This is a genomic window from Methanoregula sp., assembly GCF_003170075.1.
Classification (GTDB): domain Archaea; phylum Halobacteriota; class Methanomicrobia; order Methanomicrobiales; family Methanospirillaceae; genus Methanoregula.
Map to the genome: position 1 here is coordinate 1 of NZ_PMZU01000038.1, position 51,877 is coordinate 51,877.

At 56.7% G+C, this 51,877-nt stretch carries 52 protein-coding genes and 1 tRNA gene; 20 read left to right on the forward strand and 33 right to left on the reverse strand.

Translation table 11 applies throughout. The features are described from left to right. Positions 1-130 precede the first annotated feature (130 nt). Positions 131-619 (forward strand): molybdenum cofactor biosynthesis protein B, encoded by a 489-nt coding sequence (locus tag QZN75_RS04300; RefSeq protein WP_292425219.1) that lies wholly within the window; start codon positions 131-133, stop codon positions 617-619. A gap of 89 nt (positions 620-708) precedes the next feature. On the opposite strand, the gene cgi121 is transcribed toward QZN75_RS04300, so the two are convergent. The 7 genes from cgi121 to QZN75_RS04335 form a co-directional block, all read right to left on the reverse strand. Further along, positions 709-1,230: a KEOPS complex subunit Cgi121 gene (gene cgi121, locus QZN75_RS04305; RefSeq protein WP_292425222.1), complete on the reverse strand. Its 522-nt coding sequence runs from the start codon at positions 1,228-1,230 to the stop codon at positions 709-711. A 4-nt stretch (positions 1,231-1,234) separates the two neighbouring features. Beyond that, the gene (locus QZN75_RS04310; RefSeq protein WP_292425224.1) at positions 1,235-3,400 is read right to left on the reverse strand and encodes an ATP-dependent DNA helicase; all 2,166 of its coding nucleotides are present in this window, start codon (positions 3,398-3,400) and stop codon (positions 1,235-1,237) included. A gap of 182 nt (positions 3,401-3,582) precedes the next feature. After that, positions 3,583-4,128: a KH domain-containing protein gene (locus tag QZN75_RS04315; RefSeq protein WP_292425227.1), complete on the reverse strand. Its 546-nt coding sequence runs from the start codon at positions 4,126-4,128 to the stop codon at positions 3,583-3,585. Positions 4,129-4,223: 95 nt separating this feature from the next. After that, positions 4,224-5,003, reverse strand: a complete 780-nt coding sequence (locus QZN75_RS04320; protein ID WP_292425230.1) for a serine protein kinase RIO — start codon at positions 5,001-5,003, stop codon at positions 4,224-4,226. A 39-nt stretch (positions 5,004-5,042) separates the two neighbouring features. Then, positions 5,043-5,984 (reverse strand): tyrosine--tRNA ligase, encoded by a 942-nt coding sequence (locus QZN75_RS04325; RefSeq protein ID WP_292425234.1) that lies wholly within the window; start codon positions 5,982-5,984, stop codon positions 5,043-5,045. Between the two features lie 25 nt (positions 5,985-6,009). After that, positions 6,010-7,041 carry a type II glyceraldehyde-3-phosphate dehydrogenase gene (locus QZN75_RS04330; RefSeq protein ID WP_292425237.1) on the reverse strand — a complete coding sequence of 344 codons (1,032 nt, stop codon included), beginning with the start codon at positions 7,039-7,041 and terminating at the stop codon, positions 6,010-6,012. Positions 7,042-7,255: 214 nt separating this feature from the next. Next, positions 7,256-7,747, reverse strand: coding sequence for a DUF367 family protein (locus QZN75_RS04335; protein ID WP_292425241.1), 492 nt, complete (start codon positions 7,745-7,747; stop codon positions 7,256-7,258). A 30-nt stretch (positions 7,748-7,777) separates the two neighbouring features. On the opposite strand from QZN75_RS04335, the gene QZN75_RS04340 reads away from it, so the two are divergent. The 6 genes from QZN75_RS04340 (at position 7,778) to QZN75_RS04365 (ending at position 14,851) form a co-directional block, all read left to right on the forward strand. Next, positions 7,778-8,650 carry a nucleoside 2-deoxyribosyltransferase gene (locus QZN75_RS04340; RefSeq protein ID WP_292425244.1) on the forward strand — a complete coding sequence of 291 codons (873 nt, stop codon included), beginning with the start codon at positions 7,778-7,780 and terminating at the stop codon, positions 8,648-8,650. A 100-nt stretch (positions 8,651-8,750) separates the two neighbouring features. Beyond that, positions 8,751-9,722 (forward strand): EF-Tu/IF-2/RF-3 family GTPase, encoded by a 972-nt coding sequence (locus QZN75_RS04345; protein WP_292425247.1) that lies wholly within the window; start codon positions 8,751-8,753, stop codon positions 9,720-9,722. A gap of 121 nt (positions 9,723-9,843) precedes the next feature. Further along, positions 9,844-10,413 (forward strand): LemA family protein, encoded by a 570-nt coding sequence (locus tag QZN75_RS04350; RefSeq protein ID WP_292425250.1) that lies wholly within the window; start codon positions 9,844-9,846, stop codon positions 10,411-10,413. Between the two features lie 12 nt (positions 10,414-10,425). Then, positions 10,426-12,255, forward strand: a complete 1,830-nt coding sequence (locus QZN75_RS04355) for a DUF2207 domain-containing protein (protein WP_292425253.1) — start codon at positions 10,426-10,428, stop codon at positions 12,253-12,255. 102 nt (positions 12,256-12,357) lie between these two features. After that, the gene (locus tag QZN75_RS04360) at positions 12,358-12,987 is read left to right on the forward strand and encodes a PPC domain-containing DNA-binding protein (protein ID WP_292425256.1); all 630 of its coding nucleotides are present in this window, start codon (positions 12,358-12,360) and stop codon (positions 12,985-12,987) included. 22 nt (positions 12,988-13,009) lie between these two features. Then, positions 13,010-14,851 (forward strand): YgiQ family radical SAM protein, encoded by a 1,842-nt coding sequence (locus QZN75_RS04365; RefSeq protein ID WP_292425259.1) that lies wholly within the window; start codon positions 13,010-13,012, stop codon positions 14,849-14,851. Positions 14,852-14,923: 72 nt separating this feature from the next. On the opposite strand, the gene QZN75_RS04370 is transcribed toward QZN75_RS04365, so the two are convergent. From QZN75_RS04370 to QZN75_RS04435, 14 genes are all read right to left on the reverse strand, one after another. Further along, positions 14,924-15,037, reverse strand: a complete 114-nt coding sequence (locus tag QZN75_RS04370; RefSeq protein WP_366652799.1) for a cupin domain-containing protein — start codon at positions 15,035-15,037, stop codon at positions 14,924-14,926. Beyond that, entirely contained in the window at positions 15,021-15,608 is a 588-nt protein-coding gene (locus QZN75_RS04375) for a hypothetical protein (RefSeq protein ID WP_292425261.1), read from the reverse strand. Before QZN75_RS04375 ends, QZN75_RS04370 begins: the two co-directional genes overlap by 17 nt. After that, on the reverse strand, positions 15,605-15,820 hold the full coding sequence (locus tag QZN75_RS04380) for a sugar phosphate nucleotidyltransferase (RefSeq protein WP_292425263.1): 216 nt from the start codon (positions 15,818-15,820) through the stop codon (positions 15,605-15,607). The genes QZN75_RS04375 and QZN75_RS04380 overlap by 4 nt, the downstream gene beginning before the upstream one ends. A 45-nt stretch (positions 15,821-15,865) precedes the next feature. Then, positions 15,866-16,063 (reverse strand): hypothetical protein, encoded by a 198-nt coding sequence (locus QZN75_RS04385; protein WP_292425267.1) that lies wholly within the window; start codon positions 16,061-16,063, stop codon positions 15,866-15,868. A 198-nt stretch (positions 16,064-16,261) separates the two neighbouring features. Beyond that, the gene (gene asnB, locus QZN75_RS04390; protein WP_292425269.1) at positions 16,262-18,097 is read right to left on the reverse strand and encodes an asparagine synthase (glutamine-hydrolyzing); all 1,836 of its coding nucleotides are present in this window, start codon (positions 18,095-18,097) and stop codon (positions 16,262-16,264) included. Between the two features lie 302 nt (positions 18,098-18,399). Then, entirely contained in the window at positions 18,400-18,894 is a 495-nt protein-coding gene (locus QZN75_RS04395; RefSeq protein ID WP_292425270.1) for a carboxymuconolactone decarboxylase family protein, read from the reverse strand. A 6-nt stretch (positions 18,895-18,900) separates the two neighbouring features. Continuing rightward, a complete protein-coding gene (locus tag QZN75_RS04400; protein ID WP_292425272.1) occupies positions 18,901-19,839 on the reverse strand; it encodes a methanogenesis marker 7 protein in 939 nt (312 codons plus the stop codon). After that, the gene (locus tag QZN75_RS04405) at positions 19,836-20,417 is read right to left on the reverse strand and encodes a methanogenesis marker 17 protein (RefSeq protein WP_292425275.1); all 582 of its coding nucleotides are present in this window, start codon (positions 20,415-20,417) and stop codon (positions 19,836-19,838) included. The genes QZN75_RS04400 and QZN75_RS04405 overlap by 4 nt, the downstream gene beginning before the upstream one ends. After that, positions 20,404-21,657 (reverse strand): methanogenesis marker 15 protein, encoded by a 1,254-nt coding sequence (locus QZN75_RS04410; protein WP_292425278.1) that lies wholly within the window; start codon positions 21,655-21,657, stop codon positions 20,404-20,406. Before QZN75_RS04410 ends, QZN75_RS04405 begins: the two co-directional genes overlap by 14 nt. Then, on the reverse strand, positions 21,654-22,100 hold the full coding sequence (locus QZN75_RS04415) for a methanogenesis marker 5 protein (RefSeq protein WP_292425281.1): 447 nt from the start codon (positions 22,098-22,100) through the stop codon (positions 21,654-21,656). The genes QZN75_RS04410 and QZN75_RS04415 overlap by 4 nt, the downstream gene beginning before the upstream one ends. Positions 22,101-22,102: 2 nt before the next feature. Next, positions 22,103-22,561, reverse strand: a complete 459-nt coding sequence (locus QZN75_RS04420; protein WP_292425283.1) for a methanogenesis marker 6 protein — start codon at positions 22,559-22,561, stop codon at positions 22,103-22,105. Continuing rightward, complete coding sequence (locus tag QZN75_RS04425) at positions 22,558-24,084, reverse strand: methanogenesis marker 3 protein (RefSeq protein WP_292425286.1); 1,527 nt, start codon at positions 24,082-24,084, stop codon at positions 22,558-22,560. Before QZN75_RS04425 ends, QZN75_RS04420 begins: the two co-directional genes overlap by 4 nt. 13 nt (positions 24,085-24,097) lie before the next feature. Then, a complete protein-coding gene (gene atwA, locus QZN75_RS04430; RefSeq protein WP_292425289.1) occupies positions 24,098-25,717 on the reverse strand; it encodes a methyl coenzyme M reductase system, component A2 in 1,620 nt (539 codons plus the stop codon). 70 nt (positions 25,718-25,787) lie between these two features. Next, positions 25,788-26,618: an HAD family hydrolase gene (locus tag QZN75_RS04435; RefSeq protein WP_292425291.1), complete on the reverse strand. Its 831-nt coding sequence runs from the start codon at positions 26,616-26,618 to the stop codon at positions 25,788-25,790. Positions 26,619-26,677: 59 nt separating this feature from the next. Between QZN75_RS04435 and QZN75_RS04440 the strand changes: the two genes are divergently transcribed. Both QZN75_RS04440 and dapF read left to right on the forward strand, forming a co-directional pair. Beyond that, positions 26,678-27,640, forward strand: a complete 963-nt coding sequence (locus tag QZN75_RS04440) for a ribose 1,5-bisphosphate isomerase (RefSeq protein ID WP_292425294.1) — start codon at positions 26,678-26,680, stop codon at positions 27,638-27,640. Between the two features lie 140 nt (positions 27,641-27,780). After that, the gene (gene dapF, locus QZN75_RS04445) at positions 27,781-28,599 is read left to right on the forward strand and encodes a diaminopimelate epimerase (protein WP_292425297.1); all 819 of its coding nucleotides are present in this window, start codon (positions 27,781-27,783) and stop codon (positions 28,597-28,599) included. A 29-nt stretch (positions 28,600-28,628) separates the two neighbouring features. Here the strand turns inward: dapF and QZN75_RS04450 are convergent, their stop codons facing one another. From QZN75_RS04450 to larC, 4 genes are all read right to left on the reverse strand, one after another. Further along, positions 28,629-29,714, reverse strand: coding sequence for a radical SAM protein (locus QZN75_RS04450; protein WP_292425299.1), 1,086 nt, complete (start codon positions 29,712-29,714; stop codon positions 28,629-28,631). Positions 29,715-29,856: 142 nt separating this feature from the next. Further along, positions 29,857-31,941: a bifunctional diguanylate cyclase/phosphodiesterase gene (locus QZN75_RS04455; RefSeq protein WP_292425302.1), complete on the reverse strand. Its 2,085-nt coding sequence runs from the start codon at positions 31,939-31,941 to the stop codon at positions 29,857-29,859. 100 nt (positions 31,942-32,041) lie between these two features. Then, the gene (gene radB, locus QZN75_RS04460; protein WP_292425305.1) at positions 32,042-32,719 is read right to left on the reverse strand and encodes a DNA repair and recombination protein RadB; all 678 of its coding nucleotides are present in this window, start codon (positions 32,717-32,719) and stop codon (positions 32,042-32,044) included. Next, complete coding sequence (larC, locus tag QZN75_RS04465; protein WP_292425308.1) at positions 32,716-33,927, reverse strand: nickel pincer cofactor biosynthesis protein LarC; 1,212 nt, start codon at positions 33,925-33,927, stop codon at positions 32,716-32,718. Before larC ends, radB begins: the two co-directional genes overlap by 4 nt. Before the next feature lie 42 nt (positions 33,928-33,969). On the opposite strand from larC, the gene QZN75_RS04470 reads away from it, so the two are divergent. Continuing rightward, positions 33,970-36,387 (forward strand): CDC48 family AAA ATPase, encoded by a 2,418-nt coding sequence (locus QZN75_RS04470; RefSeq protein WP_292425311.1) that lies wholly within the window; start codon positions 33,970-33,972, stop codon positions 36,385-36,387. 189 nt (positions 36,388-36,576) lie between these two features. Beyond that, positions 36,577-37,185: a hypothetical protein gene (locus tag QZN75_RS04475; protein WP_292425314.1), complete on the forward strand. Its 609-nt coding sequence runs from the start codon at positions 36,577-36,579 to the stop codon at positions 37,183-37,185. Positions 37,186-37,462: 277 nt separating this feature from the next. Here the strand turns inward: QZN75_RS04475 and QZN75_RS04480 are convergent, their stop codons facing one another. Then, positions 37,463-37,795 carry a 4a-hydroxytetrahydrobiopterin dehydratase gene (locus tag QZN75_RS04480; RefSeq protein ID WP_292425316.1) on the reverse strand — a complete coding sequence of 111 codons (333 nt, stop codon included), beginning with the start codon at positions 37,793-37,795 and terminating at the stop codon, positions 37,463-37,465. A 245-nt stretch (positions 37,796-38,040) separates the two neighbouring features. On the opposite strand from QZN75_RS04480, the gene QZN75_RS04485 reads away from it, so the two are divergent. The 3 genes from QZN75_RS04485 (at position 38,041) to QZN75_RS04495 (ending at position 40,902) form a co-directional block, all read left to right on the forward strand. Further along, positions 38,041-40,161 carry a DEAD/DEAH box helicase gene (locus tag QZN75_RS04485; RefSeq protein ID WP_292425318.1) on the forward strand — a complete coding sequence of 707 codons (2,121 nt, stop codon included), beginning with the start codon at positions 38,041-38,043 and terminating at the stop codon, positions 40,159-40,161. Between the two features lie 103 nt (positions 40,162-40,264). Beyond that, positions 40,265-40,681: a plastocyanin/azurin family copper-binding protein gene (locus QZN75_RS04490; RefSeq protein ID WP_292425321.1), complete on the forward strand. Its 417-nt coding sequence runs from the start codon at positions 40,265-40,267 to the stop codon at positions 40,679-40,681. A gap of 2 nt (positions 40,682-40,683) precedes the next feature. Further along, entirely contained in the window at positions 40,684-40,902 is a 219-nt protein-coding gene (locus QZN75_RS04495) for a hypothetical protein (protein ID WP_292425324.1), read from the forward strand. A gap of 797 nt (positions 40,903-41,699) precedes the next feature. On the opposite strand, the gene QZN75_RS04500 is transcribed toward QZN75_RS04495, so the two are convergent. From QZN75_RS04500 to QZN75_RS04525, 6 genes are all read right to left on the reverse strand, one after another. Continuing rightward, positions 41,700-41,903, reverse strand: coding sequence for a hypothetical protein (locus tag QZN75_RS04500; RefSeq protein WP_292425327.1), 204 nt, complete (start codon positions 41,901-41,903; stop codon positions 41,700-41,702). Between the two features lie 215 nt (positions 41,904-42,118). Then, positions 42,119-42,203 (reverse strand) — tRNA-Ser (locus QZN75_RS04505). A gap of 151 nt (positions 42,204-42,354) precedes the next feature. Next, complete coding sequence (gene thsA / locus QZN75_RS04510; protein WP_292425329.1) at positions 42,355-43,953, reverse strand: thermosome subunit alpha; 1,599 nt, start codon at positions 43,951-43,953, stop codon at positions 42,355-42,357. 83 nt (positions 43,954-44,036) lie between these two features. Continuing rightward, complete coding sequence (locus tag QZN75_RS04515; protein ID WP_292425332.1) at positions 44,037-44,642, reverse strand: orotate phosphoribosyltransferase-like protein; 606 nt, start codon at positions 44,640-44,642, stop codon at positions 44,037-44,039. 21 nt (positions 44,643-44,663) lie between these two features. Beyond that, a complete protein-coding gene (locus QZN75_RS04520) occupies positions 44,664-45,119 on the reverse strand; it encodes an NOB1 family endonuclease (RefSeq protein ID WP_292425335.1) in 456 nt (151 codons plus the stop codon). 43 nt (positions 45,120-45,162) lie between these two features. Continuing rightward, positions 45,163-46,008, reverse strand: coding sequence for a ribose-phosphate diphosphokinase (locus tag QZN75_RS04525; protein ID WP_292425338.1), 846 nt, complete (start codon positions 46,006-46,008; stop codon positions 45,163-45,165). Between the two features lie 191 nt (positions 46,009-46,199). On the opposite strand from QZN75_RS04525, the gene lonB reads away from it, so the two are divergent. From lonB to QZN75_RS04545, 4 genes are read left to right on the forward strand one after another with little or no spacing between them, the layout of a single operon-like run. Beyond that, complete coding sequence (gene lonB / locus QZN75_RS04530) at positions 46,200-48,188, forward strand: ATP-dependent protease LonB (protein WP_292425340.1); 1,989 nt, start codon at positions 46,200-46,202, stop codon at positions 48,186-48,188. After that, the gene (locus tag QZN75_RS04535) at positions 48,185-49,525 is read left to right on the forward strand and encodes a TldD/PmbA family protein (protein ID WP_292425343.1); all 1,341 of its coding nucleotides are present in this window, start codon (positions 48,185-48,187) and stop codon (positions 49,523-49,525) included. Before lonB ends, QZN75_RS04535 begins: the two co-directional genes overlap by 4 nt. Next, positions 49,512-50,801, forward strand: a complete 1,290-nt coding sequence (locus tag QZN75_RS04540) for a TldD/PmbA family protein (protein ID WP_292425346.1) — start codon at positions 49,512-49,514, stop codon at positions 50,799-50,801. The genes QZN75_RS04535 and QZN75_RS04540 overlap by 14 nt, the downstream gene beginning before the upstream one ends. Positions 50,802-50,803: 2 nt before the next feature. Continuing rightward, positions 50,804-51,067 (forward strand): pro-sigmaK processing inhibitor BofA family protein, encoded by a 264-nt coding sequence (locus QZN75_RS04545; protein ID WP_292425349.1) that lies wholly within the window; start codon positions 50,804-50,806, stop codon positions 51,065-51,067. A gap of 60 nt (positions 51,068-51,127) precedes the next feature. Here QZN75_RS04545 and QZN75_RS04550 read toward each other — a convergent pair whose 3' ends face one another. Further along, positions 51,128-51,253, reverse strand: coding sequence for a hypothetical protein (locus QZN75_RS04550; RefSeq protein WP_292425352.1), 126 nt, complete (start codon positions 51,251-51,253; stop codon positions 51,128-51,130). A 42-nt stretch (positions 51,254-51,295) separates the two neighbouring features. Between QZN75_RS04550 and QZN75_RS04555 the strand changes: the two genes are divergently transcribed. Next, the gene (locus QZN75_RS04555) at positions 51,296-51,451 is read left to right on the forward strand and encodes a hypothetical protein (protein WP_292425355.1); all 156 of its coding nucleotides are present in this window, start codon (positions 51,296-51,298) and stop codon (positions 51,449-51,451) included. After that, positions 51,448-51,877 (forward strand): alpha/beta hydrolase (locus tag QZN75_RS04560; protein ID WP_292425357.1); only part of this gene is annotated, 430 nt, incomplete at its 3' end. The genes QZN75_RS04555 and QZN75_RS04560, both read left to right, overlap by 4 nt.

The window sequence follows — 51,877 nt, forward strand, 5'->3', positions numbered from 1 at the left end:
GCGGAGGGAGGATCAAATCTCCACTGGAAACAAAGGGGTTGCCCCATTTTTATAAAAACAGTTCAAAAAAACGAGAAAATCGTGGATCTCATACTTCTATTAATGAGTAATCTCCATTACCTTTATCATTATGAAGCAGGAACACGTCCAACCAATTCTAATAACCGGCGCAGTAATCACGGTATCCACAACACGAACAAAAGAAACGGATTCCAGCGGGAAGACTATTCAGGCAATCCTGACCGAAGCAAAGATTCCGGTTCAGCATTATGCGGTCGTTCCCGACCAGATCGAAGCCATCCGGCTTGAGCTGTACCAAGCCCTTAAAACCTGCAACTGCATTATCATCGATGGGGGCACCGGGCTGACACACGACGACTGTACTATCGAGGCTGTCACCCCGCTCCTTGAAAAGAAGATTGATGGTTTTGGAGAACTCTTCCGGATGAAAAGCTACGAGGAGATCGGGACTTCCACCATGCTCTCCCGGGCCGTTGCCGGTACAATCCGCGGCAGGGTGGTTTTCTGTATACCTGGCTCCACCCCTGCGGTTACCCTTGCCACGAAAACGCTCATTGTTCCGGAGATTCCCCACATCCTCTCCCACGCAAACAAATAACCCTCTTTTTGGTTTTCGTGCCCGAAAAACAGATCTGGTTGCAGGCTCATAACAAGCTGGCGCAGGTGGGACGTGCGTTATTACATCCGTTATTTACAGACGTCCAGCAGCGCGACTCTCTCCAGTACCAGGTTGCGGATACGATCGTGACCCGTCGCCGCGATTTCTTCTGGTGTGATATCGAACAGGACTGCAAGCCTAGCGGCTTTTTTAGGAGATATGGTATCGTCAGGTTCCCCGCCAAACTGCATGTGCACGGCCAGATCCCTCCAGATTCCCTCCGGTGCCGGGCAGCAGCAGACATACAGGTGGTTTTCGCCGTCGTGGAGGCCAAACGAGACGGCCGCACTGCATTGCCGGGTCCCGGCAGCGTAAAGCAACGCCTCCATCTCAAACGAGTTGGAGATCGCGCTGCCCTGTGCGAATGACCGGTGTGCATGCCGGAGTGCGGCCTCTGCGTGCGCCCGGCCGGCGAGTTTTTCCGCGTCAAAACAGACAATGCGGGCGGCGTAGCGACGGGCAATCTCCCGCAGCACGCCAAGCAGGGCAGCGCGATCCCGGATCGTCACTTCTGCAAACCCAATCTCGCAGGAAAACGATGCAGGCTCCACAAACTCACCCGAAACGGAACAGCGTGGACTGGCCGGCAGATCTTTCCCCATTCACGCTTGTTGTATCCGTACTTTTGTTCTTTGGCTCTAACTGTTCAAAAATCTGATCCGTTATACCCTGCCCGAGGATCCGGACGATATCCTCACGCGGGTGTTTTTTGATCTCCTCCGGTGACGTCATACCGTTATTGAAGAGGCGCCGGGCACGGACACGGCCGATGCCCCGGAGCCGGATGAGCGGGAGCAGCTCACGCCGGGTCCCGTTTTTCATGCAGATCTCGCATTCGTTAATCTGCGGGTAGAATTTCGGGGCAAACATCCGGGCCAGCTGGGATGTCGCATGCAGCAGCCAGTTGATGCTCTCGACCAGTCCATAAACATCGCCCGGCCCGACGGCATACCGCTCGCAGATATTCTCTTCCGGGAGCTCATCAGTCCAGTCCGATAGAAGCATCGCAGTTTTTACTGCACGGTAATACCCTTCAGCCTCCTCCTCGTCCGTTGGCAACGGGAGCCAGAGTTCGTCGGCCTTGTCTTCCATCATACGCGAGAGCGCGGCAAGATCGGAATTTCTGGCATAGAGTTTGGGCATATCGGGCGTACTGCAGATGAGCTGGACAAGGCCCAGATCCGCGTATTCCTCTCGTTCCCGAAGAGTCGTGACAATCGCAGATGCACTTCTCGGGTCGATGTACATCCGTGAGACAAGGGTGCCAAGCTCGGTTGCTCCCAGGTGCTCCCCGACTTCCAGGACCATTTCTGCCGAGATCAAAAACTCAAGCGCAGCATCCACCGCCCGGTGCATGAGCCGGCCCTGCCGGTGTTCGTGGACGTAAAACGAACGGTTCATGAACTCTGAGAGCTCGTCACGGGTCTTTGCAAAGCCCGAGGCGATAAGGGAAAGAACATGGGTGTAGAGTGCGGTTGGCTCGGCGATCCGTGAATGGACATCATCAGCGGCCGCTTCGATATAACACGCAAAAAGTTCCGGTACCTGCACGGCCTCCTTTGCGATCAGCACGGCCTCGCCATACGGATCGAGACGGGGCCGGCCGGCCCTGCCAGCCATCTGCCGGTACTCGCTGACCGGGATCGGCTGCATCCCCTCGCCGGCCGAGAACCGAAGGTAGTCGCGGATCACGACCCGGCGTGCCGGCAGATTGAGACCAGCGGCAAGGGTCGGCGTGGAGGAGATGCACTTGATCCAGCCTTTACGGAATGCCTCCTCCACAATCGATCGCTCGTTCCGGCTCAGGCCGGCATGGTGGAATGCAGCGCCTTTTGCCACGCACGCGGCAAGGGTCTTTCCCATCTCGGTCTGTGCCGCGGCCAGAAGCCGGTCTGCACATCCGGTAAGCGCCGGGTCCTCGCTTTTTATCGCCGCCGCTGCCCGTTTTGCAAACGCCTCAGCGTTCCGGCGCGACGAGACAAAGACAAGGCACTGCCCTCCTTCGGCAATCGTATCCAGGCAGAGGTTTAGATCGTCGTAGTTCTTCGATACCTGTTTGACTTCCCGCACCCCTTCCGTGAACTGGATCCGGTTGTTGAAAAAAACGCCCTGGCGCAGGTCCACCGGCCTCCAGGTACTGGTGACCAGCTCCGCATCCAGCCACCCGGCAAGCATCTTCGGGTTGCCGATTGTCGCCGAAAGGCCGATAATCTGCATGGCAGGATTCCGGTACCGCATCTTTGCGATCACCATCTCGAGCGTCGGGCCCCGGTCCGGGGAATCGATCAGGTGCACTTCATCCACGACAATGAGCGTGATCTCCGGGATCCAGCGTGCGCTGTTCCTGAGCAGGGAGTCCACTTTCTCGCTCGTCGCGACAATGATATCGTTCCTGCCAAGGGCATCATCGCGCCGATCAAGATCCCCGGTCGAGATACCAACCCGTACCCCTTTGTTACCGAACTCCTCGAACTTTTCCGACGCAAGAGCCTTAAGCGGGACAATGTACAGGCACTTTCCCCCGGCGGCGATATGGCGGTGCATCGCCATCTCCGCGATCAGCGTCTTCCCGCTTGCAGTCGGGATTGCGACAAGGAGGTTCTTGCCGTCAAGCAGCCCTTTCTCGACACACGTGGCCTGCGGCGGGTAGAGTTCCCTGATGCCAGACCCTAAGTACTGCTGTTTTAGGGCATCGGGTATGGCAAGATCCTGAATCTGCATGGAATCTCCATTTAGTATCGTGGTCGGCATCGATATATCGTTATATTCCGGTGATGGCGACACATGCAGCCGTCCGGTCTTGGGGTTCTCCAGTTGGGGTCTCGGGCACTTTGTTTTCGAGAGAATGGAACCGTGGTGGATCGCATAAAAAAAGACGGTTGAATCTGGAAAAATCGAGGGGATCAGTAGTAATAACTGATCATATCCTGCTTGGCCTCTTTTTTCTTCTTGTCTAGGAACGCAAAGACGTTCTCGTGGGGAACGCCCTCGATGAGCATGTCGATGGCCGCCCGTGCGATCTTCATCTGTTCGGGATAGCCGATGAGGGCAACGGTGTGACCAAAGACCGAGAGATCCACATCGGTCATGTTCTCGATCTGCTCGCGGGCCCGGCCGTCTTTACCTATGATCCGCCCGCGGAGCCGGTCGAGCTGCTTGGGATTGTCTGCCGCACGGGAGAGGTCGATGATATCGAGAAGGAGATCCTCGTCTTCGATCATCTCGAATGCACGCTCGGGTGAGAACCCTGCGTTAATGGCGTTGATGATCTCGACGGCCCGGAGGAGAGGGATGGCGTTTTCCTCTGCACCCTCCACTTTCACCAGCCCCTCCTTGCTGTCGATAGAAATGGTCGTGTGGGTCTTTGATTCAAGCTCTTTTTTTGTCGCACCGCCCTTTCCAATCAGCACGCCCACCCTGCTTGTTGCAACTTTTAGTTCCTGTATCATGATTCAATCACCTGTAGTTTGTAAAACCGGTTATATTCTTCGGGCCGGGGTTTCTTTTGGATCCTTTGTGCATACTGGTATGCGCTCCATCATTATCAGGGTTCAGCAACATTAAGTCCGGTTATGGCATTAAAGACTTCATATTCTGTCTTTACCCTGCAGCCTTTCTTTTTGAAAAACCGGATGACATTCCGGATATCCCGCATCAGGAACTGGAGTGCACGCGGGTGATCCCGGGTCACCGACTGTCCCATATCGATGAGGTATGGGTGGTCATGGTATAATATATTGAACTCGCTTAAGTCACCATGCACCAGTTCTGCCTTGTTATATAACGTGTCGATCATTGCTATAACGCTTTCATAAGTGTCGGCAGGATTGTCGATTGCCACATTTCTCAGCTGGGGATACGGGCATTCCCCTTCTCCAAGAAAGGACATGATAAGGATATTCCTGTCCCACACAAGTGGCTCCGGTACGGGAAGTCCTGCTTCCTGTGCCCGCGCAAGATTGGAGAACTCCTTTTTTGTCCAGGCAAAGACGAGCTCCTTTTTGGACTTTTTCACATGGGAGAACCGGCGGTCTCCGGTGATGTACGAGCTCATAGTGGTGAAATTCGCCGACTGGATCCGGTAGATCTTGATGGCGACTGCCGCATCTCCCCGTTCGCCCAAAAAAACGTTGGCCTCTTTCCCGGTGCTGATGGAGCCACCGATCGCCGTTAGCCATTTCTTGTGTACGAGTTTGTAAAGGGCAAGAAGTGTGACCTCGTCAAAGACATTCTCGCTGACCTTGAGGTTGTTCGCATCTTTTATGCGGATACCCATCTCAGCGAGGCGCTTGTCGAATGCCTCCTCCTGTTGTTCGATGCTCATGGCGATTCCCGGGCTCCGGGTTACACGGATTTCATCCGTTCAGCGTATATAGTCGCGCACCGGGGCGAGGATCTCGACCAACCCTTCGCCGCAGGCTTTCTTGAGATCGAGCGGGTGAATCTCTCCTTTGCTATAGGCAGATTCGAGCTCCGTGTATCTGGTAAAGGTCCGGTCGCCCCCAAATTTTTCCGGCCGCTTTATCGTGATCTCAGGGAGGCGGGGGAAGATATGGTACTGGAAGATCTGGAGGATTGGGTTCTCGGCAATCTCCGGCGGGCAGAATGCCTTCTGGCATTTTTTCCTGATCTCGTCCTCGCTGTCGGCAACCGAGATATAATTCCCCTGCGACGAAGACATTTTCTTCCCGTCAAGGCCGTTTAAGATCGGCGTGTGGATGCAGACCGGGGCCGGGAATTTGAAGTTTGGCAGGTGCTCCCGGGCGAGCATGTGGATCTTCCGCTGGTCGATCCCGCCGACTGCGGCGTCAACGCCGAGCATCGCGATATCCGCCATCTGCATGATCGGGTACACCATCTGCGAGACGGTCGGGTGGTCCATCTGCCGGCCGACCTCGTCCATGCTCCGGGTCGCCCGTGCAAGGGTGATCTGCTGGGAGAGCTGGTGGACAAGCAGCTCGTAGTCGCGGTTGAGCTGGAGATCGGAACCGAGCACGTATTTTACGTTTTTGAGGCCGAGTCCTTCAAAACAGCGGCGATTGTACTCGGCGAGATCCCCGATCTTTTCCATGGTCCCTTTCCGGTTGAGGAACGCGTGCAGGTCAGCGAGCAGGACCGTGACTTCAAAGCCTGCTGCCTGGAGATCGACAAGTTTGTTTACCGTAACAAGGTGGCCAAGGTGGATCTCGCCGCTTGGTTCGTACCCTGCGTATACCTTCTTTATGGGTCTGGCAAGAAGAGCACGGAGTTCGTCTTCCGTGACGATTTCAACGGTGTTCCGGGTAACCCGTTCGAATGTGTCCATTAAAAAGTATGGGTTATGAAGGGAGTTAATGGTTATTCTGGATGGGGGTAAACCCGAGAGCGTCGTTGGTGATCTTTATGGAGGTTGCCGCATCCTTACACAGGCCGGTCATCGCACGGATCGCGTCCACGTTCTCGACAACAACGTCCGCCTCCTGGTGGATGGCCTGGAAGAAGCAGAGCTCGTTTTTATTGGCATAGATGGAGTCCTCAAAGATACAGTTCTCGTAGAGATCCGCCCGCTGCCGGCCAAGGTCCATGGCAAATTCCTTGAGCTCTGCGGTGCTCCTGATACCAGCGGTTTTCTTCACGAGACCCATGCGGGGATGGTTTTTGATAAGCTCGATCACTTTCTCGCGGTTCACGTCTTTTTTTGTCGTGATCCGGATTGCGTGCATATGCATCATTGTGGTCGGGACAATCATCGCCATGGTCGTGATCGAGATGTGAGGGAGTACGGTCTGCACATCGGGGCCGTGATGGCTCGGGACGGTCACCGGGTCGAGGACCACGGCATCGATCGGTCCTTTCTTGATCTCGCCGGGATCGGATCCCCTGCGTACCATGATCGCGTGGACGTGCTCCACTCCGAATTCCTTGTCAATCTCATGGATGATCCGGCAGAGGCCGGTGGTATTACAGGAGACCACCCGGACAAACTGCCGGCCGATGGCATCCTTGAAGTTGCAGGACGAATTAAAGGAGAATCCGGCAACTTCATGTTCTTCGCCGCCCTGCCAGAGCGCCTTTTTCCCGAGTTTCTCGTAGAGGGGCTTGTTGGTCGCACCGACATCACCGGGTGTCGCGTCTACAATCACATCAGCAGCCTTGCACATGTCCTCGACCGAGCCGGCAACCGTAAGGCCTGCTTTTTCAAACGCCGCCTTCTTTGAGAGGTCCGCAATGTAGAGGGCGTATCCCCGCTGTTTTGCGATAAATGCCTCGGCGTTCGGGCGGGTCTTTGAGACGCCGATCACTTTCATGTCCTTCTGGGCTGCAACTGCATCGGCAACGCGCTTCCCGATGGTACCGTACCCGTTGATGGCAACCTTGATCATATACCGAAACTGTAGGAATCAGATGAGATAAAGGTTGCTTGTTGGGCCTGATTGGATCTTTCGGGATATTTTTTTAGCAGAATACACTGGTATTTTGTAATCCGTAGTGCTGCAGACCCAGATCATCAGGTACCATATCTTCACTTCTGTCACCTCAACAATCAGGATTCTGTCGATGCCCTGAGAGTCGGGAGATCATAAGATTCAGGGACCCCTATAAAAACAGTGCCTGAAACTTCACCACTTCTGTGCTGTCCTTTGCCGTAGCATACAGTTCCAGCGGTTCCTTGTTGACCTCCAGAAACCGGATGCCCCAGCTGACACAGCCAAGGATCTGTGCCGCCCGTTCCTGCTCGCCAAGGATATAGAGCGAAGCGGCGAGGGCCTCAATGGACGTGAGCTTGCAGGGTCTGCCAAAATTGACGGGGTTTGCCGCCATCAGAAAGGGAAGTGCCCGTCGGATCCTCCACGACCTGACCGAACCGGTATCCAGCACCTCCCACGAACAGTCCAGAGCGGTAATGGATTTTACGTGCTTGTCTGCGGGAGAGAGTGCCTGTTCGGCGGTCGGGTCGAGCAGCAGGGTGTTTCTCGGGATCTGCGAGATTTTTTTTACGATCCTCAAAAAGCCGGCCCGCTCGAGTTTCTTTACCGTGCACTTGCGGGGATCGCAGCTGTTGTCCCGGTAGGCAACAAGCGGAATCATTGATTATTCTGTGCGTTCACAACTGTATCAATGTACGTACTTTGTTCCCCCTGTATTCTCAACCCCTCCCTGCGGGCAAAAGGAATTACACATCCCTCTGATATTGCATTGTTTGCACGTTCCATCGGACGCTGTAAGAAGTTTGGGATAGACGTTGTGCCCCTCTCATGCCCTGAGACCCAGTACCTTGGGCCGGACCGGAAACCCGGAACCTATCTTGAACGCCTGAATACCCCGGAATTTGCCACGCTTCTCGAAGAGCTGTGTAGGCAGGTGAACACGATCATCAAAGAGTGGGGGCCGCCGCTCTGTATCCTTGGCGTCAACTCATCGCCCACCTGCGGTGTCACGAGCACCTATTATGGCGCAGAAGGCGACAAACCCGCCAAGAGAGCCGGTCGGGGTGTATTTTACGCAAAATTCCCGAACATCCCGGCACAGGATGTCGCCGAGTTCTCGAAATACCGGATCTACTTTGCCGCCCCGCTCTTTTCTGAAAGCGAGCGATCCTACAATGCAGCCATTGCGGAGCTGCTCAGATCTCATTATTTTGAGATCTCTCTCCCGCAGGATACCGGGGACAACCATGCGGTAAGGGACCGGCAGGAACATGTTCGGATATACAATCACAACAGGAGAGCGATCCGCGATGCGGACATCATAGTCGCGATCATTGACGGGGCTGATGCAGACTCGGGAACCGCATGGGAGATGGGCTATGCTGCGGCTCTTAAAAAACGGGTGATTGCCCTCAGGACAGATTTCAGGATGACCGGGAGCCACGAACGGGTTAATCTCATGCTCGAACAAGCGTCACGGGTGGTGACAGATAAAAATGAACTCCTCGCAGCACTGGGCGTCCCTCCGGTTGGCGCACCTCACCCGGAACAAAAATCCCCATAATAACCGTTTTTCTTTAATCCGGTGAATAAGGAAGATCCCTTAAATTATTTTCATGGTGGTCTGTAAAGCATAATACATCACAAATCCAATGCTCTCCATCATGTCCAATATCACCGTCGCCGTTTTAGCCCCGAACGGCTATGCCGACGATTTGGGAAAGAAGGGGACCACGAGCGATATTACCTTCTATAACCTCAAGAAAGGCGGAGCAACGATCACCTTCATCGAACCGACGCGGTACCCCGAAAAACTCTCATCACTGTTCTATGCGATCACCCTTGCGGACCGTGTGGTTCTCGTTGTTGATGAGATCAACGCGACGTTCGGGGAAACCGTCCTGATGCTCCAGTGCGCAGGAAAAGCGAATGGATATATTATTTTCAAGAATTACCTCACTCCTGACCAGATCGCCCCGCTCATCAAAGGTACAGTCCTTGAGCACTACGAGGTCATTGAAAACGATCCGCTCGGCTTACGGGAGAAACTGCTCGACGCCGCATCCAGGATGACCGCCCACCAGAAAGTAAAGGAAGGCGGTGGAAACGGCGCAGTTCCCATCGATCACCACTTCAATGTCAAAGGCGTCGGCGTCGTTGTCCTTGGATGCGTTACCCACGGGGTCATAAAAAAACACGATTCCTTAAAGGTGCTCCCGACCACAAAAACCGCCCAGATCCGATCCATCCAGAAGCACGAGGATGATGCGGAGATCGCGGTTGCCGGAGACCGTGTCGGCCTGGCTCTCAAAGGCGTCGAGACAGAAGACCTCGACCGGGGCTACGTCCTCACAAACGATCCAGCAGTGAAGTGTTCGGCCACCGTCACGGGCAAAGCGCAGCTGGTGAAGTACTGGCCGGCGCCGTTAAAGGAAGACATGGTGATTTATCTTGGCCACTGGATGCAGTTTGTGCCTTCCCGTATTACCAAAGTGTCGTCAGGGGGGGACTGGAGGATGCCTGAACTCACGTTCACCCTTGAAAAGGATCTGGTGTACCCCTCCGGCGCCCGGGTGGTGCTCAATTACCTCGAAGGCGGTAAGCTCAGGGTTGTCGGAACCCTGACCCTGCCATAGGTTGCTATAATCTCCAGAACCTCTTTTTCTTTTGATCTGATCACTCGTGAGAATTCCTGTCATGATGTTGGGGTACCTCACCTATTATCTGGTACCGGGTTCATCAGTGTACTGATAAAACATGCTTGGAGATATCATTGGCTGGATAATCCTTGCCGTCATCGTCATCATCATCATCGGGCTTGTCCTTTGGGCAGTCGGGATATACAACCGGTTCTATTCCCTGAAAAATTCTTCCGAGGCAACCCTCGGGCAGATCCGGGTCGCGATGAAGAAGCGTCTGGACATGATCGAGCAGCTGCTCGGTGCAGTCAAGAGCTACGCGAAGTTCGAGCAGGAGACCTTTACCAAAGTTACCGCCATGCGGGCGAGCGTTGCAACGGCAGGGCCCGGGGACCTCAACAAAGTCGAGGCAGAGTCCCGTTCAATCTTTGGGCGCCTGCTTGCCGTGGCCGAAAACTATCCCGAATTAAAGACCTCCCAGACCGTCACCTCGCTCATGGACTCAGTCAAAGGCCTCGAAGATGAGATCGCACGCCAGCGGTATACCTACAACAACATCTCGCAGGAGTTCAACACGATGATGGACACAATTCCTTCGAAGTTCATCGGGTACCTGATTCACCTGCCGAAGCTCGAATATCTCCAGTTCGAAGAAGAGATCAAGACTCCCCCGAAAATCGAGTTCTAATGGGGAATTGTCGTGGGTGAAACACGGCAGATCGCCGGCATCGTCATTGTCACTCTGATTCTGGGCATTGTGGGCCTGATCCTTGTAACCGTGATTCCGCCTCTTCTCCAAGGGGACCTTGTCGTCGACTCGTATACAGCAACACTGAACGATAACGGTACCCTGCAGGAGCAGTACATTTACAATGTGCATTCGTCCGGAGAATACCGGATGCTTTACCGTTCGTGGGACTCGACGCTGACGTTCACAAGCAGCTCCGAGCCGTATGTCCAGTTTGAATCGATTGTGCCACCCCCCGGTTCCTTTGGATATGCGAAGGATGCGTCTTCTGATGTTGCAGTAACGGGAACCTCCGCTGCGTCAGTAAAAGAGCAGATCGGCAGCCTGGCTGATACAAACGAAGTGGGAATCTTTGACCCGGATTACTATTCAGAGGGAACCTATACGGTTCAGACCACGTATGTGGTTCATCCACCCATTGAGGATGACGGGACAACTGCCCATCTCAACCTCCAATTCGCCGGGTCGAATCATATCCCCTACCAGTATATCAGGATCACGGTGCCGGCAGACGGTATTGAGCAGATTTATGTATACCCCCCTACCCTTACCGCTGATAAGACCGGGGATACCTATACGATTACCGGAAGTGCCGCAGAAAATGAGAATATCGCCGTTGAAATGCTGGCAGGAGAAAACGGATTTGGCCAGATGCCGGGATTCCGGAGCAAGGCTTCGAATCTGCAGTCACAGACCGCATCTGCGAATTTCTGGTATAACCTGCCCTACACGGTTGCCACGCTCCTTAATTACCTGGCAAAAGCGGCCGTGCTTCTGGTGCCGCTTATCATGCTTCTCATATATTACCATTACGGGCGGGAGAGAAAATTCACCGTTACGACCTACCTGAGCACCATCCCCAACCCCGGGCTCAAGCCCTGGCAGGTGAACCTGCTCTTCAAAGACGACGCGTTGGATTTCGACCAGGACGGATATTATGCCACGCTCCTTGATCTGCACAGGAGAAAACTCATATCTATTACCACCAACGGTGAAGGGAAAGGTCCTGAGATCCGGGTTCTTTCCACGGCGACAAACGATCCCTATGAGCAACGAGTCCTTGCATTTATCCAGCGTCTCTCAGAAAACAGCGTGCTCAATACCGATACCCTTAAAACGCTGGTCAGAAATGCGCAGGTTAACAGTATTGCTGAGGAAAAAGCGCTGCAGTACCAGAGAAATCTCTCCGATGTGACGACCCGGGCGGATACCACCATTGCCTACGAATACATGGTTGACGGCAGGGATCATATCTCCCCGTTTATTGCGGTAGGTGCTGTGCTCTGTGCTATCACATTCATGCTTGCGCTTATACTGCCGATGCAGTCTTTCATCCTGTATCCTGCAGTGGCGCTTCTGGTTATTGTGGTCGTGCAGCTGGTTATTGCCTGGTGTGCGCCATCGACCCTTTTCGGACACTGGAAGGACGATCATTACAAGGACAAGCTGGAATGGGATGCATTTGCGCATTTCCTGTCCGATCTTGCCATGATCAGGAAATATGCCCCGGAGGATCTCCCCATGTGGGGAGACTGGCTGGTCTACGGTACGGCACTCGGTGTCGGTGACAAGGTGGAGCAGGCGATGAAGGCGCTCAATATCCCGATCGCCGATACCGGGGTCCCGCTTGGTGTTATGGGAATGAATTCCGTATTCCTGCCGATCAGTACCTTCATGCCCATGAGTCAGGGAAGCTCCCGCGGCGGGTTTGGAAGAGGAGGTTTTGGAGGCGGCTTCGGTGGTGGCGGAGGGTTCGGCGGTGGCGGGGCCGGGGGAAGATAAACCGCGCGCGGCAGTTTTCTCATCTTCCCTGTACGGCACCGGCCGGGAACCGTGATTTCTCCCTTTTTTGGAGGAAAAGAGATATAAATTCACGTCAATCGTATGAATACCCAGATACAAAAAAAGAGCGCGTATATGCAATATTCGGAAGGTCGGCTCGGCAGGGTTTTTGTCGTGAGGATCGATGACGGCGAAGATTTTCTGGCTGTCACGCACGAGTTCATACGGAATAAATCGGTACAGACCGGTGCAATCCTTTTTCTTGGCGCACTCAGGCAGGGTCGGATGGTGACTGGTCCCGAGGAGGCAGTACTTCCTCCTGAGCCGCATCATGTCATGTTTGAAGGTGGCTGGGAGATGGTGGGCATCGGTACCATCTGCCCGGGTGATGACGGTCCTTTTATTCACTACCACGCATCGGTCGGCCGGGCCGGGCACGCGTTGACCGGGTGCCTGCGGGAAAAAGCAGTCACCTACATCGTTGCCGAGGCAGTCATTCTCGAATTTACCGGGCTTGACATCCACCGCGTCTTCGATGAAAAGACCCGGGTGTCCCTGCCGGTCCATAAAAAAGATGAGGCGACCGTAAAGGCGTCCCCGCCGCACGAGAAGGAAACCGCACCGGCAGAAAAGCCCGTGCCCAAAGAGGAAGAGACAGCAAAGGAAGAAGAGGGCACGTCAGGGGGACTTGCCGAGATTATTCGCGACCTGACCCGGCGGCCACGGGCATGAGCCGCACAAATCCCCGGTTTTTATGAGATCCCAGCCCCCGTTTCTTCCAGTCTCCCTCAAAGAGGGAAAGGCTCTTGGCATCGATCAGTTCGATATTATTCTTGTCACCGGTGATGCATACGTTGACCATCCGTCATTTGGCACGGCACTTATTGGCCGGGTCCTCTGGGACGCAGGATTTTCGGTCGGCATTATCGCCCAGCCGGACTGGAAGACCGACCGGGACGTTACGGCTCTCGGAAAGCCCCGGCTCTTTTTTGGCATATCGTCCGGCAACGTCGACTCGATGGTCAACAACCTCACGCCGAACTTGAAACGGCGAAGTTCCGATGTATACTCTCCCGGCGGGGTTCCCCGGCGCCCGGATCGGGCGACCATCGTGTATGCAAACCGGGTTCACGGGGCATATCCCGATGTCCCGATCGTTATCGGGGGCATCGAAGCGAGCCTGCGCAGGTTTGCGCACTACGATTACTGGCAGGACCGGGTGCGCCAGTCGATCCTTGCCGATGCCCCTGCCACCCTTCTGGTCTACGGCATGGGCGAGCGGCAGATGGTCGAAATTGCACGGCAGCTGGATGTGGGGGAGCCTGCCCGATCACTGCGGGATATCCGGGGAACTGCATATGCGATGGAAGTTGCCGAATGGCGTACCGCCCGGCCGGAAGGGGTTATCGAGATCCCCGGTTTTACCGATGTTAGTTCGGACAAGACCGCATACGCCCGGGCGTTTGCCCTCCACTACCGCGAACAGGACCCGGTCCGGGGAAAACCGGTCGTCCAGCCTCACCCAAAGACGGTGATCGTCCAGAACCCCCCGGCCCAGCCTCTCTCTACGGCCGAGCTCGACCATATCTACGAGCTGCCCTTCTCCCGCCGGGCTCACCCTTCGTACCAGAAGCCGGTCCCTGCGCTTGAACCGGTGCAGTTCTCTGTCGTGAGCCACCGGGGATGTTTCGGGAGCTGCTCGTTCTGCGCCCTCACCCACCACCAGGGACGGATCATCCAGAGCCGGAGCATTGAATCCATCGTCCGCGAAGTGACCCGGATGGTCGCGATGCCAGACTTCAAGGGGATCGTCCAGGATGTGGGCGGCCCGACGGCAAACATGTACGCGATGGAATGTGGGTGCTGGGAAAAGGTGGGCGCCTGCCCGGACAAATCCTGCACCCCGGCGTGCAAGACCCTCAAAACAAGTCACCGGCGACTCACCGAACTCATGGAAAAGGTCAGCGAAGTGCCGGGCGTGAAAAAAGTATTCGTTAGTTCAGGCATCCGGTACGATCTTGTCCTCGTCGACGATCCCGGCTCCAATTATCTTTCGCAGCTCTGCGACCGGCACGTTTCCGGCCACCTCAAGGTCGCCCCGGAGCATGCTAGCCCAAAGGTCACCGCCGCGATGAACAAGCCGGACGGTGCAGTCTTTGACCGGTTCCACGACCTATTCGAGGCACTCCAGCAGGGGAAACGAAAACGCCAGTACCTTGTTCCTTACTTTATGTCCGGCCATCCGGGCTGCACAATCGGGGACATGGTCGAGCTCGCGGAGTATATCCGGGACCGCCAGCTCTACACCGAGCAGGTGCAGGATTTCACGCCGACGCCCATGAGCGTTTCCACGTGCATGTACTACACCGGCATGAACCCGTTTACGCTCGAACCGGTGTATGTGCCCAAAGGCCGGGAGAAGAAGATCCAGCGGGCGCTGATGCAGTACCGGGAACCGGGAAACCGAACCCTCGTACTCGAAGGGCTCCGCATAGCGGGCAGGAGAGATCTTATCGGGAGCGGAAAAAAGTGTCTGGTGGCAGGGGACGGGCATGGGGATTGGGGTCCGTCCCCATCTTTTGTGCGGCGGAAGTAATCCCTACGTTCTCCCGTAATCGTCCTTGAACCGGACGATATCGTCCTCTTCGAGATATTCCCCGAGCTGCACCTAGATGATCTCTAAAGGGATCACGCCCGGGTTCCTGATCCGGTGCCGGATCCCGCTCCTTACAAAGGTACTCTCCCCCTGCCGGAGCAGTGTTGTCTCACCGTTGAGTTCGATTTCCGCCGTCCCCGCTCACAACGACCCAGTGTTCGCTCCGGTGGTGATGGAGCTGGAGGGAGAGTTTCCGGTTGGGCTTTACGGTCATGCGCTTGATCTTGTAGCCCTTCGCATCCTCAAGCACTGTATACAATCCCCAAGGACGGTGCACCTGCCGGTGGAACCGGGTGACCGGGTCGTCCCGCTTCTTATACCTGTGGATGAGGTCTTTTACCTGCTCCGTGTGACGTTTGTCGCAGATGAGAAGTGCATCGGCCGTATCCACGACGACGAGGTTATCCACGCCGATCATGCCCACGTGCTTGCCTGGTGCTTGCACGTAGCTGTCCCGTGCCGACAGGCACTCGGCTGTCCCGACATTTCCCTCGGCATCGTGCGGCACCACGGCCACCTTCTTTGAAGGTTCGGGCAGGCCGTAATCGATCGAGATGGATGCCAGCTTCGCGTACTCCGGGACGCTGGCACTGCCAAACGCGGCAGAGAGGTGAGGCTGGTATTTTTTGAGTTCCTCAAAGAATACCGGGATGGAAAGGAGGAAGATCCCGCTGTTCCAGAGGTACCCTTTCTTCACGTAGTCCGTTGCGGTCTTTTCATCCGGTTTTTCCTTGAACTGATCGACACGGATCCATGGGTGAGCGCCTTTCCCGGTTTGCTGTACCCGTATCCTGTGTGGGGCGATGTGGGTTTTACCCCGAATGTGACAAGGTATTCCCGTGCGAGAGGTTCTGCGGCCTTAATCTGGTCGATTGCGACATCGCCGAGCAGATGATCGCTTGGGAACACCACTGCGGTAGCGTTCTTGTCCTCTTTTTTGATCTGCTGTATCGCTCATGCGATCGCAGGCAACGTATTCTTTCCTTCCGGCTCAGAGAGGATGTGGTCGTCCGGGATTGAATAGCCCAGATCGTCCATCTGGTTTTTGACAAGATACTGGGGGATCTCGTTTGTCACCACCCAGATCTCATCCTCCCGCGAGAGTTTGGCCGCCCGTTCGCAGGTCTTCTGGAACAGGGAATTTCCATCCATCGGGATGAACTACTTGGGGAAATATTCACGCGAGAGAGGCCAGAGCCTGGTTCCCACGCCGCCCGGCAAGGATAATCGTCTTCATGAATTCGCCTTGATAGGTGTACCGGAACCTGTCAAGAGATCCCGGAACGGTATTCATACAGGACATTGTGTCCGGAGTTATTCCTTATAAAAGTCGATCCCGCACGATACTGGTTACGCTACCGGCGCCGTCCCACACGGAGAATCAATAAATTTCCTCAACCACATTTCGGCGCAGATGATCCGCCAAACATCAAAGGAATATGCGGACGTACCTTCGATGAACGCGAGATAGTTTTTTGCCACCGCATCAGCATCCCAGTAGGGCCGGGATTTGAAACTCCCTGATGAGAGGATCCCGAGCACGAACGGCCTGAGTTCGTTTTTCATCCAACATTCTTCCGGGGTAACAAACCCCATCTTATCCTGGCGGCAGCGGATGGATTCCGGGATCAGGCCCTTGATTGCCCGCCGCAGCACCGCTTTCGTGACACCGTTGTGGATCTTTTCTTTGAAGGGGAGTGATGCGATGTACTCAGCTACCCTTATATCGAGATACGGCACCCTTGCTTCAATGGAAAATGCCATGGAGTTGCGGTCCTCGTAATGAAGAAGTTCCGGCAGATTGGTGGAGACGAGCTCGCGATAAAGGACTTTATCAAGGGTGCCCTGGTAACGATCGATCGTTTCCGGGATACATTTCAGAAGACCCCTGCGCGCTTTTCGCACCCTTAACTGCTGCAGTGCGGCAGTAAAGAAGCCATGGTGGTGCCGGATGCTTCCGATAATCTCAGAGAGTGCGGTTCCCCAGTGGAACGTCCATATGAGTTCCCTGATGTAACTGCCTTGGTACCCCAGGTACCCGGCAAGGAGTTCGTCAGCCCCCTGTCCATCCAACACCACCTTGACCTTTGTGCTGGCGAGTCTCATCACGCAGTACTGGGCGTACATAGAGAGCGAACCGAAAGGTTCGTCCTGTATATACACGAGGCGGTCTATGTCTTCCCAGAGCTGGTTGGGTGTTGGTTCTGTACGGGCTGCATCTACGCCCGTTGCGGCTACGACATCGTTGATGTATTGGCTTTCATCAAATTTTTTATTGGAAAAAACTACGGAGAAGGTTTTCTGCCGTGTGCCAACTCTGTCGGGGGAATCTTTTCTGATGAGCGTGTTGATGATGACGGCAAGCGTCGATGAGTCAATCCCGCCCGAGAGGCACGTGCCGACAGCCACATCGCTTTTTAAGTGGCTACGGGCGGCATCGGTCAGGAGTTCGCGGAGGTGTGTGGCTATTGCATCCTCATCGCTATCAGTTCCGATCTCGGGGTTTACCGTTATGTCCCAGTACCGGAACGGCGGCTGTATCCCCTCTCTTGTAACGATCAGGGCATGGCCCGGTTCGATCTGGAGGATGCCTTCGAACATGGTCCGGCTGCAATGGTCCTGCACGCCCCAAGCGAGGTAGGTGCAGAGCATTTTGTCGTCCGGTGTGTTCCCGGCATCCGGGTGGACGAGCAGTGCCTTGATCTCGGATGCGAATAAAAACGAGCCGCCGACAGTAGTATAATAAAAGGGCTTGATGCCGAACCGGTCCCGGGCGCAGAAGAGTTCCTGTTTTCTCTCGTCCCAGAGTGCGAACGCCCACATACCGTTGAACCGTGCGAGGCAGTCATGCCCCCATTCCTCATAGGCATGGAGGATCACCTCCGTATCTGACTTGGAGTAAAATGTATGCCCTTTTCTCGCCAGTTCTTCGCGGAGTTCGACAAAATTGTAGATCTCGCCGTTAAAGACCAGCCAGAGCGAGCTGTCTTCGTTTGTCATCGGCTGGAGACCGTCGGGAGACAGGTCGATGATGGCGAGCCGCCGGTGGACAAGCCCGGTGCTTCCGCTGATATGCGTGCCCTCGCCATCGGGCCCCCGGTGAGCGAGCCTCTCCGACATGGCTGCAAGGAGTCGGCTTTTCGGCCTGCCGCCTTTAAAGCAGTACTGTCCTGCGATCCCGCACATTCGTTTAATCTATGGTCTGTGGAGGATTAAAAAGGTGATATGGAGCCTGTACTACGATTTTCATGATTGCTAGCTGGGGGTAGGGGGGGTTGGGAGGGTACATATGTGACCACCCCCCCTTCCGGCTCCCCTCTGCAATGTTCCCGGTTCATGTATCTCTCGTCCTGGGAATTACCGTGCCGGAAACTTCCCTGTGGGGAAAAAAACAGTTGAAACAACCCTCGGAAATCCCGGGAAAGTCTCCCGGAAAAATCAGGGCAGCCCCTGAAGGGTTCAGGGACTACCAAAAAAGGAAACCGGTCTCACTTTTTCTTATGAGCCGTTCCAATCTTCTTTTTCCCGGCGGCTTTCTTCTGCGGCACCGATTTTACATCGCAGGGAAAACACTTCTCCAGTTTCTCGTCGACGACCCTGTAGGCGTTGGCAAGCACCGAGGAGTTTGCAATCATGCCCGAGAGCAGTATCACTTCAAGGATCTCCTCCCGGCTTGCCCCCATCCTGGTCGCTGCCTGCATATGGTAACTGGTACAGTACGGACATTTCAGGGCCGCCCCGACCGCCATGCTGATCAGTTCCACGTACTTGGGGTCAAGCTGACTCGTCTCAGCCACGGTACTTTTGTACAGGAGGTGAGAGATGAGGACTTCGGGCCGCTCTCCCATGCGCCTGAAGATGAGCGGCACCTTACCGTACTCGTTCTCGATCACCCTAAGCCATTCATCGGCCGTGGCGTCAGCGCCCTGATCAACAATCTGCCGTAGCCGGGCCTCAAAATCATCTTCCTGTTTGCGTCCCATGATACCTCATATCACCGTGTTTGTCTCAGAGAACGGTCTGACCCTCACGATAATGTAGTCCCGCATCCGCGAGGGCTCGATGTCCGCGATGTCGCCGATTTTTATTCCATCCTCGATCTCGATCTTCCGGAGCACCTCTGCGTAGGTGTCGTACGGCAGCTTCACCCGCAGCCCCGACATCTGCACCGTGAGAGGGGTCGGAGAGGTCACAGTAAGAATGGCCGGCACCTGTTCCCGGATCACGTCCATGAGCCGGGCCGGGGAGACCGAGAGCGGATCTTTTGCAAGTGCCTCCCGGCGTTTCGAAAGAACCCGGGTGATCTCCGCGATGATCTCGTCGAGCTTCGTGAGTTCCTCGGACTCTTTTGTCCGGTGCATGAACCGGCCGACGTTTCCTACGTACCCCTCCACTTTTGGCTCCACGATACGCTGGAGCACTTCCTTGTCCGGGCCGCCGCAGACGACGACCGGCACCTCGATCCCCCGGAGCAGCACCGGCATCTTGTGCTCGATGCAGGTCTCGAAGTTCCCGAGCAGGTACACCGCGATATCGTGCTCGTTGATGATATCGCGCTCCTCGTCATTGAGGCCAGCGATCCGTTTCCCGACACCCCGGGCCATCCCCACCATGTTGCTTTTGGCCCCGAGCCGGCGCACGTACTCGGCAATATCGCAGGACGGGTGCGGCAGGTGGTGGATCTCAAGGCTCATGCTCACGACCGCGATCTCGGTGCCCACGAGCGGCGAATCGGTCACTTCCCCGGCAAGTGGCTTTCCGATCGCCCGGATCAGCTCGACATCGTCCTTTGGCACGAAGCACTGGAGCACGACTTCCTGCGCGATCATGTGCTTCTGGATGATGTAACCCCCGAGGTCTTCGATTAGGTCGATGATCTCGCTGTGCCGGTAGACCCCGCCCCTGTACGTGATCGGGACAAGGATCATGGCGTCTCCCCCATAAGCGCGAATTTCTCACGTAGAAGCGCCATGCCGGCGTCCGTTAAGGTGTCCTCGCTTGCCACAAACGAGAACTTCTCGGCGCCGTAATTCTCGCTCCTGACCCGAAATCCCTCGGGACAGATGCACCGGAGGGCGTAGACAAGGTCCTTGTACAGCGCCTTGCTCGGGTCAGCGATGGCTATTTCCTCAATCTCCCGGGCTCCGGCCGTGACCCCATACAGGATCACCGTGAACCGGTCCGGCTGGTCAACGTGCTCTTTCCCGAACCGATCCCAGAAGATCTTCAGCATCGGTGCGAGCCAAGTCTCGTCTGAGATGGCGAGCGTCAGTTTCCCTTCCTGCGGGTTAACATTTGCGATATCGCCAACTTTGACAAGCGTTGTTACTTTTCTTAAGACCCCGACAGCGACAAAGATGGGCACCTTCGGGTCGATGTAGACGTGGATCTTGTGGATAACCCGCAGCAGGTTGTGGTCGAGGAGCACGTCATTTGCGATCTGCCGGTAGTACTCGCCGCCCAGTTTCTCCGTGCACTCCACTTCAAAGTATTCAATGGCCTGCATCTGTCCCGTCCTTTATAAACCCTGATGCCAGCAGCGCTGAGCCGACCGCACCGATGTACTGCGAGTGCGGCGGGACGACGATTTTTACCTTGAGAAGTTCGCCCATCGCGTGCACCAGCCCCTCTATGAGCGAGGTGCCGCCGACCATGAGCACGGGCTCCTTGATATCGACTTCCTGGAGCTGCTGCTCGAAGACCTGCTCGGCGACACTGTGGCAGGCCGCTGCCGCGACATCCTCCCGTGTGCTGCCGGCGGCAAGGGCGTTCACGAGGCTCTGGGTGCCAAACACGATACAGTAACTGTTCATAGGCACCCGGCTGCCCATGCCTTTCATCGCAAGCGGCCCGAGTTCCGTGATATCGACACCGAGACGTTTTGCGGTCATCTCCAGGAATCTGCCGCTTGCACCGGCGCAGATGCCGCCCATTGTGAAGGTACCGGGGATCCCGTCCATGACAGTGATTGCCTTGTTGTCCATCCCTCCGATATCGATCACGGTCGCCGGCCCATGCTGCTTATTGGCGAGATAGACTGCACCTTTTGAGTTCACGGTCAGTTCTTCCTGGATCAGGTCGGCGTTGAAGTCTTTTCCGACCAGAAAACGCCCGTAGCCGGTGGTGCCGATCGCCTGTACAGCTTCAAGTTTCATTCCCGCCTCGGCAAGAGCGTGGTCGACTACCTCCCGTGCGCACTTAAGTACCTCGGTCGTCGGCTGCCATCCGGTGCCGATGATCTTGTTGTCCTTCATCAGGATGGCCTTCGTGGTCGACGAGCCGGAATCGATCCCGAGCGTGATCCCTTCCTGGACCTCCCGGGCAAGAAGGGCCCTTCTCCGGGCAATCGTCGTGAGCGCTTCCATACGGGTTAGAAGCGTTCCTGCAGTAGTGCGTTCCGTAAATGAGTAACTGACGACCGGGAGCTTCGAGTGCTCAAGGATGTAGCGCCTGAGCTCGTTTCGCACGATTGCAGCCTCGGCGCACCGGAAACAGGTTGCAATAAAGACCGCATCGGCTTCCACACGGCCGTCGACCAGCGCCATCGCCCGCGATATAGCGAGTTTTAAGTCGGGGCTCCTGACTTCGAGGCCGAATGCGTCAAAATCCCGTGTTATGTCCTTGAGCGCGACGTCCGGGAAGAATATCTCGCCGTTGACGGTTTTTGCGGCCGCGTTAATCTCCTGCTGCACGCCCGAGTAGTCCGGGCCGCAGGAGAGCTGGGCGATACGTACCGGTGCGGTCATGGTTTTCCCCCGAGGTCATTCAGGAACTTTTTGATCGCGGCGACAAACCGTACACCCTCATCCTCGTTTGCGGGGTACTCCAGTTCGAGTTTCGGGATATCCTTTTGCCGGAGCAGGAACTTTAAGAGTTCGTTTGTCCGGGCACAGCCCATGCAGCCGAATGCGAGGTCAGCGTTGTTGATGATGATCGCGGCGTCACATTCCTCCACCATCGGGCCGTACAGGGACATGCGCCCCCGCACCCCGCTCGGGACTTCAACTGCCGCCCAGCGGAGACCTTTCTTTGGCTCTTCGGGCGTGATCTGGAGCGGTACTGATTCGAGTCCCGGGGTCTGGACGCGTTCGCGGATAGCAATCGCAGAACCAAGCGGGGTGTGCCCGAACCGGGTTACCATGTCGGAGAGGATTAGGCTCGTTGCGGGATAGATGAATACTTTTACCATGGTCAGGGCTCCTGTGTATCGATCATTTTCTTTAAGGTGTACACGTCAAGCCGGGGGGCGTTCTGCGCACTTTTCGGGGCGGCAATGGCTGCGGCGTCACGGTGGTCGAGCTCTTCGAGCGCGTGGGAGATGTAAGGGAGGATCCCCATTTCGAATTCGATCCCATGGAACCCGGGCCGTGCACCCCCGAGCGTCGCCCGGCACCTTCGGGCGTCTCCCGGGGGAAAGCCCCGGTCCTTGACAAATATATGCGCCGGGTCCATCTTCCGGACTTCGGCAATAACCCGGTCAACATCTTCCTCTTTTCCCATGACGACCAGGCCAAAACAGTTCTCCTTGATCATCACGCCCTTTGCTATCTCGTACGCCCGGATCGCGACATCTGCCGGGGTCACGTTGTATGACTCCACCACCACGTACCGGGTCACGGTCCCGGCGTTTGTCGGAGTGTATTCTGTCACTTCCTCACCTCGCGGATATACACCATATACCGCTCCTTAACGCTCTTTAATTTGTCCGTATCGATCACGCGCCCGATGATATTGGTGCCTTCAAACGGTTCTGAAGTCGGGCCAAATTCCCGGTTCGCCGATAACCGCACCCCCACAAGACCGGCCCCTTTGCGCGAGTCATTGGTGATGGCGAGGGCTGCGCCGGGGACTTCCCTGGTTGGGCAGTTCTCGGGATAGATCTTGATGGTGGTCGGGATCTTCGGCTTGAAGAGGTACACATCATCGAAGACAAAAAACGCCGGCATCATGCCGGCATCGTGCTCCTTTAACCCGGTGATCCGGCGGAATACATCGCAGCTCATGGGGGCCCGTGCATCGTCGAGTTCGATATCGATCACTTGTTCAAACGGCGCTGTTGTCACCGTTGCCGAACGTTCGCTGAGCACGTCCAGCGTCGTGCCCGGTTCCTGCGACACGACAATCCGGTCCGCACCGTCGGTATCAATCGCAAAGGCGATCCCCCGGGCTGCCGCCACCTTTTTTGCCTCCTCAAGCGGCAGGCCCAGGAGATCAATACGTGAAGGCACTATCCGGGTGGAGAGGAGATCGCCTTCTTTTGCAAGTTTTACGAGTTCGATCCCGTGAACGACCTGTCCGACCACGCTGTGGGCCGGGCTGCTCGGGACATCCGCCCGGTAGATGTATACGCCTCCGACTGAAGGCCCTCCGGTGCGCACGGTCACTGTTCCTTCCCGCCGTGGGCGTTTGAACTGGGAGGGTACATCGGTACCGACCAGCCTCTGGTCAAGGATGTGGGTGCTTGTCGCACGCCCGACCGCAAACTTCCCGGACTGGAGGGCGACGAGCAAATGCTCGACACTTCCTGCGGCCTCGGTCGTGATCCGCTCCGGGGTATACCCCTGTGCCAACACTTCGACACGGGTCACAATAAGCATCCCGTCTTCAAGGACGAGATTCGGGTCGGTGGTGGTGAACGACCGGCTTGTATCCGCCCAGCTGATGACCGGCTCGGTTTTGGTCACCCTGTCGCCCGTCGCCCACCGGTCGAGCACGGCCTTCCCGCTCACGACCTGTCCGACCACGCCACCGGACTCATCGGCGCCGTGATCCGCGAGGTGGCGGCTTTTTGAAAAAATAAGGTACGAGGTTTTCGGGTCGTATCCGCCGCAGCCGAGGATCACATTGCCCCGCTCGTAGAGATGGGGTTTCCGGGCCGGGCGGATTTCAGAGGGGAACGGGCCGAACGCCGCCGCGTACCGGTCCGTCCAGTGGAGAACGAGGCTGCCGGCCGCCTCCGGGCGTTCGAGCACATCCACCTCACGGCCGGCCAGTTCGATGGTGATTTCCCCGGTGGTCGTCGTCACCGTGATACTTGCGGTCTTCTCCTGCTCCTGTGTTGCAGGCCGTATAATGGCGACAGCGCACCCGGCAGGCTGGCCCGGAATGAGCGTGGAAAGCGAGCTCCTCTCGCTGATTTCACGGATCTCCCCGTCAAGGTGAACACGGATCATGTGCGCCTCTTTTTCAAGCAGGAGGCTGGCTCTGGCTCATGACCTTGCGCTCATCGTCGGTCAGGTGCGCGAGTACATCGGCGGTTTTCCCCATCTCAACAATCTTTCCGCCCCGCATCAGGGCAAGCCGGTCGCAGATGTCGTGCACGAACTCCATATCGTGCGAGACCACGATGAACGTCTCGTCAATCTCGTCCCGGGAGTGCATGATGGAGTGCTTCACATCGATCTTCGTGATCGGGTCCATGGTACCGGTCGGCTCGTCGAGGATCACGATCTTGGGCTCCCGGATCAAAACCTGCGCAAGGGCGACCCGGTGGCGCTCCCCCTCAGAGAGTTGGGCCGGCATGCGGTCGAGAATCTCTTTGCTCTTTTCTTCGGAGAAACCGGACATCTTTAACGTGACGATCGCCTTTCGCATGGCCAGCTCTTTTGGGAATTCAAGGCCGATCGCATCGGTGAGGTTATCGAGCACTGTCCGGTGCGGGTAGAGGTCGTACTCCTGGTGCAAAAGGCCGATATACTCCTTTGCCCGGCCCCGCTGGTCGATGCCGGGCTTCGTCATGTCCACCCATTCCTCTCCGATCCTGATGTTGATCTCCCCGCTCGTGGGCTCGATGAGGCCGGCGATGATTCGCGAGAGCGTTGTTTTTCCCGCCCCGCTCTTTCCTATGATGCCGAATATCTCCTTTGTATACACATCGAAACTGACGCCGTTAACGGCTTTGACGACTCCCCGGTCGACCGATATGTAGCGCTTGACAAGATCCCGTGCCGCCACGATCTTCTCGCCCGCTGCCGTGTGTTCGAAGGTCTCCGTGTCGTCGCAGCCTTTCATGAACTCGACAATCACATCCTTTGGCGCTCCGATCTTTGCGATGGCACCGTCGACGAGCAGAAGGGCACGGCTGGCCACATCCTCGATCACCTGCGAGAAGTGGGAAGTAACCACCATGCCCATATTGTTGGTCTTTGCCGCTTCGGAAAGCACCAAATGGACAATCTTTGCAGTACCGGGGTCAAGCGTGCCGGTCGGTTCGTCGGCAAAGAGCAGAAACGGCTCTTTTGCAAGCTGCCGCGCAAGCACGACCCGCTGCTTTTCGCCTCCCGAGAGGTCGCGGGCGATATGCATCATCCGGTGGGAGAGGCGGACCTGGTCGATAAGGTCTGCCGCACGGTTGATCGCCTCGTCCTGTGGGTAATCGATATCGTCAAGTGCATGAAGGACATTCTCGATCACGCGGTCATCGCCGTACAGGGCAAAAGTCCGCTGGAACATGATCGCGGTACGGCGCATGACCCGGCGTTTTAACGTCTCATCTGCCTCGTTCCAGAGATCCACATCAATTGCCGCAAGCGTGCCACCGCAGTGCGGGCAAGGTTTCCCGGCAGAACTGGCAACGTCCATAAATTCGCAGGAAGGGCAGGCCGAAACATGGTAGATGATCCTGCCGCTCGTGGGTGGCTGTTCCACCCCCCTCATCAGGTGCATCAGTACGGTCTTGCCGGCACCGCTCCTCCCTATAATCCCCATGATCTCCCCTTCTGAGATCTCAAATGAAATATTTTTAAGGGTGTGTGTGCCGTCAAAATCCATACAGATATTGTCGACCGTTATCAGTGGAGCCTTCATAATTCCCTAATTCCCTTGTACCTAATGTTATACTGGTATCATATTACCTTTTATATGATGCACGCTGTCGTCACGATCGGGAAGTGTTGGGACATTTGAGCAGTGCCTGTATGATGGGCAGCACATCTCCGACATGGCTGATCACGTAGTCTGCGGCCCTGAAGAGTTCCTCGGGACGGTCTCCTGCCTGCTGAACGGTCAGGATCGCGGTGTCGGCTTTTTTAAAGGCACCGAGATCGTTGATTCCATCCCCGATCATGACGACCTGGTCGTACTCGTTTTTGAGATCCGAAACGATCTGCGCCTTTACCGAGGGGGTCGCCACCCCGTAGACCCGGTCTCGGGGGATACCGAGATGATCGGCCATGATCTCCAGTTTTGTCGAACGGTCGCCGGACGCGATGAACGTGGGCACGCCCATCCGGTGAAGTATGGTAATAGTCTCCTTTGCCCCTTCAAACGGCCAGCCTCCCACCGTGATGGTGAACTCGATGGATTTGTGTGCCATGTTGAGGATGGCGCCGCTGTTGAGCGAGAGCATGGTCTCGTCCCTGCAGACGCCCCAGACGTTACGGATGCACTCCTGGAGGTCGCCGACATGCGTATGGGTGTCGGTATACAGCATATCCCCGATCTCCTCCGCGGTCGTGATCTTACGGGTGCAGCTGATCCCAAAGCCGATCTGGTTATCTGCGAGATATTTAGAGAGCAGCATGTCGGGCGGGGCCGCGATGATATGCTTGGAATGGACCGGCAGGACAATCAGGACGCGGTCCGGTGACGCGAAGGTGAGCGTCGTAGTTTCGATACCGGGCATGAGCACCTGTCGTGAGACCTCTTTTGCGACCCGGTACGTGTTCAAGAGCGTCCCGGCACTATCGAAAACCACGGCGACTGTCATCGTTTCACCCGGCAATAAGCTCTATGTAGCATCCCCTCTCCATTGAATCATTGAAGCTGATGATCGTATCTGAAACTGCAGACAAGATAAAGAACATGGAGATCCGGGGGGCGGGAAGGATTGCCCGGGCAGTCGCGGAAGCCCTGCGGGACCATGCCCTCACGGTCCGGACCCCGGCGCCGGCTGCGTTCCGGGAGGAGATGGAGCGTGCCGCATCCACGCTCCTTGCCACACGCCCGACCGCTGTTTCCCTGCCTAATACCGTCCACATTGTCATGGCCGATCTCGGGCATGCAAAGACCACGGAAGAGGCCCGGGCCGGCGTGGTTCAACGGGCTGATGAGTTCATCAGGTCATCGCAGCACGCGGTGGAACAGATCGCACAGTTCGGCGCGAGTCACATCCGAGACGGCGATACGATCCTCACCCACTGCAACTCGGAGGCCGCGCTCGGGTGTATCATCGAGGCGCACCGGCAGGGTAAGGAGATCGAGGTCTTTGCAACGGAAGTCCGGCCAAGAAACCAGGGACTCATCACGATTCGGACCTTAAACGATGCGGGCATAAAAACGAATTTCATCGTGGATTCTGCGGTCAGATCCTTCATCAACGATGTCGATCTCGTGATTGTGGGGGCCGACGCGGTAACAGTGAACGGCGCGGTGGTCAACAAGATCGGGACAGCGCAGGTCGCCCACTCCGCCCGCGAGGCCCGGGTAAACATGATAGTCGCTGCTGAGACCTACAAGTTTGCGCCCCGCACGATCCTCGGGGAACTCATCAGGATCGAAGAGCGGCCCGGAAGCGAGGTGCTGCCCGACGAGATCGCCCGGACGCTTCCCCTTGTGACCGTGAGGAACCCGGCTTTTGATGTGACGCCGGCAGAGTATGTCGACCTGATCGTTACCGAGAAGGGGGCGATTCCCCCGCAGATGGCCTATGTCATCATCCGGGATTACCTCGGCTGGGGGATCGACGAGTTCCACACTCCATTCGGGCCGGCGGGTTTCAACTGTGAGTGAGGACATTATTTCCGGTCGTCCTGCCATAGCAGGCCGATGTGTTTATTGATGGAAAGTAAGAGAAAGAATACCGGACGATCCGGGTGAACCGGCATCCCCGGAAAAAAAGAAGAATGCATCGGATCAACAGGGGAAGTGCGATGGAGATACCCTTTACCAAACTGCACGGGAACGGCAACGATTTCGTGCTCATTGATGAGTATGAGAAGATGGTCATCCCCGATGACATGAAGGCGCATTTTGCTGCCCTCTACTGCGACCGGAGGTTCGGGATCGGGGCTGACGGTATCCTGTACCTCTCGAAGTCCGCAACCTCTAGTATTAGGATGCGTATCTTCCAGCCAGATGAAAGTGAGGCCGAGATGTGTGGCAACGGGATCCGGTGCCTTGCCAAGTACGCGTTCGATGCCGGGTACATCGGGGAGACCTGCACGGTCGAAACGCCCGCCGGGGAAGTCGGTGTGGCCCTTGCATATGCCAATGAAGATTTTACCGCGACCATCCGTATGCCCACGCCGAAATTCGAACGACGGGATATCCCGGCCACGGGTGACGGGGAATACCGGGAGCGTATCGGGGAGTTCGATGTCTATGCCGCAAATACCGGCGTCCCCCACGCGGTGATCCTTGTCGATGCGGTTGACAGTATCGACATCACCGCGGCCGCCCCGCCGATCCGCCATCATGCCAGTTTCCTGAACGGCGCAAACGTGAATTTCGTGCAAAAGACCGGCGATGATTCTATCCGGGTGCGGACGTTCGAGCGCGGTGTCGAAGAAGAGACGCTCTCCTGCGGGACCGGTGCGACAGCCTGTGCGGTGATCGTGCGCAAACTCGGCTACATGGGCGATATCGTCCATGTTGAGACCCAGGGGGGCCCGCTCACCATTCACTTCAACGATGGCGTGAAGATGGAAGGCCCGGCCGTCACGGTTTTTTCCGGCGTTATCTCTTATTAATCTCTTTTTGTGGCCCTGTTCTTTAGCACTTAGTGGAATCCTGCGAGGGTCGCCTGCCGGGCCGCGCCGGAAAATGCCAGGTGGGGCAGCGCCCGTTTCAGGCAGGAACCTGGGACGCCAAGATCCCGGGGCGTCCGGATCGTACGGTGTTCCCGGGCCTGGATGATGGCACGAGCGGTGACCGTCCCGATGCCGGGGACATGGACGAGATCGGCAAACGATGCAACGTTCGGATCGACCGGTTCCCGGCCCCGGGCAAGGAGGGCTTTGGGGTCATCGTTCTGGAGCGTGCCACAATCTTCGAGCAGGGGCAGCAGTTCCGTCCTGTTAAAACCGTACTCCCGGATGAGATAGTCCATCTGGTACCAGCGGCGCGAGCGCCAGGCCGGTGTGCTTTCCCGGGAGGCCAGCCGGGTTTTTGGGAGCGCCTTAAATGCTGAGTAATAGATCCGTGAGGGAAGCATCTGTTCGTAGAGCGCAGTGACACAATTGAAGATCTCCCTATCGGTTTCTCCTGCCGCACCGATCACGAGCTGCGTTGTATGATGTCCGGGCGCCGCCTCGGCGATCCAGCCGAGTCGTTTTATGATATCGCCGGCATAGTCCTTTATCCCGGAGAGGGCCCGGAGCCGGCTCTCTCCGGTCGTCTCGACATTGAGGCTTATCCTGTCTGCAAGTTGTGCAGCCTCATTGATGTCAGGCCGTTGTGCCCCGGGCAGGATCTTGAGATGAAGGTACCCTGCATACCCTTCGTTTCTGAGGATCCGGGCGGTCTCAATAAGTTCGCTCATCACGTCATCGGTGTCATACGGAATACCTGAACTGAGAAAGAGGCCCCCGACAAGGTTTTTCCGGTACAGTCCAAAGAATGTTTCTGCCAGTTCGCGGGGGGCAAAAGAGAGTCGTGACCGGTCGACCCGGACAGGACAGTAGGCGCAGTCGTACGAGCAGCTCCCGTGAAGGAGCACCTTGAGCATCCGGTTGCAGCCGCTCGCGTTCTGGTTGTACGTGATGCAGGCACTTGAGGTGAGCATCTGCATACACTCCCCCGGCATACAGACATCGTACTGGCTACCGGAGGTCAGTTTTGCCAGTTTTTCCCCGCACCCGGGCATGTATGCCCGTTTGACAGACGCGGGATTTAAAGAGGCGGCAGGCGAGGAGTGAAAGTGACTGGTATCCCCGGGCATCCGTTCAGTTCAGGGAATCAGTCCGGCATTTTGCAGGCATCCTGGCTGTTTTTATTGCACTCTCCCCTCATTTCCCGGACTGTTTCCTTTCAGTGATATCTTCTACAAGAGCGAGCGTCGAGATGATGCGGCCTTCCCGATCCCTGAGCGGACAGACTGTCAGCGAACCCCAGATCTCGGAGCCATCCTTCCTGACATAACGCTTTTCCGTGCGGTACCTGGCAATACCGCCAGAATAGAGTTTTTTGACCTCAACCATATCCTGATCCAGATGCTCAGGGTGGGTTATATCCGCAAACGTTCTAGTCAGCAGTTCTCCGGCAGTGTACCCCATCATCTCGCAGAACATCCGGTTCACCATGACAAACCGGTAGTCCTTGCCTACTATCGCCATACCGAGTGGGCCGTCCTCAAATATTCTCCGGAACCGGTCCTCACTTTCCAGGAGTGCCTCGGATGTGAGTTTCTGCTCAGTCATATCGATCCCGATGCCCCGTATACCCGTGATCGCGGCATTGTTGATCACCGGTGTGACATACACCTTTATCGGGAACGTGCTCCCGTCACTGCGTATGGCGCTGTATTCAATGGTGGTGGGGAACTGGTCCGGCGGGTTTGACACTGACTGCGCAACGAGGGCTGATACCATTGGCTGATCAGCTGGGCTTATCATCTGCCCTATCGAGAGTCCGCGTTCAAAGTCGGCCGGGATATACCGATACATCGCAAAACTGCCCCGGTTGGCAAAGATCAGATGACCGGAAAGATCGCACTCCCAGACAGACTGGGGCAGGAGATCCGCCAACTCACGGAATTTTCTTTCGCTTTCCACGAGATGCGTCTCTGCCGCCTTTCTTATCGTAATATCCTCGACAATAGAGATCGTTGAAGTGACCCGGTTTTCCCGGTCCCGGATGGGGGTGACGGTGATCGATACCCATATGGCAGTACCGTCTTTTCGCAAGTACCGTTTTTCATCATGGGCAAGGGAGATGTTTCCGGTGTAGAGTTTGTGCAGGTTCTCCAGGGCCTGGCTGATGTCTTCGGGATGCGTCACATCCTCCAATGATTTTCCCAGCAGTTCTTCTGCGGTGTAGCTGAGCATATCGCAGAATCTCCGGTTGACGAGGGTGAACCGGTGCTCCGGATCGATGATCGTCATGCCAAGCGGGCCGTCCTCAAAGGTCCGCCGGAATCGCTGTTCGCTTTCCATGAGCGCATCCTCTGCCTGTTTGCGCCGGGTAATATCACGCGAGACCCCGAAAACCGACCGGATGCCTCCCAGTCCATCGGGGATCGGCACAAGTACGTGGTCGAACCACCGCATCTCCCCGTTCACCGGGATCGGTCCCTCGCTATGGGAGGGAATGCCGGTGATAAAGGCCTGCTCCAGTATTTTCTCCTGCCGGTGCGCCAGTTCGGGCGGAAAGAGGTGCGCCCATCCATTCCCTGTTATCTCCCCAGGAATTTTCCCGAAGATCCCTGCGGCATAGCTGTTGATGTACTCGACCTGGTTGTCCCGGCCGATCATGAAGATCAGGTCGCTCGACGCTTCGGCAAGCACGCGGTACCGCTCCTCGCTCTCCCGCAGCAGCTCGTCCGCCCGCTTTTTCTCGGTAATATCTTCGAGGATGACCGAGACGCCTTTCTGCCCGTTGTCAAGGGCCGTCGGGGCGATTCGGCAGAAGAAGATGATCTCATGGTTTGCGGGGGCGAGTTCACCGCTCCACTCGGTGCCGTTGAGCCCCTCTTTCACCCGCTCCAGAAAACCGGCGAAAAGATCGTCAAATGCCGTCACCATTGGGGTGTATTCAATATTTTTTCCGATCAGGTCATCGGCCGGTGTGGCAAGAAAGTGTGCAAACGTCTCGTTTACAAAAACGATCCTCAGGCTGCTGTCCAGCTGCATGATGAACTCGGAGGAGATCGAGAGCACCGCAGAGATCGGGACGCGATGCGCGAGTGCATAAATCTTGGCCATGCCAAAATGACGCATCTCCACCTGCCCGGAGATAAGTAGTTTGTCGAGGTATCTTCCTGCGGTGTTCCGGTTGATATGGATCTCGCGGACAATGTCGGTGATATTCAGGCCCTGCGGATTTTTCGCCAGGACGTCCTTGATCTGTGCGGTGATCTCCCGGCTTAGAATCATTAAGAGAGTAATATCGGTTCCATGAGATATAATGGTTCAGCATTTCCCACTTGTCAGGGCTCAAGTCACGAGTGTTTCCCCCGGATGGGAAATGCAGGCATTATTCTTTTGCCCGGATCCCGTCCTGCACGATCTCAAACTCGAACGAAGCGCCCTCGGGCCGGGACCGGTGTTTGACGAGCGTTGCCCGCCGCCACCCGGGCGCTTCGAGACGATCCAGCCGGATAATCGCTTTTGAGATGTGTTCGAGTGACATGCCGCCAAGGCCGGCAAACGTGTTCCTCGTGGTGTCCATGTAGACCTGGTTGGTGACAAGCACCGGGAGTTCGTACCGTTTCGCATACCCGAGGAGCTGAAGTATCTGCCGGGTGAGCATCTGCATGGCGTCCCGTCCCTTTTCGAGATCAGTGCGGTAGAGAGCGGTTGCTGAGTCAAGAATGAGCAGCCCGGGCTTGTGCAGCTTGAGGACCTTGTCCGACTCGGCAATCATGCTGCCCTGCTGCTCGAAGTCGACAGGTTCAAAGAGGAAGAGCCGGTCGGCGAGCGCCTCTGTGTCACTGCCTGCGACCTGGCGGAACCGCTCGATCGAGAAGCCTTCGGAATCGATATAGATCACCGATCCCCCCGCCCGCAGGCAGGAGACCGCAGCGATCGTGCAGAGCGTGCTCTTGCCGCTCGCCGGGCCTCCGTAGAACTGGGTGATGGTACGGAGTTCGAGCCCTCCGCCGAGCAGCCGGTCGAGGGCTGCATTTCCGCTGCTCTGCCGGTCGGTCTTCATTTGTCACCCGGGCCTGCATCCTGCCTTTTTTCCCGTACCTGGTTCCACGCCGCGTCCTCAATGGCGCGGAGCACGTCGCGCACCGGCAGATCCAGATCCGCCGCCCAGTCACGTGCGGTATCGAACTCGGCCTTGAGCGTGTAGATGCGTCCGTCCATCCACCCGCACTTCACCGGCAGGCGTTTTTTGTGCCCGCATATCTCCACATCCACGTCTGCCATCGTTCGTTCAGCGACAAACCGGTGGACCACCGGGATGCACCGGATCCCGAGCGTGCCCAGTTCGCGGGCCATGAGCCGTGCAAGGGCAGCACTCGTTTCAGGAAGCGAGATAACGGTTACAAGATATCCCGGACGCCCCTTCTTCATGACGATCGGCGTCGCGCTCGCATCCCGTGCCCCGGCAGCCATGAATCGTGCAAGAGATTCCCCGATTACTTCACCTCTCACGTCATCCACGTTTGTTTCGAGGAGGTCGACCGTATCCTGCGGCAGCGCACCGGTCGTCTCCACCACCATTGCCCGAAGCACGTTCGGGGAATGGGGTGTGTCCCGGCTCCCGGCCCCGTAGCCAACGGCTGTGATCGTATACCCGCCGAGATCGGCCTGATTAAGCGAGGAAAATTCCGCAAGCAGGGCGGCACCTGTCGGTGTGCAGAGTTCTCCCTCATTGCTCCCCTGCATGGAGGTAAGTCCCGATCCTTTGAGGATCGCCACTGTCGCGGGTGCCGGGACCGGGATGGTGCCATGCGATCCGGTGGCCGTACCTGACCCCAGCGCAATCGGTAGCACTGCGATGCCATCGACCCGGAGAGTGGCAAGGGCAGTGCAGGCGCCGATCACGTCTGCGATAGCATCGTCGGCCCCGACTTCGTGGAAGTGGACATGGGCCCCGTGGACTTCTGTTTCTGCCGCGTTGATCCGCGAAAAAACCCGGCGAGCCGTCGCAAGCACTTCGGGAGGCACAACAGGGCTTGCATCATCGAGCCGCTTGAATACCTCGTCAAGCGACCGGTGTACCGGGGTGGCGTGGGTATTCACTTTCGTGGCCCGGATCCCGGCCCGGGTCACGGTTTCAACCGCTGGTTCCGCGACAACGGCCCGCATCGCGGCAGCGACACGTTCCCGATCGGCCCCGCAGTCGAGCAGGGCAGCTGTGATCATGTCACCGGCTGCGCCGTGGAACGGGTCAAAAACAAGGACTCGCATTTACAGTACTTATAAATCCCTGCGTATATGACCTTTAAGGTAATGCCTGAAGCGCAACTGAAGGTCGATTCCGCGTATCCCGGTGACCAAGGCGGGGGAAAAGCGCGACTCGATCCTGAAACCATGCTCCTTCTGAAAATTTCACCAGGGGATCTCGTGGTAATCGAGGGGAAACGCCGGACCGTGGCAAAAGTCTGGCGATCCCTTGTCGAGGACTGGAACCAGCGCAAGATCCGGATCGACAATTTTACCCGGATCAATGCCGGTGTGAGCATCGGGGACACCGTCAAGATATCGACGCTCTCTGAGGAGATCGAGGCAAAAAGGGTCGTGCTCGCTCCCCCAGAAGACCTCCCCAAGAAAATACCGATTGCCAATAACCCGCATGTGATTAACGGCCTCCTGGATTTCCCGGTCGTAAAAAACGATTCGATCCCGATCATGCTGGGCCTGCCGTTTGTCCAGCCGCAGATCGTCGCGTTCAAGGTCGTCGAGATCGAGCCTGAGGAAGCTGTCATCATCACCAAGAATACTTCCATCGAGTTCTCCGACAAGCCGGCCGCTGGATTCGAAGGGGTCAAACGGTTCAGTTACGAGGATATCGGGGGATTAAAGGACGAGCTCCAGCGTCTCCGCGAGACGATCGAGCTGCCCCTCCGGCACCCGGAGCTCTTCCAGAAACTGGGGATCGAGCCGCCCAAGGGTGTGCTGCTCTACGGTCCGCCGGGGACAGGCAAGACGCTGATTGCAAAGGCGGTGGCAAGTGAGAGTGGTGCGCATTTCATCTCGATCGCCGGCCCAGAGGTAATCTCGAAATATTATGGCGAGAGCGAGCAGCGTCTCCGTGAGGTCTTTGAAGAGGCGCGGGAGAACGCCCCCTCGATCATCTTCATTGATGAACTGGATTCCATTGCACCCAGAAGAGAAGATGTAACCGGCGAGGTTGAGCGCCGGGTCGTCGCCCAGCTCCTGACGATGATGGACGGTCTCGAAGAACGCGGGCAGGTTGTCGTTATTGGTGCCACGAACCGTGTCGATGCGATCGATGCGGCCCTGCGCCGGCCCGGACGCTTCGACCGTGAGATCGAGATCGGTGTGCCCGGAGAACCGGATCGGATCGATATCCTGAAGATCCACACCCGGGGTATGCCGCTTGCCGAGGACGTAAACATTGCCACTCTCGCCCAGCAGACCCATGGGTTTGTCGGCGCCGACCTTGCTGCGCTTGCCCGGGAGGCGGCGATCCGTGCCCTGCGCCGGTACATGCCCGATCTCGATCTTGAGAAGGAGGAGATAGACCAGGAAACGCTCGATAAGCTCCGTGTGCTCGCAAGCGACTTCCGGAGCGCCCAGCGGGACGTGGGTCCGAGTGCGATGCGCGAAGTAATGCTCGAAGTCTCGCATGTAAAGTGGGAAGCGGTCGGCGGGCTTGACACGGCAAAGACCGAAGTCCGCGAGGCAGTCGAGTACCCCTTAACCCACCATGACCGGTTCGACGAGCTCGGGATTGTGCCGCCCCGGGGCGTGCTGCTCTATGGTCCACCCGGGACGGGCAAGACGCTGATCGCAAAGGCTGTCGCAAGCGAGAGCGGCGCCAATTTCATCCCGGTACGGGGGCCGCAGCTCCTCTCTAAGTGGGTGGGCGAAAGCGAACGGGCGGTACGCGAGATCTTCAAGAAGGCCCGTCAGGTATCTCCCTCGATCATCTTCTTTGACGAGATCGATGCGCTAGCCCCGGCACGGGGGACCTCAAGCGACTCCCATGTGATCGATAATGTGCTCAACCAGATCTTAACCGAGATGGACGGCCTTGAGGAACTTAAGGACGTCGTGATCATGGGCGCGACCAACCGGCCGGATATCGTCGACCCGGCACTTCTCCGGGCCGGGCGTTTCGACCGGCTCGTCTACATCGGTGAGCCTACGTTAGAGGATCGCAGGAAGATCATCGGCATCCACACGCAGTTCATGCCTCTCGAAGGTTCGGCGCTCGAAGAGATTGTCGGCCTGACCGAAGGGTACAATGAGGACGCGCTCAGCGAACTGGTTGAGAAATTGGGGAAGGATGCAAAAATTACTGCGGACACCGTAAAAGCGGCCATCATGCCGGCGGAAGATGCGGGTGCAGGGATCTCTAAAGGAGCAAGGCGGCGGAGGCTGGTCGACTTAATGTGCGAGAAGAACCTCACGTTCGAAGACCCGGTCCGGGACAAGGACCTTGCGGACCTTGCCCTGATAACCGAGGGATTCGTGGGTGCAGATCTCGAAGCGCTCTGCCGGGAGGCCGGGATGTTTGCGTTGCGGGATGGCGCAACGACGGTGACCCCGCAGCACTTTTCAGACGCCCAGAAAAAGGTTCACCCGACCATGAACGACAACCTGCGGGACTATTACGGCAAGATCCAGCAGCATTTCAAGGGCGGGCTCCCAAAGAAGGTCCAGCCGCCGGAATACCAGTAGTTTCAATAATTTTCCGCCCTTTTTCGATCAGTGCAGCCCTGTGTCCTTGTGTCCCGGAAAATATTCCGTTGCCAAAAATTCCGGGAAAATGCCGTGTTCTGGAGACCTCCAAAAGAAAAATAAGGCAGGGAACATATACGAAACCAGAAATCAGGAAGTTATATACCTGTTCATGACGGTTAATCCACTATGCAGGAAGTCCGGTTAACCCTCAAGAAGCGGGCATTTCCAAGCCAGGGACGGGTGCGTCTCAATATCGCACACCTGCCCGCACTGGGAATCCATGAAGGGGAACACGTAGATCTCATCAATGAAGCCACTAAAAAATCCGTTACAACCTCTGTTATCGCTGACACCATGGTACGGGAAGGGCAGGTCCGCATAAGTGAAGAGGATCTCAAGACGCTTGGTCTTGACGATGACGATGAAGTTCTTGTCAGGAAGTCACTCAAACTGCAGGAAAAACTCTCCAAAGCCGCAGCAGAAACCAACACATCGATTTCTAAAGGTGTTGGCAAACTTGGCAGCGCGGCCAAAAAAACTGCCGATGAGGTGAAAACCGGGGCGGCAAAGACCGCAAACACGGTGAAAAAGGAGACGAAGAAGGCATCGGCGAGTATTGGGAAGGCTGCTGCAAAAACCGCAAATACGGTGAAAAAAGAGACAAAGAAAGCATCGGCGAGTGTTAAGAAGACTGCTGCAAAGACCGCAAATACGGTGAAAAAAGAGACAAAGAAAGCATCGGCGAGTGTTAAGAAGACTGCTGCAAAGACCGCAAAAAAGGGAAAAAAACGGTAAAGAAGGCAACACGTACCGGGGATGATCTGTAACGTGGTCTCTTTTTATGCAGAACCAGACAGGGGCCTCCCGGTTTTTTCACGGTAACGAAAATTTTCTGAAAGGTACACCGGTCGCACCTTAATCTCCCTCTCCGCAGTCTTACGGTACCCTGCCGCCGTCTTCAGATTGTGTCCAGCGGTCAAAAACCGGTGGCTGGAACGGCTGGATGTGCAGACCCATATCTCAATCTCTCCACAAGAATCAACCCGGCCAAAAAAAGTTCCTGCCCGGCCGTTTATTCGTTATACCGTCGCGCGTTGATCTTTGTGGCCATGATAAAATCGTTTAAGGTCAGGCCGCCGGCCGGGTACGTGTAATACCCGACATCCACGAATTTTCCTTCCCGCATAGCAAGATCCGGGATGTGCCCCTCTTCGGTAGATATCGTCAGCACATCGTTTAAAAATTCGATGGACGTCTCACTGTCCTCGAACGTGAACGTGCGCTTTAAGTGCCCGTTATCAAGCGACCAGCCAGGCACCTCTTTTAAAAGTTCGACCGTATCCTTCCGTGTGAGCGGCGGCGAGCCGGGCTTGTATGTTGAGCATTTCTTCTGCGCGAGTTCCATAGTTATCTAGTCCGCCCCGTAACCAAAAAAGGTTTTCTTAAAAAAAAGTGCAGGAATTGTTCTTTTTTTTACCGGCCGGTGAAGGTGGGCTAGGTGGTATCTCCTGCCCGGACCGGCTCCGGAGGACAAGCAGCACAACGAACGAGAGCGGCAGGACTCCCCAAAAGACCATAATACGCACGGCACAATGAAGTACTACGAACAGGCCATCGGTATTTTCCAACCTGCACGAGTCCCTCCGTGCCGTGCTTGCTGAACGGCTGGGCTGGTGCGAACTCCGCGAGGTGCAGGAACAGGCGTATACGGCAATACGCGGGGGAAACGACGTACTTATCATCGCACCGACTGCAGGGGGAAAATCCGAGGCCGCCCTGATACCGGTGCTGGATGATATCCTGAAGTCCGGCACGAAGGGGGTAGCCTGCCTTTACCTCTCGCCTTTGAAGGCGCTCATCAACGACCAGGAGGAACGCATCGCCGCATTCTGCCGGCCCACCGGCCTTTCCGTGACAAAGTGGCACGGCGACGTTCCGAAAGGCGAACGGGGATGGAACGTGGACGAAGCACCGCAGTTCCTGCTGATCACACCCGAGTCGCTCGAAGTGCTCCTGCATGAAAAGGGGCATGGCGCCGACCTTGCAAACCTGCGGTACGTCATCGTGGACGAACTGCACGCGTTCGTGGAGTCGGAGCGGGGAGTCCACGTAAAAATCCTTCTCGACCGGCTCGACCGGATCGCCCGGGCCCCGCTCCAGCGGATCGGGCTCTCGGCGACGGTCGGGAACCCGGACGAGATCCTCGCGTGGTTCTCGGGCGGCCGCCATCCCCGAAGGCTCGTTGCCGTCCCTGCGCCGGCAACGGCAAAAAAGTTCCGTTTTGTCATTGAGCCCGACCCGGCCCGAAGGATCGACGCTCTGTCCGGGCTTGTTGCCGGGGAAAAAGCGCTCGTCTTTGTCAACAGCAGGAGCATGGCAGAAGCGATCGTGCAGGAAGCATCCGGCCGGATAAAAAACCTGCACATCCACCACTCTTCGGTCCCGCCCGCCAAAAAAAAGGCGGCCGAGGAAGCGTTCCACAGCGGGGAGGGGGCGTGCATTATCTGCACGAGCACGCTGGAGCTGGGGATCGATATCGGGGACCTGGATATCGTAGTGCAGGTCGGCCCGCCGGACTCGGTCTCCTCGTTCCTGCAGCGGATGGGCCGGAGCGGCCGGCGGGAACAGGCCGCATTTATCGCTTGGCTCCTTTCCAATCCGGCGGAACTCCTCACCAGCTGCGCGGTGATCGAATGCGCCATGGAAAAAAAGGTTGAACCTCTCCTGCCGCTGGAAAAACCGTATAACGTGCTCGTTCAGCAGATCTTCCTCTACGTCCTCTCTGCATCCAGGGCCGGCCGGAGTACGATTGCCCGCGATCTCCTTACGTTCTCCGCATTTGCGCACCTCTCCGCTGGTGACGTGGATCGAATTCTCGATCATCTTGTCTCTGCCGGCTATCTTGCCGCTGACGGCGAGATGCTGATGCCTGGTGCGGAAGCGGAACGGGTGTTCGGGCGATCGAATTACCGGGAACTGTACTCGGTGATCAGCGGGGGGAACGAGTACCGGGCGGTGACACCGGATGGCGAGGTGGTGGGCAGCCTCGATGCCCGGTTTGCCAACCGTTCTGACCCGGGGGAATTTGCGCTCGGGGGGGAAACCTGGTCGGTGGTCAAGTGCGACGAGAGCCACAACCTCGTGGTAGTGGTGCCGGGCGGGAACGGCGGGGGTACATCTAGGGTTTTCTGGACTGCGGGCGAGGAGGCCGCGCTCTCGCCGGTGATCTGCGGTGCAGTGCAGCGGATCGTTGCCCGGGGCGGGACCGCCCTGCCGCTTGGGGAAGGGGAGATGGAGGCCCTTAATGCGGCGCTTCACACTCTTCCCACCGGGATTGGCGGGCAGGGTATCTTTGTCCGGGAGGAACGGGGAAACAGCGGAAAGGAGGTGGTCGTGTACTCCTTTTACGGCAGCCGGTTCAACCGGGTGCTGGCGTATTTCATAAAAAGCCTGCTCGGCCGGGTTCAGGTCAGGTATGATGATTATCGGGTGCGGGTTATGCGGGCCGGAAAGATCGGTGCCGCCGTGAAGGTGGCAGAAGCGATCCGTGATATCCCGGCAATCCCCGCCGAAGAAATTGCGGGGCTCCTCCCGCTGCCCTCTTTTCAGTCATGGAAATTTGCTGCAGCGCTCACGGCGCTGGATTTCCAAGCGATGGTGCTTGCGGATTATTACCATATCGGGGAGTTTACGAAAACCCTTGTGCAGGTACCGGTCATCCTCATGCCGGATGCAGAGCCAGGCGCGACAAAGGCGGATGCCGGGGAGTGAGTGCCCCCATCTGGGCGGGTGTAATGGTATCATACCCGCTCCCGGATCTTTAAAGAAGCAGGGCTGTACATATCATTAGAGAGAAAATGAGGAGGGTTCCCTGATGAAACACATTCTTCTTCTCTGTATGGCAGTCATTTTTCTCCTGCTCATGGCAGGATGTACCCAGACTGCGCAGCAGGGTCAGCCTGCTGCCACAACAACACCTGCACCGGTGAATACCGTGACGATCTCTGCACCTGTAGCGACAACGACCGCCTCGGTCTCGGACAATACAGTCCTCATACAGAATATGGTGTATAACCCGGCGCAGATCACGGTGAAGGCCGGCGAGATCGTGCGGTGGGTTAACAAGGACAAGGTTGTGCACTCGGTCGTGTTTTCCAAGGACTCAAAGATTGATCCGTCCGGTCCGCTATCAGCCAGCCAGTCGTTCTCCGTGAAATTTTACGACACCGGCGTTTATACTTATTCCTGCGGCATACATCCCCAGATGCAGGGCTCTGTGGTTGTGATCTGACGATGCTGCAGGAAATCTCTTTTTACCCGATCTTTGGCAAACCGCTCATCATGTACCTGGGGATCCTGACGCTCACAGGTTTTCTTGTTACCGCTCTCGTTGCCATCATGAACCGGCGCGGCATCCATGCGATCCCCTTTGCTTGGCACCCCCGGCTTGCGGTGTTCTCCATCGCGTGTGCGGTTATCCACGGGACGCTTGGCGTCCTGATGTTCTTTTGAATTTTTTTGGCTCTGTTGAAACGCACATGAACGGGAGTTCACACCTGAAGCATGAAAATCGAATACCCGGTTTTTGTTTTGGTGAGATTGGTTAACCCAACTTTGTTGATTTTCATGAGAAATCCTCCCCAGTTCAGAGATACCCGCTGTTAATTATTTTAAAAGGTTGCAATGCGTGGAACTTGATTTGAGGGTTTCAACAAAACCTTTTTTGGTTCTTTGTGGGATTCCATAGTTTCTGTCGGTATATTTAATGTACCCATCAGACCCCCCACCCAATCAGCACCAGACTGGCTCCGGGTACTTATGCCGTTTTGTCCTCCATAATCGTATTTCTATGACTATAGTTTTCCTGCACAAGACTTGTGAGGTTTCACAAAGTTCGTAGAAATTTAGGGATCTTTTTAGTAATGTACCCATGCGACCCCTCCATGACCTCGCGGGAAAAAAGACTTTCTGGGGAAATTTCACAACGTTAATTTCGCTTGAAATTATAGTATGGTGGCATGGGGGGGTCGGGCAGGTACATTGATGGATAAGCGGAGGGGGGTTTGTGAACCCGGGGAATTTACCCGGCCCAGATCCGGGTTCACTGCAGATTGTCACACAAAACGCCAGCGTCAGTCTTTTTCTCACGAACTCTTCTTTGAGGTTTAGCACTTCCCAGAACGGAGAGATGCGCAGGTGTCTACCCAATCCCGAAAAAACTGGCAGGATGACGGATGAAACGATTGACGCCCGGTTAAAGAGAATTTTTCCGCTCAAAGGCGGCCGTGCAAAAAAGGATCCCGGGCCGGTCAGTAGCCGGCCACCCGGAGTAACGCACCGACGATGATACCGAACATGGACGAGGATGCCGACATCAGCCCGAGCAGGATATACCCGGCCACCACCCCAATCTTTAATGACGTATAGGTACGGTTGATGTTGAGGCGCCGTACCGTACGGAAGGATCTGACATCAGCTGAGATCTTCGGTTTGTTCTTCTTGATCCGGAACATGGTCTTCACCTTAAGGATCGATCATGGGAATACGGCAATCGTACGGGATGCCCGCAGGTATGTTATACTACGAACAGGGTATATTTAGAATTTTTTACATTTCGGGGAGAGGAAAATCCTCTGAAATATGGGATTTAATTACAATCGGAGACTAGATGTGCCGATTTGTTTAATTTTTCCGAGAACAAACCAAAAAAAAGAAAGGGGATTGTTTACGCCGAGGGGGAGATTTGAACTCCCGAGGCGCAGAGCGCCAGTAGCTTTCGAGGCTACCGCCTTCCCGGACTAGACTACCTCGGCACCCGGTTCAGATCATTTTCTTTGCGATTCCACTAATAGTTATCTGATTTCCATCGCACCGCACGAATCTGGTGTGTTAAGAAGGACATGGCGTCCCGGGTGCAGATACGTATCACAAACAACAAAAAAGGTCAGGTATTCTTGTCCGGGCTTATGCCATGGGCGGCATGCCCGGGGCTCTCTTGGACTGCGTGATCATCATGTCGTCGACACGGATCAGCATGATGGCAGTCTCGGAAGCGCTCTGGATGGACTGGCGCTTTGACCGGAGAGGTTCGAGTACTCCCTCGGCCTGCATATCGATAACCTCACCCGTAAAGACGTTGAGGCCGGCCGTCTTCTTTCCCTTCGCATGGGCGTTCTTAAGTGCGACCAGCTTGTCGATCGAGTTGTACCCGGAGTTCTCGGCAAGGGTTCGGGGGATGGTCTCAAAGGCCGTCGCGTATCCCTCGATAGCGAGCTGGACCCGGCCCCCGACAGTCTCGGCATAATCCCGGATCTTCATCAAAAGTTCGGTCTCGACCGCGCCGCCTCCGACAACGTAGGTGCCGTCTTCGATCGCGTCCATGACCACGCGGGTACCGTCGACCACGGCCCGTTCGAGCTCATCGAGAAGGTAGTCGCTCGTGCCCCGTACGAGGATGGTGATGGTCTTGGGGTTCTTGCAGCCGGAGATACGTGTGATATCGATATCGCTGTCCTCTTCGACAGCCTCGGCGTGGCCGAGATCCTTTGCGGTCAGGTCCTCAGGCTTATTGACAATATTTGCATTCAGCGCCCGGGCGGCATACTTGAGGTCCTTTTCCGGGACATCTTCAACGGCATAAATGCCGTTCTTTGCAAGGAAGAACTGGACCGGGTCTGCGATGCCCTTCTGGCAGAGCACCACATTCGCGCCGGCATTCATGATGGCATCGGCAAGTTTCTTTAATGTCGCCCGCTCCTGCTCGGAGAAGGCTGAAATCTGGTCGGCCGTCGTGATCTTGATCTTCGCCTTCACCTGCGTCTTTGTGATCTCCATCGGAGTTGCAATGAGTGCAACTTTGGCATTCGTGACCTTCTTTGGCATGCCCTCGCTTATACGCTTTTTGTCAAGGACAATCCCTCTGACGAGCTCGGCGTCGTCCATCGACTTGCCCTTCTGCTTCTTGATCATCACATCGTCTTCATCGGCAAGGTACTTTCCGTCGACCTTTTCTGCGATGGTCATCACCGCATCAACGATGATGCCGTCCAGTTTTCCCTTGACCGATTCGATCGACTTGCCGGTGATCGCGGTATCGGCAATCTTCACGAGCGTCTTCCTGTCCTTCGGGTCGACCTTGAAGGAGAGGGAGTCTGTGATCTCAAGGGCCTTCTGCATACCCAGCCGGTATCCCTGTGCGATCACGGTCGGGTGAATGCCCTGCTCCAGCAGATGCTCTGCCTGCTCCATTAACGAGCCGGCAATAACGACTGCCGTGGTGGTTCCGTCCCCGACCTCGTCGTCCTGAGTCTTTGCCACTTCGATGACCATCTTTGCGCCGGGGTGCTGGACCGAGATTTCCTGTAATATTGTCGCCCCGTCATTGGTGATGACAATGTCGCCGGTAGAACCTACGAGCATCTTGTCCATACCCCGGGGACCAAGCGTTGTCCGGACCGCACCGGCGATTGCCTTTGCGGCCATAATATTCGAGCGCTGGGCCTCCTTGCCCGTGTTACGCTCCACGTTGTCTTTTAGGATGATAATTGGTTGACCTGATAACATGTGTGATCCTCTAGTGCTGTAAAAGGTGGAATTGAACTTCTATATATACCATTCCCTTGCGGGGTCTGCAGAAAAATAATTGGTTAATCAATACGGGATATTTTGAAGAGCGAATAGACCGGGACGCCATCTATATCCTTGATGCCGCGCTTATCGAAGATCACCCAGATCGCAACCGGGACCGCCCCGTGTTTCTTGAGGTACTTGACGACCTCCCTCATCGTATTGCCCGAGGTGATAACGTCATCGACAATGATGCAGCGTTCATCGGCGACAGAAGCAAAGTTCCCGCTGATCGACCCGATCGGGTGCTCGCTCGCATTCTGCTTTGAAGGATGGTAGATCGCAAGCTGTGTCGCCTCCTGAACTGAGATAATCGTTGCAAGCGGGATGCCGGAGAGAGCGATACCCACAATGACATCTGCGGCTGGTGATGCCGGGTCTTTCTGCGCAGTATAATACCGGTTCAGCAGCATCTGGGCGATCCCGTCCAGCAGCGGAGCCTGGCTGCTCACCGCAGTCCAGTCGATATGCACGTCCTTTGGTGCGGCCGTGCCTCCTTTTGCCTGGGTCAGGAGCCAGGTCACCGTTTCCATGGAGAGCGAGAGCTCATCTGCAATCTGGCCGGGGCTGTGCCCCTCGGATAACAGCACTTTTGCCCGGGCGATCAGATCGTCAAGGGAAGACATGCAAAAAAGATTTGTGGTAATCTATTTAAGTTTTCGTTTAATATTTGAGCCGCAGACCGGGCATTCCCCGTCGGTTTTGAAATAGCGGCCGCAGCCGCTGCACCGGTATTTCCACGCGATCTTTTTTGCCGCCCGCTGCCGGAGCGGCTGCACGGCAATCCTCATACCTGCGGCCACGTTCTGGATCGCAAAGTCATCCGTGAAGATGGTGGCCCCGAGTTCTCCGGCAAGGGCGATCACGTCACAGTCAGTGCCGGAGATCACCGGAAGGTCCCCGGACTTCCTGGCTGCCTCCCTCACCCGTGCGAGATCCTGCCCCGCGGGAGACCGGACGGTGAGCCCGGCGGCGACGAGCAGATCGTACCGGCATTTACTCTTGAGATCCACCAGTTCCGCGACCACGGATGGCGTCGTGTAGCACACACCGGTGACCGGGTAATCCGTAAAAAAAACCGTGGAATCGAGGACGCACTTCATGGTTTATCCAGACCTTACCGGCGCGGTCTTCTGCTCCCGGCAGTCAGCCCCGCAAGGCAGCCACGATACGGTCGGCAGCGGAGATCCTGCTGCATCCCCGTTCGATAGTGTCGCTGCAGAAAACTTCCCGGATCCCGTTTGCCTTCAGATGCACATACGCACCGCCGATCAGTACGCCATGGACGCAGGCAGCATAGACCTCCGTTGCCCCCTGCTGGTACAGCATATTCGCAGCCGTTGCGATCGTGCTGCCGGTCGAGATGATATCGTCTACGATGACCACCGATCGCGATGCAGCACAGAGTTTTTTTGGCGCCATCTTCACATCGACCCCTGAGAGCCGGGTCTTTTCCAGGTGGTCGTAGTCCCATCCGCCCACGGATGCCACGTCATCAGCAAAGCCAAGCGCGCCATCGTCCGGGGCGAGGATCAGGGGGTCGGACAGGCCCATGGACCTGAGGTAAGCACCCATGTCCTTTGCAAGCGAGAGGTTGGTCGTGGGTACATCGAAATATTTCAGTACCTCCGGTTCGTGGATATTGACCGTGATGCAGTTTTCTACGCCTCTCCCGAAGAGGCGGGCGACCGCACGGGCGCTGATCGGTTCCCCATTCCTGAACCGTTTGTCCTGGCGGGCATACCCCATATAGGGAAGGACGAGGTGGTTTTTTGAGCCCTCGCAGGCATCGATTAAGAGGAGCAGCTGGACGAGCGCATCGCTGTCGGTGACACTCCCGACAATGATGGTCTCATCGTCAAGTTCACCGGCAGCAAGGTAAAGCTCGCCGTCAGGAAACCGCGAGAATTTCACATCAACGATTGAGGTGTTTAAGGCCCCGGCGATACGGGCGGCAAGAATCTGGGATTTTTCCGTGCTGATCACTTTCATGATAACGTTCCTGTCCCTTTGTGGTGGGTGGGGGCGTACCTTTCCCTGCCTTACTATTACACCCTGCTGGTTGTATTATTTTTGCATGGTGCGTGAGGTGTGACAGGATTTTTGCAATTGCTACAAAGTACTTAAACTATCATGCGTCAAATTATATGGAAACCGAAGGGTGAAAAGAGGTAAAATCTCCAATGGAAAACTCGGAACCAGCAGTACCGGTGCGCGATGAGGCAGTCTCCCCGGTCCCACAGTCAGAGCCCGCAACTCCCGGGGCAGCAGCGCCCCAACCTGGTACTACAGGGCAGGCGGCAAAAGTTGTCGAAGGAGCATCCTCTCAGATCGAGGTTCCGGCAAAGCTGATCGACCAGGTGATCGGCCAGGAGCGTGCGGTCGAAGTGATACGGAAAGCCGCGATCCAGCGCCGGCATGTCATGATGATCGGAAGCCCGGGGACCGGCAAGTCGATGCTTGCAAAGGCGATGGCCGAGCTCCTGCCAAAAGAGGAGCTCCTTGATATCCTCGTCTACCCGAACTCCGACGATCCCAACAACCCGATTATCAGGACTGTCGCCGCAGGCAGGGGCAAGCAGATCGTCGCCGCCCACAAGGCTGAGGCCAAGAAAAAGATCCAGTTCAGGAACACCCTTCTCCTGATTCTCGTTATCGGCATCATCGGGTACGCATTTATCACATACCAGTGGCTGATGGGGATCATCGCCGCAGCGTTCGTCTTCATGGCGCTCCGGTACACGACGCCCCGCGAGGAGGCGATGGTACCAAAACTCCTCGTCTCCAACGACTCCAAGAAAGCGGCCCCCTTCATCGATGCAACCGGCTCGCACGCCGGGGCACTTCTCGGAGATGTCCGGCACGACCCGTTCCAGAGCGGCGGGCTTGAGACGCCGGCGCATGACCGTGTAGAGGGCGGTGCCATTCACCGCGCGAACGGCGGAGTGCTCTTCATCGACGAGATCAATACGCTCGACCGCCCCTCCCAGCAGAACCTGCTCACCGCGCTCCAGGAAGGTGAATTCCCGATCACCGGCCAGAGTGAACGCTCGAGCGGTGCGATGGTGAGAACCGAACCCGTTCCCTGCAAATTCGTCATGGTTGCGGCAGGCAATCTCGATGCGATACAGGGCATGCACCCGGCGCTGCGTTCCCGTATCCGGGGTTACGGGTACGAAGTTTACATGGCCGAGAGCATGGATGATACTCCAGAGAACCGCGAAAAGTATGTCCGGTTCATTGCGCAGGAAGTCAAAAACGACGGGAAGATCCCGCATCTCGACAAGAGCGCCATTGACGAGATCATCCGCGAAGCCCGCCGGCGCTCGAACCGCAAGGGGCACCTGACCTTAAAGCTCCGTGACATGGGAGGGCTCATCCGTATCGCTGGCGATATCGCCCGGCAGGAAGGGGCGACCCTCACCACGGCAGCTCACGTCATCACGGCGAAAACTACGGCCCGGACGATCGAGGACCAGGTCTCGGACGAGTACATCCGCAGGAGCCGGGAATACGAGCTCACGGTGGTTGAGGGAACCCGGATCGGCCGCGTCAACGGGCTTGCGGTCATGGGAACCGATTCGGGATCGGTGCTTCCGATCATGGCGGAAGTGACTCCGGCTATCGGAAAAGAAGGCGGAGAGGTCATCGCCACTGGTATGCTAAAGGAGATCGCGCTGGAATCGATCCAGAACGTGAGCGCGATCCTCAAGAAGTTCACCGGTAAAGATGTGAAAAATATCGATATCCATATCCAGTTCATCGGCACCTATGGCGGTGTCGAAGGCGACTCGGCTTCGATCAGCGTGGCCACGGCCGTGATTAGCGCAATCGAGGGCATCCCGGTGCGGCAGGACGTTGCCATGACCGGCTCGCTCTCTGTCCGGGGCGACGTGCTCCCGGTGGGCGGCGTGACATTCAAGATCGAGGCGGCGGCAAAGGCCGGGATCAAGACCGTGCTCATCCCCCGGACCAACATCAACGATGTGATGATTGAGGAGAAGTACAAGCCCCTCGTGACGATCATACCTGTGGATACCATTGACGAGGTGCTTAAGCACGCGCTCGTCCCGGAGAACATGGAAGGGTTCCTTTCTAAGCTCAAACAGATGGCGATACGGTCGACGTCGGTATTTGCGGATGTCCCGGCCATCAACAAAACACCGGCATGACCGAGACGCCCGGCATCCGGTATTACGACCTGCGGCAGGTGAGTGGGCAGTCTACCCATGTCGATGTCGATATGGGTGTGATTGAGTCTGCCGGCACCACTTTTTATAACAAGGCCGTGATCCGGGTTCTTGGCCCCCGGGGATGGGGTATCCTCCAGATCGATAATTACACCCCTGTATCCGGTAAAAAATTCGAGGAAATGCTGGCGTCTGCCGAAAAGCTTGCGCTGGTGGCTGATGATGCGGTCAATCTCGGCGATGTACCCCGCACGATACAGGCTGTTCCCCCGGTAAGAGAGGACTGCCGCAACGTAAGTATCGAAGAGAAAGCGGAGCTGCTCCTCGCGATCGAGAAGGCAGCGGACCGGCCGCTGGTGACCAGCCGGCGGGCAAACTACCTTGAACGGATTGAGAACGTCCGGTTCATGGACAGCTCCGGCAGCGAATACTCTTATGAATGCTGCCGGTCGGGATTTTCCGTGATGGTGGTCGCATCTCGGAATGGAACCGTCCAGATGGGCTATGAACCGGATCACACCATCCACGGCTTCAACCTCCGGCACCGTGAGGATATGGGCAGGAAAGCGGCGGAGATGGCCGTTTCCCTGCTGGACGCCGGTCTTGCAAAAGGCGGGAAGATGCATGCCGTCCTTGACCCGGAACTTGCCGGTGTTTTCGCGCACGAGGCCGTGGGCCACGCGAGCGAAGGCGACCTTATCGAAGAGGGAAACTCGGTCCTTAAAGGGAGAACCGGCGAAAAGATCGGGGACGCTTCGCTTACAATCGTCGATGACCCGTCCCTTCACGAGTTCGGGTTTGAGCCGGTCGATGCTGAAGGAATCGCGGTGGCCAGGACCGAGATCATCCGCGCCGGGAAGGTCAACTCTTTCCTCCACAACCGGCAGACCCTTGCGGCGATCGGAAACGGCGTTGCCGGCCATGCCCGGGCGATGCCCGGTAAACCGCCACTCGTGCGGATGAGCAACACGTTCATCGAGGCCGGGGACGCGACCGATGAGGAGATCTTCGCGGAATGCAAAAACGGGATCTTTCTTGCCGGTTCGCGGGGCGGGCAGGTCGATCCGGGCCGGGGTGTGTTCCAGTTCAACGCGGAGTACGGGTACCTGATCGAGAACGGGGAGCGGACACGGATGGTCAGGGACGTCTCGCTCTCGGGGGAGATCTTAAAAACGCTCCACGGGATCGTCCTGTGCGGGAAAAAAAGGGTCATGCACTCAGGATACTGCGGGAAAGGCGGGCAGAGCGTGCCGGTGAGCGACGGCGCCCCGCTGGTACTCCTGCGCGATGCGGTGGTGGGTGGCAGTGGCGTGGATTGAGGAACTCTTTAAGCAGGGTGAGAAGCGGGTCGACGAACTTGAGGTGTACTGTTTTTCCGGGACTTCGGTCTCCGCCGACTTAAAACAGCGTCGCGTGAGCCTCTGCTCGTCATCGATCGAGACCGGCCTGTGCATCCGCACCATCGACAAGGGGAAGATCGGTTCGTCGAGCACGAACGACCCGCAGCAATGGCAGGCCTGTCTTGATGCAGCCATCGCCGGCGGCCATCTTGCCACGCCGCAGGAATGGAGGGGGCTGCCGGACCCGGTCACGCTCCCGGTCGAGGATCTCGCGTACGATCTGTCCCTTGCAATCGAACCGGCAATGGCACACGACCTGCTCCGGGAGATGCTGAACGGGGCTGCGGCGCACCCGGAGGCATCGGTAACCGCGGGTGGAGCAGGGATCGCGGCCGGGGAGATCACCTTTGCGAACAGCCACGGTATCCGGTACGCGTCCCGACAGTCGGAAGTCTCCATCTCGCTCGAAGCAATCAGCGGCCAGTCCACCGGGTACGAATTCGATCATGCCTTTTCACGGGCGCTGGTGAACCCGGAAAGGGTCGGCGAACGGGCGGCATTTCTTGCATCCCGGTCGGCAGGAGGGAAGGATGTCCCCTCGGGAGAGTACGATGTCATCCTCTCCCCCATGGCATACGCGGACCTGCTCGGAAACATCTTTGTACCGGCGCTGAACGGGCGTAACGTCCTGCAGGGCCGCTCGAAACTGGCCGGCCGGATCGGCGAAACGGTTACCGCGCCGTTGCTCTCCCTGTACGACGACCCCCACCGTAAGGGGGCGGGCGGGAGCACGTGGTTCGATGCCGAGGGTACCCCCACCCGACGGCTGGACTTTGTCAGGGACGGCATCCTTACAGCGTTTGCCTACGACCTCAAGACCGCATACCGGGCCGGCAAGGGATCCACCGGCAGTGCTATCAGGGGCGGGTTTGCCGGGCTTCCCGCGATCGGCCATCACAATTTTGTCGTGGATGGGAAACGCGACGAACTCTTTGATGAACCTGCGATCTACGTCCACAGCGTGGTGGGGGCACACACGGCAAACCCCATGAGCGGGGATTTCTCGGTCGAGATGTCCAACCCGTTCCGGGTAAAGGATGGCGCTCTTGCAGAGCCGATCCGGGGAGCAATGATCTCCGGCAACGTTTTCGATCTCCAGCATCAGGTTGTCGCGCTCGGGAAAGAGAGTCGTCCCGTCGGATCGTATATCCTGCCCCCGGTAAAAATTAATAAGGTGCGGGTCATTGGTAAGTAATTATGAGTGACATCATCCTTGCCGTCATCCTTATCGTCATCATCCTTGCCATCGCGTATTATCTGGTAAAAAAACTCGCGGTGCTGGTCATCAACGCCGTTCTCGGCCTTATCTTTTTGTTTATCTTAAACACGTTCCAGGTCATGCAGTGGGTGGGCAAGCCCGATCTTGGGTACAGTCTTGCAACGCTGATCATCTGCGGTGTGGGAGGACTACCGGGCGTGCTCGTCCTTGTGCTGCTCAACATCCTTGGAGTTACGGTATAAGATAAAAAAAGATCTTTGTTTTTTAGGAAATCCCATTGGCGGACTAAAAAAACAAATACCTCAGAACACGTTTGCTTCCGAGTACATCGTCACTTGTGTCTGCCCAATGTCGTAGATCTTGATCTCCAGGGAATGGAGGCTCCCCTTGATAAGTAACCGGACTGTACCGGAACCGTAAACAGACATAAATAATACAATGGGGGAGTAGGATACTGAGGTGATTGGAGCATGTGTAGTGTTGGCGGACCATTGGATGTCGATCTTCCCGAAGACCGGGTCAAGACGAAAGACTACCGGTGCAAGGACTGCGGCGAACAGTTCAAGGGGATCGGCAAACGGCCCATGTGTCCTTCCTGCCAGTCGGAAGACGTTGTGGAGATATGAACGTTTCCGTTGGCGACGATGTCCTGCACGTGAAGGGCATCCACTCTTTTCTTCTCGTAGCAGTTGTCCATGAGAATTTTCCTCTCTGCATCGAGGCCAGCCATGAAGAATACTGCCAGGGCGTCCATGCCGGTGATCTGGTGGTGGTCTCTGCACCCGAAGCGGGTCCGGTCGAGCCCGCCCTGATGCTTCTGGAACTGGTCAGGAAATACCACCTGCCGCTCATGGTTCTCTCCAGCGACCACCCGGGATCGAAGCGGATTCCCTACGTGGTATCAGTAGGTCCGGAGATCCAGACTAACTGTTCGATCGTCAGGGGTACGCACCCGGAGCAGCATCTGGTCTGTTCATCGGATGAACTCGCCGGTATAACCCTGTCAGGGTCCCGGGACGGTATTACGATCTCGCCGTTTCCGGAAATGCTTA

Excerpts from the sequence above, each read along its gene's own strand:
- QZN75_RS04300 (WP_292425219.1), top strand. The coding sequence starts at position 131 with ATGAAGCAGGAACACGTCCAACCAATTCTAATAACCGGCGCAGTAATC.
- QZN75_RS04310 (WP_292425224.1), bottom strand. The coding sequence starts at position 3,400 with ATGCAGATTCAGGATCTTGCCATACCCGATGCCCTAAAACAGCAGTAC.
- QZN75_RS04315 (WP_292425227.1), bottom strand. The coding sequence starts at position 4,128 with ATGATACAGGAACTAAAAGTTGCAACAAGCAGGGTGGGCGTGCTGATT.
- QZN75_RS04320 (WP_292425230.1), bottom strand. The coding sequence starts at position 5,003 with ATGAGCATCGAACAACAGGAGGAGGCATTCGACAAGCGCCTCGCTGAG.
- QZN75_RS04325 (WP_292425234.1), bottom strand. The coding sequence starts at position 5,984 with ATGGACACATTCGAACGGGTTACCCGGAACACCGTTGAAATCGTCACG.
- QZN75_RS04330 (WP_292425237.1), bottom strand. The coding sequence starts at position 7,041 with ATGATCAAGGTTGCCATCAACGGGTACGGTACCATCGGGAAGCGCGTT.
- QZN75_RS04335 (WP_292425241.1), bottom strand. The coding sequence starts at position 7,747 with ATGATTCCGCTTGTTGCCTACCGGGACAACAGCTGCGATCCCCGCAAG.
- QZN75_RS04340 (WP_292425244.1), top strand. The coding sequence starts at position 7,778 with ATGTACGTACTTTGTTCCCCCTGTATTCTCAACCCCTCCCTGCGGGCA.
- QZN75_RS04345 (WP_292425247.1), top strand. The coding sequence starts at position 8,751 with ATGTCCAATATCACCGTCGCCGTTTTAGCCCCGAACGGCTATGCCGAC.
- QZN75_RS04350 (WP_292425250.1), top strand. The coding sequence starts at position 9,844 with ATGCTTGGAGATATCATTGGCTGGATAATCCTTGCCGTCATCGTCATC.
- QZN75_RS04360 (WP_292425256.1), top strand. The coding sequence starts at position 12,358 with ATGAATACCCAGATACAAAAAAAGAGCGCGTATATGCAATATTCGGAA.
- QZN75_RS04365 (WP_292425259.1), top strand. The coding sequence starts at position 13,010 with ATGAGATCCCAGCCCCCGTTTCTTCCAGTCTCCCTCAAAGAGGGAAAG.
- QZN75_RS04385 (WP_292425267.1), bottom strand. The coding sequence starts at position 16,063 with ATGGATGGAAATTCCCTGTTCCAGAAGACCTGCGAACGGGCGGCCAAA.
- asnB (WP_292425269.1), bottom strand. The coding sequence starts at position 18,097 with ATGTGCGGGATCGCAGGACAGTACTGCTTTAAAGGCGGCAGGCCGAAA.
- QZN75_RS04395 (WP_292425270.1), bottom strand. The coding sequence starts at position 18,894 with ATGGGACGCAAACAGGAAGATGATTTTGAGGCCCGGCTACGGCAGATT.
- QZN75_RS04400 (WP_292425272.1), bottom strand. The coding sequence starts at position 19,839 with ATGATCCTTGTCCCGATCACGTACAGGGGCGGGGTCTACCGGCACAGC.
- QZN75_RS04405 (WP_292425275.1), bottom strand. The coding sequence starts at position 20,417 with ATGCAGGCCATTGAATACTTTGAAGTGGAGTGCACGGAGAAACTGGGC.
- QZN75_RS04410 (WP_292425278.1), bottom strand. The coding sequence starts at position 21,657 with ATGACCGCACCGGTACGTATCGCCCAGCTCTCCTGCGGCCCGGACTAC.
- QZN75_RS04415 (WP_292425281.1), bottom strand. The coding sequence starts at position 22,100 with ATGGTAAAAGTATTCATCTATCCCGCAACGAGCCTAATCCTCTCCGAC.
- QZN75_RS04425 (WP_292425286.1), bottom strand. The coding sequence starts at position 24,084 with ATGATCCGTGTTCACCTTGACGGGGAGATCCGTGAAATCAGCGAGAGG.
- atwA (WP_292425289.1), bottom strand. The coding sequence starts at position 25,717 with ATGAAGGCTCCACTGATAACGGTCGACAATATCTGTATGGATTTTGAC.
- QZN75_RS04435 (WP_292425291.1), bottom strand. The coding sequence starts at position 26,618 with ATGACAGTCGCCGTGGTTTTCGATAGTGCCGGGACGCTCTTGAACACG.
- QZN75_RS04440 (WP_292425294.1), top strand. The coding sequence starts at position 26,678 with ATGATCGTATCTGAAACTGCAGACAAGATAAAGAACATGGAGATCCGG.
- dapF (WP_292425297.1), top strand. The coding sequence starts at position 27,781 with ATGGAGATACCCTTTACCAAACTGCACGGGAACGGCAACGATTTCGTG.
- QZN75_RS04450 (WP_292425299.1), bottom strand. The coding sequence starts at position 29,714 with ATGCCCGGGTGCGGGGAAAAACTGGCAAAACTGACCTCCGGTAGCCAG.
- QZN75_RS04455 (WP_292425302.1), bottom strand. The coding sequence starts at position 31,941 with ATGATTCTAAGCCGGGAGATCACCGCACAGATCAAGGACGTCCTGGCG.
- radB (WP_292425305.1), bottom strand. The coding sequence starts at position 32,719 with ATGAAGACCGACCGGCAGAGCAGCGGAAATGCAGCCCTCGACCGGCTG.
- larC (WP_292425308.1), bottom strand. The coding sequence starts at position 33,927 with ATGCGAGTCCTTGTTTTTGACCCGTTCCACGGCGCAGCCGGTGACATG.
- QZN75_RS04470 (WP_292425311.1), top strand. The coding sequence starts at position 33,970 with ATGCCTGAAGCGCAACTGAAGGTCGATTCCGCGTATCCCGGTGACCAA.
- QZN75_RS04475 (WP_292425314.1), top strand. The coding sequence starts at position 36,577 with ATGCAGGAAGTCCGGTTAACCCTCAAGAAGCGGGCATTTCCAAGCCAG.
- QZN75_RS04480 (WP_292425316.1), bottom strand. The coding sequence starts at position 37,795 with ATGGAACTCGCGCAGAAGAAATGCTCAACATACAAGCCCGGCTCGCCG.
- QZN75_RS04490 (WP_292425321.1), top strand. The coding sequence starts at position 40,265 with ATGAAACACATTCTTCTTCTCTGTATGGCAGTCATTTTTCTCCTGCTC.
- QZN75_RS04495 (WP_292425324.1), top strand. The coding sequence starts at position 40,684 with ATGCTGCAGGAAATCTCTTTTTACCCGATCTTTGGCAAACCGCTCATC.
- QZN75_RS04500 (WP_292425327.1), bottom strand. The coding sequence starts at position 41,903 with ATGTTCCGGATCAAGAAGAACAAACCGAAGATCTCAGCTGATGTCAGA.
- thsA (WP_292425329.1), bottom strand. The coding sequence starts at position 43,953 with ATGTTATCAGGTCAACCAATTATCATCCTAAAAGACAACGTGGAGCGT.
- QZN75_RS04515 (WP_292425332.1), bottom strand. The coding sequence starts at position 44,642 with ATGTCTTCCCTTGACGATCTGATCGCCCGGGCAAAAGTGCTGTTATCC.
- QZN75_RS04520 (WP_292425335.1), bottom strand. The coding sequence starts at position 45,119 with ATGAAGTGCGTCCTCGATTCCACGGTTTTTTTTACGGATTACCCGGTC.
- QZN75_RS04525 (WP_292425338.1), bottom strand. The coding sequence starts at position 46,008 with ATGAAAGTGATCAGCACGGAAAAATCCCAGATTCTTGCCGCCCGTATC.
- lonB (WP_292425340.1), top strand. The coding sequence starts at position 46,200 with ATGGAAAACTCGGAACCAGCAGTACCGGTGCGCGATGAGGCAGTCTCC.
- QZN75_RS04535 (WP_292425343.1), top strand. The coding sequence starts at position 48,185 with ATGACCGAGACGCCCGGCATCCGGTATTACGACCTGCGGCAGGTGAGT.
- QZN75_RS04545 (WP_292425349.1), top strand. The coding sequence starts at position 50,804 with ATGAGTGACATCATCCTTGCCGTCATCCTTATCGTCATCATCCTTGCC.
- QZN75_RS04550 (WP_292425352.1), bottom strand. The coding sequence starts at position 51,253 with ATGTCTGTTTACGGTTCCGGTACAGTCCGGTTACTTATCAAGGGGAGC.
- QZN75_RS04555 (WP_292425355.1), top strand. The coding sequence starts at position 51,296 with ATGTGTAGTGTTGGCGGACCATTGGATGTCGATCTTCCCGAAGACCGG.